Consider the following 46,980-nt stretch of genomic DNA (forward strand, 5'->3'; position numbering starts at 1 on the left):
AATCCCGCCGTCGCGGCGAAAATGGATGCTGCCTCTCTGCTCGGTATTCAGTTCGATATATCTCCGGAGCTACATAGCATTCTTACTGAGGAAATTTCGGCAGATAATGTGGATGAGCTGATTAGAAAGAATTTTGGTAATATCGATACCACTGCTTTCCAGAACTTATCTTATATCGGTCATTGGTATGGACTGAGCCAGAAGGAACTTGAATCTATACTGGGAATAATGTATGCATCCAGTAATGCAGATCCTGACAAACAGTATTATCGTAATGACCAGCTTGTTTCCCTGATCAAAAATGGAGACAATCTGAAAGCGACGTTAATAAAACGGGATTATTCATATATTTCTGGCAACTCCACCTGGGTGGAGATTATTCCTCTGGAAAATGACACGTACAGAATAAATGTATCGTTCGACACGACCTCGTCTGATTATGACACCCTCTGGATAGGCTCATCCCGCACTGGCAGTTACTCGCATGATATTGTCGAAGAAAAAATCGAGGGCGGCGTAGAACTTAATAAAGTCTACACGTATACTCATGAATTAACCGCTGATGAAAAAGGCATTTTTCTCTGGATTGGTTTTTATAATGATAATGAGGGCAGATATTCTCATCGTGCTGTTGTCAACTTTACAGTCGTTCAATATGATTTTAATATTTTTCTTTTAAAGCTTAATAAACTTATCCGCCTCTTTAAAGCCACCGGCATCACCCCGTCCGATATTATTACGGTTATCGAAAGCAGTAATAATGACCTGACCATTACGGAAGACGTGCTCCGCCAGCTGTTCTGGGCCAATTATTATGCACAGCGTTACGGTATCGATTTTTCCGCCGCAATAGTGCTGGCAGGGGCCAATATCAGCCAGACTGCCCATAGCGGCAAGGACAGCGCATTTACCCGGCTGTTCAATACCCCACCGCTGAATAATCAGATGTTCTCTGCCGACGGTACCGTCATCAAACTGCTTCCGGCTGATATGACTGACACTTTCCGCACAGGGGTAATGAAACATGCTTTTGGCGTCAGTGATACGGAGCTGTATACGCTCTGGTCGCTGACTCGGGGGAGCAGCACGCCGGGAGACTTTACCTGCACGACTGATAACCTGTCGGGTCTGTACCGGACTAAGCTGCTGGCAGACGTGAACGGCCTGAGCGTAACGGAGCTGGCGGCGTTGCTGTCCGTTTCGACCTATGCCGCCCGGGCTATTGATGCGCTGTCCGGTGCCGAGCTGGCCGGGCTGATCAGCGCTGTCTCGCAGTACACCGGCTGGCTGAAAGACATGAACTGGACCGTCAGCGACCTGTATCTGATGCTGACAGACCGCTTCAGCACCACACTGACGGCGGACATTGAAAACCTGATTGCCACACTAAGCAGCGGCCTTGCCAGCCAGGATCTCAGCAAGGCCGGTGAGGCGGCACTGATAAGCGCAGCGGCCCCCTTTGTCGCCGCTGCCACCGGGCTTGACTCAGCCGACACGGCCGGGGCCGTGCTGCAGTGGCTGAGCCAACTGAAGCCACAGGAACTGACGGTGGCGGATTTTCTGGCGCTGGCAGACAATGACAGCCGGACGGACGCTCAGACATCCAGTCTGGTGGCATACTGTCAGGTAATGGGACAGCTGATCCTGTTTGTGCGCATGGCCGGACTAACCCCAACTGAACTGTCATGGGGGGTTGCGCACCCCACCATAATTACCGAAAAAGGCACCGTACTGAGCCATGATATCGGCACGCTGTATGACCTGACGCAGCTGCATGCCCTGCTTGCCCGCTGCGGCACTTATGCCACAGAAATCCTTACCTCCCTGAGCGGCAAAGGCGATACTGAAAAAAACAATCTTGCGATAAAAACAGTGGCGACGGCGCTGGCCCTGGACGAGCAGGCACTGACGCAGGCACTGAATCTCTGTTCTTCATACACGTACTTTTACCACTGGACCGGGCTGCGGGACACCCTGCAATGGCTGGATATGGCCACAACGCTCGGCATCACACCGGCGAACGTGGCGGCGCTGGTTGAGCTTACTCCGGCCACTTCGTATGACGACTGGGATGCGATGAGTCACGTCCTGCAGGCCGGGCTGAATACTCAACAAACCGCGCAACTTGAGGCCTCGCTGGATGAATCTCTCAGCGCGGCGGTCAGCGCGTACGTGATTAAAAATATCTCGCCATCCTGGGTGACCGACCGTGACAAACTGTACGACTGGCTGCTGCTGGATAACCAAATCTCGGGGCAGGTGAGAACCACCCGGATTGCGGAAGCGATTGCCAGCGTGCAGCTCTACGTGAACCGTGCACTGAGCGGGCTGGAAATGGGGGTGGACAATTCGGTGGCATCCCGCCAGTTTTTTACCGACTGGGATATGTACAACAAACGCTACAGCACCTGGAACGGGGTATCTCAGCTCGTGTACTACCCGGAAAACTACGTGGATCCGACGGTGCGTATCGGGCAGACAGGTATGATGAATGAGATGCTGCAGTCGCTCAGCCAGACTCAGCTAAATAAAGACACTGTAGAAGACAGCATTATGCGTTATCTTACTTCATTTGATGAAGTTGCTAACCTGAAAACGGTCAATGGCTATCATGATAATCACGATGTTGATACGGGTATAACATGGTTTATTGGCTGTAGTCAGGGAAATGCCTCGAAATATTACTGGCGCAGTGTAGAACACAGCAAATTTATTGATGGTAAATTTTCGGCAAACGCCTGGGAAGAATGGAATGAAATATCATGCCCCATAAACCCAATAAATAGCCTGGTCAGGCCTGTACTCTGGAATAGTCGCCTGCATGTGGTTTGGATTGAAAGAAAGCAGCAAGGGGAAGATGAAAAAAACAATCCAATTGTAAAGTGGCTGTTGAAAGTTGCGCATATTAATTATGATGGTTCATGGAAAACTCTCAATGATATAGATATCACCTCTTATTTTCAGGGCGAAACAGGAACGGACTCATTTTACTGTGCGGGATTCAATTATTCCGATGACTTATGCGTTGCCTTCTACCCTAAAAAAGATAATGCAGATAATTACAACGAGGAATCAATCAGCATTATTTTGATTGAAAGCGATTACACCACACTCGCGTTAGAAAAAGATAGCATTAAATTCCTTTTAAAAAAAATAAACAACAACCTTGATGTAACAAACACTAAAAAAATCTGCAGTGAAATCAATTCTGATTTTTCATTTCATACAAGAATAATATATGACGACCCGAATGATATCTTCAAAGTCAATATAGTTATGGAAGATATCTTATGTAACGATACAGCCGAGGGTCATACTTACCTGAGTATTTCTCCACGCATTGATGTATCAATGACGGTGGATTTAAGTGACAAGATTAAGTTACTGTTAAGTAAATGCGTTACTGATGGCGCAGTGTATCAATATAGTGATGAGCGCAATAAGTTGCTGCCAGCAAGAGACAGAGATACTTACATTGATGCCGCTATCCTTGTTAAGACTGGCGATAATCTGAAGGCATATTTTCTCGTATACGATGAGATACAAGGATACCTTACACAGATTGACCACATGAATTCCAGTGTAGCACGTATTAATCACCCTCTTTCATTCAGGGAATCAGTCGATGATTTCACCTATATCCTGGGGTTTGATTGTGGCAATGATTCCCTAGAGAACATAGACAAATGCTCTTTTGAAATAGGGAATTCCGTTATTTACCAGTTCCAAACAAATGGAAATGGATACTTTGGGGGATTCAAAAATTTTGCATGTTTCTCTCCATCATCCGTGATATTTTCCATCGACTCGCCCGATAAATTAAAAACCAGATTTAGCGCAGATTCTTTCTGCTCATCCACACCCAGCTTTAACCTTGGGGTAATGAGTTATTCGTTTTTCCCGGTGAGCCTTGACCTTACGGATTATATTAATGATCAAGGCAAGGCTGACATAACGCTTGCAGCGCAAATGACCGACCTGCGAAGAAACACAGCAACTCAACGCATTGATTTAAATGTAAAAAAAATTGTTTCAAGTGATGAAACCATCCAGCTTCACACTACTGAGGAAGGCGCTCAATACATTCAGTTCAAGGTTTACCGGACAAGGCTAAATACTTTGTTTGCGAAGAATTTAATTTCCCGCGCCACGCAGGGCGTCGACAGAATATTGCAAATGGATACACAAAAACTGCAGGAACCGAAACTGGGCGAAGGCGTTTATGTAAAAATTCAGATGAAGCCCTACGATAAAGCCACAAACGGAACATCCGGTGAGTTCGAAATAGTCATGCGTGATGTTTTCAAGCAAGAGGATCGTTATATTCTTTCCAGTGGAACCCTTGACGCTAACCAGCCCGTTTCTGTGAATTTTTTCCTTCCGCGTGTCGCAGGAGCCTATGGGAATGCGGACCATCTTTATTTCGGTGCAAACTATCAGAATGGAGACACAAACAGTATTCTCATACAGAAAGATGAGAATAATAACTGGCATGTTGATCCCACTAATAATGGGGGAACGTTCCGCGGGCTGTTAAGTGTCTCCCTACTGAATGGTCAGGACAGCGAACCGATGGATTTTGGCGGTGCCAATGCGCTGTATTTCTGGGAGATGTTCTACTACGTCCCGATGATGGTCTTTAAGCGCCTGCTCAGCGAAAGCCGCTATACCGATGCCGCCAGTTGGCTGCAGTATATCTGGAATCCTGCCGGCTATTTTGTCGATGGCGAGAAGCAGAATTACACCTGGAACGTACGTCCCCTGGAAGAAGATACCAGCTGGCACGCCGACCCGCTGGACTCGGTGGACCCGGATGCGGTCGCTCAGGCCGACCCGCTGCATTACAAGGTGGCCACCTTTATGGCTTACCTTGACCTGCTCATTGCCCGCGGGGACGCAGCCTACCGCCAGCTGGAGCGGGACACCCTCAATGAAGCCAAAATGTGGTACGTCCAGGCGCTGGACGTTCTGGGCGATGAGCCATGGCTGTCTCATGGCACTGACTGGGCCAGCCCGCGCCTGAGCGATGCGGCCGACGAGACCGCGCAGGTGAATATGCATGAAGCACTGATGGCGGTGCGCCAGCAGGTTACCGCCGGTGAGTTACGCACCGCCAACTCGCTGACCGGCCTGTTCCTGCCACAGCAGAACGAGAAGCTGGCGGGCTACTGGCAGACGCTGGCCCAGCGCCTGTATAACCTGCGTCATAATCTGTCGATTGACGGTAATCCATTGTCGCTGGCCATTTACGCGAAGCCGGCTGACCCGGCGGCGCTGCTCAGCGCGGCGGTGATGAGCTCTCAGGGGGGCAGGGACCTGCCTGCCGCAGTCATGCCCCTGTACCGCTTCCCGGTTATTGTCGAAAGTGCACGGAGCATGGTCGGGCAGCTGATTCAGTTCGGCAGCACACTGCTCGGTATCACCGAGCGCCAGGATGCAGAGGCCCTGTCAGAGCTGCTGCAGACCCAGGGCGCTGAACTGGTGCTGCAGAGCATCACCCTGCAGAAAAGCACTATCAGCGAGATTGATGCGGATAAGGCCGCGCTTGAAGAGAGCCTCAGCGGCGCACAGTCGCGACTTGACAGCTATGCCGCCCTGTATGAGGAAGATGTTAATACGGGTGAAACGCAGGCCATGAACCTGCTCCTTACCTCCTCCAGTCTGGCCATCGGCGGGCAGGGCTTTCATACCGCCGCGGGGGGGCTTGACCTGGCGCCCAATATTTTCGGGCTGGCCGACGGCGGCTCGCGTTGGGGGGCCGCATTTTCTGCCATGGCCGGGATAGCTGATTTGGGCGCCCTGGCAACACAGGCGTCGGCCGACCGCCTCAGTCAGTCTGAGATGTACCGCCGCCGCCGGGAAGAGTGGGAAATCCAGCGCAATGCGGCGCAGTCTGAAGTCAGCCAGATTAACGCCCAGCTTGATGCGCTGTCGGTGCGTCGTGAGGGGGCCGTGCTGCAGAAAGCGTATCTGGAGACTCAGCAGGCCCAGACGCAGGCCCAGATGACCTTCCTGCAGAACAAGTTCACCAGCAAGGCGCTGTACAACTGGCTGCGCGGTAAGCTGGCGGCCATTTATTACCAGTTCTACGACCTGACGGTTTCCCGTTGCCTGATGGCGGAGAAAGCGTATCAGTGGGCGCTGGGTAATGAGACGTCGTTCATCCGTCCCGGCGCCTGGCAGGGGACTTACGCCGGTCTGATGGCGGGTGAAAAGCTGATGCTGAATCTGGCGCAGATGGAGCAGGATTATCTGCAGAAAGACCAGCGTAAGAAAGAGGTGACGCGCACGATCTGTCTGTCGGAAGTGTATGCCGGGCTGACCGATAAGGACAGTAAAGGTAACAGCCTGTCCTTTAACCTTTCAGACCAGGTGGTCGCACTGGTGACCGCCGGCAGCGGCAGCAGCGGTACGGACGCTAACGGCCTCTCCATGACCAGTGATAAGCAGCTGCAGGCCAGGCTCACACTCTCTGTACTGAACATCGGTGATGACTACCCGGTATCGCTGGGTAACACCCGGCGCATCAAACAAATCAGCGTCACCCTGCCAGCGCTGGTCGGGCCGTACCAGGATGTGCGGGCGGCGCTCAGCTACAGCGACCCGAAAGGACTGGCAAAAGGGTGTGATGCACTGGCGGTGTCGCACGGAATGAACGACAGCGGTCAGTTCCAGCTGGACTTTAACGACGGGCGCTGGCTGCCGTTTGAGGGAATACCGGTGGACAGTTCGGGCGTGCTGACGCTGAGCTTCCCGGGTGCTGACGATAAGCAGAAAGACCTGCTGTTGAGCCTGGCGGATATCATCCTGCATATCCGCTACACCATCGCTAGCTGATTATCACCATTATCAGGCTCCCCGTGCGGGAGCCTGTGGGGAATTTATTATGCAAAATTCAGACAGTTTAATGCTGGAGGCACCGTCTCTGCCCAGAGGGGGCGGTGCAATAAGCGGCCTGAAGGGCGACATCGCCGCCGCAGGCCCTGATGGTGCCGCCACGCTGAGTATCCCGTTGCCGATCAGTGCCGGAAGAGGATATGCACCCTCCCTGGCGCTCAGCTATCACAGCCGCAGCGGCAACGGGCCGTTCGGTATGGGGTGGGGGCTGAATCTGCCCGCCATTCGTCTGCGGACAGTCAGGGGTGTACCGTCGTATGACGACACCGATGAATATACCGGACCGGACGGCGAGGTGCTGGTGCCGGTGCTGACCGCCAGCGGCGAACCGGAAACCCGCACGGCCACCACGCTGCTGGATGTAGATTTGGCAGGACGTTTTACCGTAAACGCCTATCGTGCCAGGGTGGAAACCACCTTTAGCCGGGTGGAGTTCTGGACGCAGGAAGGTGACTCGGGGACGAACTTTTGGGTGATATATGATCCGGACGGCCAGGTACATTTACTGGGGCGTAATGCTCAGGCCCGCATCAGCAACCCGGATGATGCCACGCAGACTGCCGCCTGGCTGATGGAGTCGTCGGTGTCGCTGACCGGCGAGCAGATATACTGGCAATACCGCGCTGAAGATGAAACCGGCTGCGATGCAACAGAAATATCGGCCCACCCGGCTGCCACAGCGCAGCGCTACCCTGTTGCAGCCTGGTACGGTAACAGAAAGGCCGGCCGCATGCTGCCCGGCCTTGCCGCTCAGCCGGCCGCCACGGACTGGCTGTTTATCCTGGTGATGGACTACGGCGAGCGGGGTACGGCAGTCGCTGAGCGGCCGCAATGGCTGACGCCGGGAAGCGGAAGCTGGTTATGTCGCCAGGACTGCTTTTCTGGCTGGGAGTACGGATTTGAGACACGCACACGTCGCCTCTGCCGTCAGGTGCTGATGTTTCACTGCATCAGTGCGCTGGCCGGAGATGAAAAGAGCGAGGGCGAGCCTGAAGGGGTGTCACGCCTCCTGCTGGATTATCACGAGAGTCCTTCCGTCACCACGCTGAAAAGCGTGCAGCAGATAGCCTATGAGCCGGATGGCACGGTACGCAGCCTGCCGCCAATGGCGTTTGGCTGGCAGGATTTCACGCGACCTGAATCCGGCACCAGAGACTGGGAGCCGCGTGATGACCTGGAAAAAATGAACGCGTGGCAGCCTTACCAGCTGGCTGATCTGAATGGTGAAGGCATTGCGGGCATCCTGTACCAGGACGGTGGCGCATGGTGGTACCGTGCACCGGTGAGACGGGCGGGGAATGACGCCAATGCGGTGACCTGGGGAAAAGCGACGCCCCTGCCCGCCATCCCCGCACTGAGGGATGGCGGCATGCTGGCCGACCTGAACGGCGATGGTTATCTGGAGTGGGTGGTTACCGCGCCGGGCGTGGCGGGCCGTTATGAACGTACCCCGGAACGGGAGTGGCGGCACTTCACCCCTCTCTCCGCCCTGCCGGTGGAATACGCCCATCCGCGCGCGCAGCTGGCCGATATCACCGGCGCAGGCATGGCAGACCTGGCGCTTATCGGCCCGAAAAGCGTACGACTCTACAGCGGGACCGGCGAAGGCTGGGAAAGGGCGCAGACCGTGATGCAGTCTGCCGGTATCACCCTGCCGGTCCCCGGCACGCACGCCCACGTGATGGTGGCGTTTAGTGACATGGCGGGCAGCGGACAGCAGCACCTGGTGGAGGTGCGAGCGGCGGGCGTGCGCTACTGGCCGAACCTGGGCCACGGGCGCTTCGGTCAGCCGGTGAGCCTCTCCGGCTTCGGCCAGCCAGCCGCTTCGTTCAATCCTGAGCAGCTTTATCTGGCCGATATCGACGGGTCAGGAACCACTGACCTGATTTATGCCCTCAATGACCATCTTCTGGTTTACCGCAATCAGAGTGGTAATAGCTTTGCCGCCCCGTTCAGCGTGAGCCTGCCGGACGGCGTACGCTATGACCGCACCTGCAGCCTGCAGCTGGCGGATATCCAGGGTTTGGGCGTGGCCAGCCTGGTGCTGACGGTATCACATCCGGTGCCCCGCAGCTGGGTCTGCCACCTGTCAGGGAATAAGCCATGGCTGCTGACTGCGATGAATAACAACATGGGGGCGAGCCATGCCCTGCATTACCGCAGCTCCGCACAGTTCTGGCTGGATGAGAAGGCGGAAGCAGTGGCAGCAGGCAAATCCGTTCCTGCCAGTAACCTGCCGTTCGCGCTGCACACGCTGTGCCGCACGGAAGTCACTGACGAAATCACCGGCAACCGCCTGGTCAGCACCGTACGCTACCGGCACGGAGCCTGGGACGGACGGGAACGGGAATTCCGGGGTTTCGGCCTTGTTGAAATCAGCGACACCGACACCCTGGCCAGTCAGGGTACGGCGCCGGAAATCAGCATGCCATCGGTCAGCCGCAGCTGGTATGCCACCGGCCTGCCCGCCGTTGATGAACGCCTGGCCGACGAATACTGGCAGGGAGATGCGGCTGCCTTTACCGGATTTACCCCCCGTTTCACCACGGGCAGCGGAGAGAGTGAGCAGGCATACACCCCGGATGACGCCACCGCATTCTGGCTGAACCGGGGGCTGAAAGGCCTGCTGCTGCGTAGCGAGCTGTATGGTGCTGATGAAAGCAGCCAGTCAGAGGTGGTTTACACTGTCACGGAAAGCCGGCCACAGGTGCGGATGGTTGAGCGCGCAGGAACGTATCCAATCGTCTGGTCGTGCGTAGCAGAAAGCCGGGCATACGCTTACGAACGGGTCAGCAGTGACCCGCAGTGCAGCCAGCAGGTGCTTCTTGCCAGTGACGAATATGGTCAGCCGCTGAGGCAGATAAACATCAGCTACCCCCGGCGCAGTCAGTCACAGGACAACCCTTACCCGGACACGCTGCCGGACGGACTGTACGCTGCCAGCTTTGATGAACAGCAGCAGAGCCTGCGCCTGACGCTTCAGCAGAGCCGGTGGCATACCCTGACGGATGCGGCTGCGGGAGTCTGGTTGCCGGGGCTGGCGGATGCCTCGCGCAGCGATGTCATTACCCTTACGGCAAGTGCCGTACCGGCCGACGGTCTGACGCTGGAATCCCTTCTGGATAACGACGGTCCCGTCGGGACCGGGAAGGCATATACCTTCGCCGGCCAGCAGCAAATCCGGTACCTGGACACTCAGGGCGACGTGATGGACGGGACGCCGGCTTTTCCGCCGCTGCAGGCATTTACAGAAACCGCCGTGCTGGATGAAGATACCGTCAGCAAGCTGTCGGGTGACATGAGTACTGACCTTCTGGCACGGGCCGGGTATTCTCAGGCTGAATATCTGTTCCCGCGAGAGGGTGAGACGGCTAAAAAGCTGTGGAGTGTTCGTCAGGGGTACGCGTCCTATGGCACCGCTGAGCACTTCCGGCTGCCGGTGTCTTTCCGTGACACTCTTCTCACCGGCGCTGTACGGGTGACCCGTGATGCACATGACTGCGTGATAATCCGGCTGGAAGATAGTGCCGGGCTGACCACCACCGCGCAGTATGACTGGCGCTTCCTGATGCCGACCAGCGTTACAGATGCCAATGGCAACCAACAGTCCGCTCTTTTTGATGCGCTGGGACGGGTCACGTCACTGTGGTTCTGCGGAACGGAAAACGGTACAACGACCGGCTACAGCGCCACTGCACCAGATGTCCCGACAACGGCTGATGCGGCCCTGGCGATGGTGGCACCGCTGCCCGTGGCGCAGTGTCTGGTGTACGTGGCCGACAGCTGGATGCAGGAAGGCGTGGACAAAATACCGCCGCACGTGGTCACACTGACCACCGACCGTTATGACAGCGACAACGCGCAGCAAATCCGGCAGCAAGTGGCGTTCAGCGACGGTTTTGGCCGGGTATTACAGGTGGCCACCCGCCAGGCGGATGGCGAAGCCTGGCAGCGTGCGGAGGAGGGTTCACTGGTCACCGGGGCGGACGGGGCACCGGGCACGGCGGAGACCACTTTCCGCTGGGCGGTAACCGGGCGAACCGAATATGACAACAAGGGTCAGCCTGTCCGTACGTACCAGCCATATTTCCTGAACAGCTGGAAATACGTCAGCGATGACAGCGCCCGTCAGGATCTTTACGCCGATACACACTGTTACGATCCATCGGGCCGGGAATGGCAGGTTATCACGGCCAAAGGCTGGCTGCGCCGTACGCTGTTCACACCCTGGTTCGTGGTCAGCGAGGATGAGAACGACACCGCCGAATAAACAACCGTAATAACGACCCGGCACCGGCAGCCTGGCTGCCGGTGTTTTCACTGAATACAGCCTGAAGATAACCACTCATGAGGGTTCTGTCGCGTTAACGAAAAGAAGATGAAGAAACCTGCGCTGCCTGTTTTTCAGGCAGCCAACAGATACCATTGTTCTGCTGGCAACAATGCTTCACCGTCCGGATACCCGTGGAATCGCAAAAGGATCCACCGTATTTACTGTCTGCCGAAGCTGAATTTTCGCCGTAAGGGCAAACCGCGGCTATCCGGCCATAGTTCGCCTGGATAATGGTCCGGAATTTATCTCTCTGGCACTGGCTGAATGGGCAGAGAAGCATGCAGTAAAACTGGAATTTATCCAGCCGGGTAGCCGACGCAGAACGCTTTTATTGCGTGCTTTAACGGTTGCTTTCGGGATGAATGTCTGACTCAGCGCGGGTTCAACGATATCGTTTTTTACGCTGTAGCAAACAAGTTATACATAAATGAATTTCATTTAATTTTTGGCAATGGCCCATTCTTTTATTTCCCTTCTTTCGCCCAAAAAACTCATCATACTTATTAAAACCCTATTAAATCATGCAATACGGACAGGTCCATCTATAATAAGGTGACATCACTGGAACCCTCACTGATGTTTTTTACTGTCTTGATATGACTATTACTTAAGGATGTGTCATGAATAAAATAACCTCTGCCCTGATCAGTAGCAGCATTTTGCTGGCAATGAGTACGGCCGGTGCGGCCTCAAACGACGTTCATCTTGAGCATACGACGCAGTCTTTTGTTGACCAACTGAACAGCGGTAACGGAAAACCCATCGAGAAACTTTCGCCAGAAGAAGCCCGTAAGGTACTGTCCGGAGCACAGTCTTCAGTGAAGGTTGATCTTTCCGGCGTAACAACCTCAAACAAAACGATTCAGGTAGACGGCAAGCCCGTAGAATTGACTATCGTCAGGCCTGACAATGCGTCCGGCGTGCTGCCAGCGTTTATGTTTTTCCACGGAGGGGGATGGGTGTTGGGAGACTTCCCGACTCATCAGCGCATGGTTCGTGACCTGGTTCTAAAATCTGGCGCTGTTGCCGTTTTTGTTAACTATACGCCAAGTCCGGAAGCACATTATCCGGTTGCCATAAACCAGGCATACGGGGCAACAAAATGGGTAGCTGAACATGGCGATGAGATCAGTGTTGACGGTAAGCGCCTTGCGGTCGCAGGAAACAGCGTAGGCGGAAACATGGCCGCTGTCGTCAGCCTGATGGCAAAAGAAAAGCACGGACCTGACCTGCGTTATCAGGTTCTTTTCTGGCCGGTTACCGACGCAAAATTTGACACAGCATCCTACGAAAAATATGCAACGAAACGCTTTCTCACCCGGAATATGATGAAGTGGTTCTGGGATAATTACACAACCAGCGATGCGCAGCGCAATGAAATATACGCTTCACCGCTTCGCGCTTCAGAAACGCAGTTGAAAGGGCTTCCGCCAGCGCTTGTACAGACGGCAGAGAACGATGTGCTGCGCGATGAAGGTGAAGCCTACGCACGTAAGCTTAATGCCGCCGGGGTGGACGTGATTCAGGTACGTTATAACGGCATGATCCACGATTACGGATTGCTTAATGCTCTCGCAGACGTTCCTGAGGTTCAGGCTTCACTGACTCAGGCCGGGAATCTGCTTCGTGAGCATCTGAAATAGTTTTACCGGGCTGGTCAGAGTGCTGACCAGCCCGGCTTTTACTTTTCTGAACTCTGTAAACTTTCCCGTTGACCTTTCAGCTTCATATCTATGCCTGGCAACCGTTGCTATCCCATCAAACCAGACTATTCAATTCTGAGGATGTTCCGCCGGGAGGACAACGTCCGCGACCAGCAGGCCGCGATGCTATCTGTTTCACAATAGAAGAGGCCGGACGTCGTTATGCATACTCAATTTTTCGGTGGATGCTAACAGAAGGTGATTAGGTGTCCGTCGGCCCACATCGGTTTCCCATATCCCTCAATATGGACATTGTACGCATTCCCAAACCATGATTTCCGCCGTGCCGACCTGGCTTCTTCAGGATGGCGGGCCACTACAAACGGGATATCATGCACTCCAGTATTTGACTTTCCGGCGTTGCCACCCAGATAAAAAACGCACAGTGCCATTCATATTCCCGTTTCTGTCATAACCCCCATACATGACGGCTGTGCGTTAACCCGAAAACGTTGTAAACGATCCCAGCTCCCGCCACGGCAAGCAAAAAAAGCGATGACGTCATGTCTATTTTCCTGCCATGTCTGGCAGGCATCCATTTTCTCACGGTCAGAATCTAGAGCGTCAGTATGACGAAATCGAAAATCACCCACACCAGAACCGTGTTGACGAACAGTTTGATAAAAAAGGGGTCAGCATCTCGTTGAGGCGCGTCCTGGTTATTGTCCGGTGATACTGGCACAAAAAAAGCGGATCCGTTGCATACCGCCAGGACGCAGCCGTTTATCAGAACGTGGTCCAGTTTCCGTCGGCTTTACCCGTCCCCGCAGACTTCACGACTGCAGGGACCGGCAAATGTACGGGCATGACGGCTGCATCGGGACGAGAGTCAGCCTTAAGCGTGAACACCGACACCGATTGCACCAGCAGGGATGCCTGTTCGCGCAGGCTCTGCGAAGCTGACGCTGACTCCTCAACCAGCGAGGCATTCTGCTGAGTCACCCCATCCATCTGTGTAACGGCGATACCCACCTGCTCAATGCCCCGCGCCTGCTCGGCGCTGGAGGCGGTAATCTCTTCAACCGTGTCGCTCAGCCGTCCCACCGACGACACGATGTCCGCCATGGTGGTCGCGGAACGGCCAGTCAGCGCACTGCCTGCGCTTACGCTGGCTGAGTTTGCCTCAATCAGCTGACGTATCTCGCCTGCGGCCTTGGCACTGCGGCCTGCCAGCGTGCGCACCTCCCCGGCCACCACGGCAAAGCCCCTCCCCTGCTCACCTGCCCGGGCCGCCTCAACAGCCGCATTCAGGGCCAGGATGTTGGTCTGGAAGGCAATGCTGTCAATGACCGAAGTGATGTCCGCAATGCGGGCGGAACTTTCGCCGATGGACTTCATGGTCCCGGTGATGTCAGCGGTGACCTCATTTCCCTGGCGGGCGACCTCACGCACGTTCACGGCAAGCTGTGCCGCCTGACGTGCATTGTCGGCGTTGTTCCTGACCGTCACGCTGAGCTCGCTCATGGTGGCAGCGGTCTCTTCCAGCGCGCTGGCCTGTTCCTCCGTGCGCTGAGAGAGGTCAGCATTTCCCTGCGCAATCTGGAGGCTGGCCGTGGCAACGCTCTCAGCGTTCCGGCGCACGGTACTGACCGTCTGCGCCAGCGAGTCCTGCATTTCTGCAACCGCCGCAAGCAGCCTGCCGGTCTCATCGCGGCCAGCAACCGGGACGGTTACGCTCAAATCTCCACGAGCTATGCGCTGCGCCGCATTGAGCGCCGTATTAAGCGGGCGGACAATGCTGCGCGTAATGAGCCAGGCCAGAAGCATCGCCAGCAGAACGGCTGCAACACTCAGTGTGGAAAGCAGGATAATAGCGCTTTGCCGCTCCTGTAATGCTGATGCTCCGGCTTTCTGCATCTGGGACTCCTGAAACTTCACCATGTCAATGATAGCCTTCATGTAATCACTCTGGGTCTTGAGGCGCGGCCCGAAAAGCATCTGTGCGGCCTCATCCCGCTTGCCCTGCATGGCGAGCGAAACGACATCATCTGAAAATGCCTGATACTCCCTGCCGGTGCTTTTCATCAGGGCAAGCAACTCCCGGCCCTTCGGGGTAGTGAGTAGCCGGTCAATCCTGTCGATGGCATCGGCCATCTTTGTACGAACGGTGTCGTAGTCTTTTTTAAATCCCGCCTGCCTGCTCGTGTCACCGTTGAGAATGATGACGTTGCGCACCAGCCGGGTCATGTCGATTGAGTAGTACCGAAGGCTGGTTGCAGCCGATGCCTTCTCATAACGGCTGCCCGCCAGGGTTGTGGCCGTGTCGCCCAGCGACTGAATACGGGAGAAGCCGGTCAGCGCGATGATGACCAGAAGAAGAAGGATAAAGCCAAACGCCGCGCCAAGGCGTACGCCGATTCTGATGTTGTTCATCTAAGTTCCCGTTGATAAAAAGCTGAGTGTAGAAAATCTGCGGCATCCGGAGACACATTGTTTCTGTCGTTTTATGATGTGCGGCGGGTGACCTGAAAACGTCACCTTGCTGGCATTATCGACAGCAGGTGACTCAAAGTTTAGGCCTGAGAAATACGAGGGGGAGAGATACCCGGTAACATAACCGCCGGCAGGCCTCACTTTACAGACCTGTCGGTTTGCAGGATGTTGTGTTGATCTTCCACTTCAGGGGCATGCATGCGGTTCGCCGGCCAGTCCTGGATATGACTCAGCACGTAGCGCAGCCATGCTTACGGATCTGCGTCGTTGAGTCGACAGGTACCGGTGAGAGTACAACGCTGCGGCCCGCTAAAGGTTCTGTACAAAAAGTTCGGGCGGGTAGAATCGTCGCCATGACCGGCCAGAGCGTCACATGGCAAAGCGTTATGAACTCCCGGATAAAGTCTGGGCGCTAATTCTGGGGCCGGAAAAAAGGGGACCGAAAGAACCGCTCGACCATGCCATGGGGCGCAGTCAAAGCGGCCTGACAACCAGGATTCACCTGGTCTGCGACGCCAACGATGGGCCATTACGCAGCACGCGTTCGCCAGGGCAAGCTGGCGAGCAGATACTGCAGCAGTGGTCTCACTGGCCTGCAGCCTGCATTATAGACGGCAAAGATTTTTGAACAGAACGTAAGCTTACTCAAGCGCTGTAGAAATTATTCGTTCCATGTCTGGCCGAGCCGGTCGGCAATTTGCCAGATGGATAACAGAAACGCGAGCTTGCACAAATCTTAGTATTAATGTCCTGAATCCCCATAAGCAGCCGCTATGGAAAACAATATCCTGGTTGCCGTTTCGTGTAACCTCCAGCCCAAAACGGTAGTTTGGTAATGTTCCATCGGTTAGTGCGGCCCCCTGCAACAGGCTTTGTAGTATGCTTGAGGGGTTTGCCTGCTGGATATGCCACTCTTTCTCCCATTTTATCAAGTCTGAAATACTGCCATAGATCCCGCCGTCGCCCACGGTGTTAGCATTAGCAAGATTTTGTCGGTATCCAAAAGGGCGATTAGAATCTTGCTCATAACTTGTCACTCGATGCTCAATGACTGCAAAGCGATCATCATCAAATGCTAACTGCTGAATACCTAAAGGATCGAACAGCACCTCCTGTGCGTAACGCTTGATCGGCTTTCCTGTTAAACGTTCGACCAGAGCAGCCAGCAGTATGTAATTACTATTACTGTAGCCATATTTACTGGCTGTTTTGAACTCCAGACAATCTAATGAGGTAATAATCTTTAAGATTGTTTCGTTGTTGAAATAGTCCCCTTCATGGCGTCCAATCTGGCAATGCAGATAAGGAAAGTAATCAGGTATGCCACTACTATGGTTAAGGAGGCTGGATAATGGAAAGTATTGTTCAAAACTTAATAGCTCAGGTAAATAAATACAAACGTCGTCGTCCAGTCCGATCAGACCTTCACGTACAAGCGTCAGTACGCATGCAGCTGTAAACTGTTTGGATTCTGACGCCAGATAATATGCAGAATGGCGGGACAGCGGTACTTTCAGTTCCAGTGAGCTCATTCCATGATGAAGCTCAAATATCGTTTGACCACTTCGGATTATTGCCGCACTAAATCCAGGACCTTCTGACGGCAAAGACGCTTTCAAAAGATTGAAGTACTGCTTTAAACTTTCCATTATTTCTCGTTTTCTGTAATCAAAAAAGTAGTGTGGTTTCTGTGCTCATGATGATGTTGATTTAACATTGCCTGGGTAGTGTTTCAGGAAGACTGATCATAAGTTACGTGCGATGGCATATGTTACACGGCCGACGCTTTCCAGGACAGCCTCGGCTTTTTGCGCCAGCGAAAAGGCCGAGAATGGGGGTTTTGAGTCGAGAGATAATGCCTGTTCGACGCTTACAGATCCTGCACACTGGTGTGGGTTTGGCGTTGGATCCCCCGCTCAGGGTTGAGAAAAAGAGCGCTACCAGGTTCAGTCACGACGCCAGGGGGGGCGTGAATTCACCTGCCGCACGCTGAATCAATGGGGAGCAGGTCAATTGAGGTGTGATTGCGCGGTCAATAACAGTTACCGAACCCTTCACAATTCCGGCTTCGCGATAATTAGTATCACTACGCCCAATAAATGTTGAATGAGGAGATAGCGTAAATGAATCACCCAGATTGAGTCGCTGTTCTGCAAGTTTTGAGCAGGATTTTGAAATGCCATCTCAGCTCCGATGTGCAGAAAATTCAGAAATAGTAGTTCTTGTTATCCACATATCCACTAAGTAGATCCATTTTTCTGGATCATATAAAGAGCAATTAGAGTTCAACAAAGATCACCCGCTTTATAACGTCACGAAATAAATGGGAAATATGATACCTCAGACGGTTACGTTCATAACCTAAAAGCGGTTACTTTCATAAAGATGGCCATTTTGTTCTCACACGGTGGCGGTAAATGGAAAATTTCAGTGTGCCGCTACACTGTCCTCTTCTACACCGGTAAACGCAGACCGTATCCGTACTCCACCCGCTGGCTGGATGAGTTTGGCGACCCGGCGCTGGCAGGCAGGCTCTACAGCAGCGCTTTCCCGCTGGTTGACGTGACCGTCATTCCGGATGATGAAATCGCCAGCCACCGCAGATGGCCGCCCTGACCGAAGGGGAGTTGGCACAGATCCGCCATTGATTACCCTTACCCGACCCCGGGAGTAACCCGGAATCGGGGAAAGCTGTCGGTACCCGACCATTCGGTGACGCACAGGTCATCCCGCACTAGAGATGCTCACTAAGACCTGATGGTAAAAGGCCGCAAGATGACATTATGGCTGGTTATTATCAGTGAGTACGGGTCAGTACCTTGCTCTTTTACAGAATGTTCATTCCTGAACATGATAATTAAACCATCTTTTTATCAATGCCTAATTTTTTCATTCGTGAAATAAGCGTGGTGCGCTTCATCCCCAGACGTTGAGCCGCACCTCTGGGACCGGCTATAACGCCATTTGCTTCTCTAAGAATCCGCACAATCCGATGATACTCATCTTCCTGAAATTCACCCCGGTCGGCTGCAACGTATTTGTGAGGAACAAATTGCCGATTATCCATTTCTGACAAAGAAACGCGGAGTACATTACCGCGGGTAAGCAAAACCGCCCGCTCGATAGTGTTCTCTAGTTCGCGTACATTCCCTGGCCACTCCATTCGGCTCAGGGTGCGCAGTACCTCTGCCGGAATGCTGTCAATGTTGCGGTTCAGGCGGCGAGCAATTTTGAAGGTAAGGAATTTTACCAGTAACGGGATATCCTCCGGGCGTTCGCGCAGCGGCGGAAGGGTAATAGGGAAAATGTTCAGCCGATAGTAAAGATCGCTACGAAATTCGCGATTGGCCACCATTTCTTTCAGGTTGCGGTTGGTGGCAGCAATCAGGCGCACGTTCACTTTCTGGACTTTATTGCTGCCGAGGCGCTCAAACTCCTGCTCCTGGAGCACGCGCAGCAACTTAGGCTGGAACTCCAGCGGCATATCACCGACTTCGTCGAGGAACAGTGAACTTTTGTCTGCCAGCTCAAAACGTCCGATGCGCAGAGAATTCGCTCCGGTAAAAGCCCCCCGTTCGTGACCGAACAAATCGCTCTCCAGAAGTCCTGCAGGTATAGCGGCGCAGTTGATTTTTACCATCCTGCGGCTGTTTCGGTCGCTCAGGTTATGAATGGCTCTGGCGATTAACTCCTTACCGGTGCCGGTCTCACCAAGAATCAGTACAGTGCTGTCGCTGCTGGCGACCAGCTCAACCTGCTTAAGCACGATGGACATGGCCTCGCCGCGCCCGATAATTTCGCCAAAATCGCTGTCAACGTTATTAATTTGCTCAGTGAGATAGAGGTTTTCATCCACCAGGTTCTCTTTCAGGCAGTTTATTTCCTGATAGGCGAGTGCGTTATCCACCGCAATGGCGATACGTTCAGCAATCTGGCGCAACAGTTTGAGGTTGGCGGGTGTAAAGCCGTTTTCACTGCATCTGGCGAGCTTCAGTACGCCCAGCATATTGTTGCCGAATTTTAACGGCAGCAGGCAAAGTGTCTGTGGTTTGTTGTCCCACATCTCCAGCAGCATCTGCTCGTACGGCGCCTGCTTGTCGCCGGGGCAGAGGTTGAGCAGCAGCATTTCGCCGCTTTTAAACACACGCTCTGAAAGCGTGCCTGTCTCCAGCACGTCGCTTTGATCGTGAATCGGCGCGACTTCATCAACAAAATGGGTGGAGTAGATCGTGAGTCGCGCCTTGCGGCGGCTTTTTAGCACAATACTGATGGAATCAATGGCGAAGTGATAATGAATTTCGCAGGCAATCTCGCTTATCAGCTCGTCCAGATCCAGCTTCGACAGCACGGCATTGGTGACGGCCACCAGAATGCGAAAATCATCACGTTCCCGGCACAGTAGCTGGTGATCGTGGCTCGAGTTAAGTCGGGTCTGGATCTGCTCTGTCACCAAGCCCACTATCTGCGCCAGGGTATAAAGCCGGTTAAGCTCTTTTTCGCTCCAGGGCTCCGCCCTGTCGCGGATAAACTCGCAGCCGCCAATAATTTTTCCTTCGCAAGTCAGCGGCAGCAAACAATAGCGGCCAAAAGGTGCATACAGGTCAAGGCTGGCCATTTGCGGCCAGGTTTCATCAAACTCCTGCTGATTGCAGACCAGCGGCTCCGGGCGCGACAGCATCCGGCGTACCGGACCATTGGCCAGCACCCCTTCATCTTCATAATGCAGTTCCTTGCCGTGCTTATCCTTGCCGTAAAAGCTCACTCTCTGGTTTAGGGGGTGGGGATAAAGCAGGATGTTTACGCGATCGGCCAGCGCGCCCTGTTTCACCCACTGCGTCAGATTGCTGGCGAGTTGGTTGAGATCAGGTTGCTTGAGCAGCGTACGGGTAATATCCAATAACCCCTGCTGCCCAAGATCGTTCATCGGCGTATAGGACATTTTTGCTTTCCATTGAAATCCCCTGCGGCAGGCACAGGGTTAAAAGGCCTCATTAGCATAAATATTAATTAAGCTTATTCAGCGTAAGCTGATTGCGTACAGGCGCAGGTCAACAAATTCGCGGTAAGGGTTCAAAATGCGGCAGATCGAGAGTGCGTTTTACGCCATAAAGCCCTATCACGCGTACACCTTCTCTCTCAACGACCTCACCCACTATCGCCGCCTGTTTACCGCATGAATGCTGCTGCAAAGCGTGCAGAACGGCCGGTGCAGCGTCGGGTGACACGGCGATAACCAGCTTACCTTCATTAGCGAAGTTTAATGCATCCAACCCCAGCAGTTCGCAGACACCGCGTACCGTCGGGTTCAGGGGCAGCAGGTTTTCGCTGATTTCCATGCCACAGCCGCTGGCGGCCGCAAACTCATGCAGAACGGCGTTCACGCCGCCACGCGTGGCATCCCTCAATGCTTTTACGCCGGGTATTTTAAGCAGTGGGGAAATCATTGAGACCAGAACTGCGCAGTCACTGTGCAGATCGCCGTTCAGACCTAATTTCTCACGCAGGTTGAGGATGGTCGCGCCGTGGTCGCCAAGCGTGCCGCTGACGATAAGCACATCCCCTGCTTTAATCTGAGCCGCCCCCCAGGCGATGCCGGCAGGAATAGCACCGATACCGGTGGTATTGATAAACAGTTTGTCTGCCGCGCCGCGTGGCACCACTTTGGTGTCACCTGTCACAATGGCGATCTTCGCCGAGCGTGCGGTGTTTGCCATGCTGATGACCACACGCTCCAGGGTTGCAAGCGACAGTCCTTCTTCGAGGATAAAGCCACACGACAGCCAGCGTGGCGTGGCGCCGCTCACCGCAACATCGTTTGCCGTGCCGCACACAGCCAGCTTGCCAATATCGCCGCCGGGGAAAAACAGTGGGTCAATAACGTAGCTGTCGGTGGAGAAAGCCAGTCGATCGCCGCTGGCAGTAAGCTCCGAGAGGGAAAGTCGGGCCTGGTCTTCCTGCTCTGTGAGCCAGGGATTGTCGAAGGCCCGCATAAACAGGCTGGCGATCAGCTGATGCATCGCCTGCCCGCCGCTGCCGTGGGCAAGCTCAACGATTTTCATACACTCCCCCCTGAGAACGGTACTGATACCACGCCGCGCAGGCGCCTTCGGAGGAGACCATCAGCGCGCCGAAGGCGTTTTGTGGGTTGCAGCCGCTGCCGAATAGCGGGCATTGCTGCGGTTTGCAGCGGCCGGTAAGGACGTCGCCGCAGCGTGCTTTCGGATCGTCATAAACCTGCTGAGGTTTAGGCTGGAAATGAATTTCTGCATCAAACTGACGATACGCTTCGGTGAGCTGCACGCCAGAGTCGCTGATAACCCCCAGGCCACGCCATTCGGCTTCGCCGCGCACCGTAAACACTTCGCTTATTGCCTTTTGCGCAAGCCCGTTGCCTTCTTCCGGCACGATGCGGCGATACTGGTTCGCTACCACGCTGTGCGGGTGGATTTTTTGCTCTACCAGCATCAGCACGGCTTGCAGCAGATCGAGCGGCTCAAAGCCTGCGACGACCAGCGGCCGCTGGTACTCAGAGGCGATAAAATTGTAGGCTTGTGTGCCAATTATCATGCTGACGTGCCCCGGCGCGAGGAAAGCGCTGATGCCGTTGTCGGGCTGAGAAAGGAGGCTACGCAGCGTTGGGATCAACGTGATGTGCTGGCAGAAGAAGTAGAAATTATCGATGTCCTGCGATTTTGCCTGTTTAAGCGTGATTGCCGTGGCGGGCATGGTGGTTTCAAAACCGAGACCGAAGAGTACTACTTTCCATTTCGGGTTCTGACACGCCAGCGTCAGCGCGTCCATTGGGGAATAAATTACCCGGACATCAGCACCACGCGCCTTCGCCTGCATCAGCGAGCCGTTTTTCCCCGGTACGCGCATCGCATCGCCAAAGGTGCAGAAAATCACGTCCTGGTGGCTGGCTATCTCAATGCCGCTGTCGATTCGCCCCATCGGCAGCACGCAAACCGGGCAGCCAGGGCCGTGGATAAATTCGATGTTTTCCGGCAGCAGCTGGTCGAGGCCGAATTTAAAAATAGCATGGGTATGGCCACCGCAAACCTCCATGATGCGCAGCGGTTGCGCGGCAGTGTAGTCCAGCAGCGGGGCGCGTGATTTGAGTATTTCAATCAGCTGCATCACCCGCTTCGGATCGCGATATTCGTCGACATAGCGCATCAGCGCGGCTCCTCACCGTAGAGCAGCGCGCCGACGTCCGGCTCAACCCCGAACATGTTTTGCAGGGCATCAAGCGTGTCGCGCGCCTCGGCTTCATCAATAATGCTCATGGCAAAACCGACGTGAACCAAAACCCATTGCCCCACGGTGGCGCCACCCACCAGGGTTAAATTAACGTCGCGCTGCACGCCGCATACGTTCACTTTCGCGCTGCCGTCGGCCAGCCGCTCAACAATTTGCCCAGGAACGCCTATGCACATCGTTCCGCCTCCAGCCAGCTAAGCCACTCGTCCATTCCTTCACCGCGGGTCGCGGAAACCAGAATAATTTTGATGCCCGGATTGACCTCTCGGGCAAAGGTCAGGCATTTGTTTACATCAAACTGCAGGTACGGCAGCAGATCGATTTTGTTCAGCAGCATCAAAGACGCTGCGGCGAACATATGTGGGTATTTCAGTGGTTTGTCTTCACCTTCTGTGACTGACAGCACTGCGACCTTGTGGCGCTCCCCCAAATCAAAGCTCGCCGGACACACCAGGTTGCCAACGTTTTCGATAAACAGCACGCCGTTTTGCTCAAGCGGCAGGCGCAGCATGGCATCGCGGATCATCTGAGCATTGAGGTGACAGCCTTTACCTGTGTTGACCTGAATGGCTGGCGTGCCGGTTTCACGGATACGTGCAGCGTCATTCACCGTTTGCTGATCGCCTTCAATGACCGCGCATGGCACTTTGGTGTTCAGGCGCTTCAGCGTTTCGGTGAGCAGCGTGGTCTTGCCGGAGCCGGGACTGGAAACCAGATTCAGTACCAGCTGATTCTGACTGGCGAAGCGTTCGCGGTTATGGGCGGCGAGCTGGTTATTCTTGTCGAGCACGTTCAGCTCGATCTCCAGCATTTTGCGTTGCGTCATGCCGGGCGCGTGGGTGCCCGCCGCGCCGTGGCCGTAATGCAGGTCGCCCTGTTCATCCGCCTCAGGCGCGAATCTCACACCGGTTATGCGCTGCAGCGGACGCACCGCCGGGGCGAATGGCGCACTGCGAAAACCAGAGTGGGGATTACGCTCATCCCCTTCCATGTACAGGTTGCCTTCACCGCAACCGCAAGTGCTACACATGTGCTATCTCCTGATCGATTTCTACGCGCTTAATCTGCATGCCATCGTCCGCCACAATGCGCAGGTTGCTGCCGCTGCAGTTTGGGCAGCACTTCACACGCTGGGTCAGCAATGTGACGAACTGCTTGCAGTCATGGCACCAGCATTCGGCTTCCTGCTGGTGGATATGCAGCACGCAGCCTTCCGCCAGCGTGCCGCGACAGGCCAGATCAAAGCAAAACTCCAGGGCGCTGGCTTCCACACACGAGAAGGCACCGACCTCCAGCCAGACGCTGGTTACGCGGCGGGCGTTGTTCTGACGGGCGTGGCTTTCGATGAGTTCGACTGCGCGCTGGCAAAGGGTGATTTCGTGCATGGAGCCTCCGGGGGTTAACTGGGGCAGGTAATGCAAGGACGATGCCAGGACTTTTATCGCCCTCGCCCCAAGGGGCGAGAGGGAAATCGCGCCCGTCATTAAAAGTCAAAGATGACGAAATGACACATTACCCGCCATTTTTCTGACATGCATTTAATTAAAAAACCTTCAAATACAATCAATTATAGAACTGGCGCGAAACATGCATTACGGAAGGGCAAAAAGTAACAGAGTGAATCTACGATGGACATTTGGCCGCTGAGTGAAAAAGCCGCGTATATCGCCGACAGGCACAAGACTCCCCTTAAGCAGTGGTATCTCTACCGCAATGCCAAAGTGGGGGTGCAGCCCCCCTCAGACTGCCCCCCGGATGAGAGCCTGCGCTTCTTCTTATTTGACCACTTCATCATTCAAAGCAGCCTCGCCGAAGGCTTTAACAGCCATAACATCAAGTACGCCATCGATCTGCGTGAAGACATAGATAAGCTTTTGATAAAAAAGGATAACATGGACGATGTCGGGCTGATTGATAACGGCATCAGCAACCGCGATCGCAAGACAGAGCGCGATCACTATCTTGAGCTGAACCGCCCGGGATACGACAGCCTTTATCTGGCTGTGCAGCAAAACACCCCACTGCCCATGACGCTGCTTCAGCAGTCCGGCGTGGCATGAAGAGTTTTGGGGTGTCGAGAACTGTCGAACTGGCAGCTTGTCGGCATGTTTTCGTCAAAAATGACGATCCTCACCTGAGGAAGAGCTGGTGAACCGTTTTGTAATTGCTGACTCAACATTGTGTATCGGCTGCCATACCTGCGAAGCAGCCTGCGCCGAGACGCACCGTCTGTATGGCTTGCAGTCCATGCCGCGCCTGAAGGTCATGCGCAATCTGAATGAATCTGCGCCGCAGATGTGCCATCACTGCGAAGACGCGCCCTGCGCCGGGGTATGCCCGGTGAATGCTATTACCTGCGCGGATGGGGCCGTACAACTGAATGAAAGCGTCTGCGTAAGCTGCAAACTTTGCGGCATTGCCTGCCCGTTCGGCGCGATTGAATTTTCCGGCAGCCGCCCGCTGCATATTCCCGCCAACGTCAACAGCCCGAAAGCGCCGCCTGCGCCTCCGGCACCGGCTCGCGTTAGCACGCTGCTCGACTGGGTTCCCGGCGTTCGCCCTATCGCGGTGAAATGTGACCTGTGCAGTTTCGACGAAAGTGGCCCCGCCTGCGTCCGCACCTGCCCGACCAAGGCGTTGCGCCTTATCGACAATAAAGAGATCGCCCAGTCCAGTAAGCGCAAGCGCGAGCTGACGCTCAGCACGTCACTCGGCGACCTGACCCTGTTTACCCAGCCAGAGGCAAAAAAATGACGGCTTTTTTACTGATTCACTGGGCGCTGTTGGGGTTTGTTGCCAGCGCTGTGTTAGCTGGCGCTCTGGCATTTTCTAAGCCGCTTAGCGGATTTTTCGCCGGCGCTGGCGGCGCAATCAGCGCCGTGCTTTTGTTGGTTGCAAGCATTCAGGCACTGCTGGGTTTCAGCGGAGACGCGCAAATCTGGCACTGGCATCTTCAGCTCAACGCCTTTAATGGCGTCTGGATGGTGACGGTGGCGCTCAGCGGCCTGTTTATCTCCGTCTATAACTGTGCCTGGCATCGGCATCCTGCGGTGAAAGCCAATGGCCTGCTGATTAATTTAACCCTGGCGGCAAGCGTGGCGGCGTTGGCGGCCGATAACTTTATTACCCTGGTGGCGATGGCGGAAATTATCTCTCTGGCAGGCTACTTCCTGACCGGCTGCAACAAGTCCGGGCAGCTGTGGTTTGCGCTGGGCCGCCTCGGTACCCTGCTGCTGGTCTTTGCCTGCTGGCTGCTGTGGCAGCGCTACGGCACACTGGATTACGGTGAGCTGCACCAGCTTGTCGGTGGCGTGCCGCTGCCAGCCTCAGTGCTGATCCTTTCGCTGCTCGGCTTTGGGCTGCTTGCCGGGATAATTCCGTTGCACGGCTGGGTCCCGCAGGCGCATGCGACTGCCTCTGCTCCGGCCGCCGCGCTGTTCTCCGCCGTGGTGTTGAAGATTGGTCTTTACGGCATCATGTGTTTCTCGCTTCTTAGCGACATATTGCCGCTATGGTGGGGCGTTCTGGTGGTGGTGGTCGGCATGATCACTGCGTTTATCGGCGGCCTTTACGCGCTGATGGAGCACAACATCAACCGCCTGCTGGCTTATCATTCCCTTGAAAACATCGGCATTATTTTGCTGGGCCTGGGCTGTGGTCTGATTGGCATTGCGCTGAATGAACCCGTGCTGGTGGCGCTGGGCATGACCGGCGGCCTTTATCACCTGTTTAACCACAGCCTGTTTAAAACCACGCTGTTCCTCGGCGCTGGTGCCATCTGGTTCCGCACCGGGCATCGTGACATCGAGAAACTGGGCGGGATGGGTAAACGAATGCCGGTTATCTCGCTGGCGATGCTGGTCGGGCTGATGGCGATGGCTGCGCTGCCGCCGCTAAACGGCTTTGCCGGTGAGTGGGTTATTTATCAGTCATTCTTCCGTCTCGGCAGCCTGCCGCTGTTTGTCGGCCGATTTATCGGGCCGCTGCTGGCCGTTGGGCTGGCGATTACCGGCGCGCTGGCGGTGATGTGTATGGCAAAAGTTTATGGCGTCACCTTCCTGGGCGCACCGCGTACCAAAGAAGCAGAAAACGCGACCTCCGCGCCATGGTTGATGAACACAAGCGTAGCGTTGCTGGCTTTGTGCTGCGTGGCGGCGGGTGTTGCTGCACCGTGGCTGCTGACTCTGCTTCAGCACGCCGTTCCGCTGCCGCTGCGAACGGCACATACCGCCGTGTCTCAGCCGATGATTACGCTGCTGCTGATTTCATCCCCGCTGCTGCCGTTAATTTTGACGATCGTTTTCCGTGGCGACCGCTTGCCAAACCGCTCCCGTGGCCCGGCCTGGGTCTGCGGCTACGACCATGAACAGGCGATGGTGATCACCGCGCCGGGCTTCGCGCAGCCGGTAAAAGCGGCGTTTGCCCCGCTGCTTAAGCTGCGCCACACCCTGAACCCTGGAAAATGGATGCCCGGCTGGCAGAGCGGGTGTCTGTCCGGCACGTTCCGCCGCCTGGCGATGATTGAGCTGGCGATTTTACTGGTGGCGATGATTGCCTGAGGAACTGATATGACAACGTTTTTATTTGCCCTGATCCAGGCGCTGGCGCTGTTTTTTGTTGCTCCGCTGCTGTCCGGTATTACTCGCGTGACACGCGCCCGCCTGCATAACCGCCGTGGTCCTGGGGTACTCCAGGAGTACCGGGATTTGTTCAAGCTGCTGGGCCGCCAGAGCGTGGCTCCCGCTGTGTCCGGCTGGGTTTTCCGCCTGATGCCGTTCGTGATGGTTGGCGTGATGCTGACCATCACCACCGCGCTGCCGGTGGTGACGGTTGCCTCGCCGCTGCCGTCATCAGGAGACCTGGTCACCTTAATTTACCTGTTCGCTATCGCCCGCTTCTTTTTCACCATCGCCGGGTTAGATACCGGAAGCCCGTTCACCGGTATTGGCGCGAGCCGTGAAGCGATGCTCGGTGTACTGGTAGAGCCGATTATGCTGCTAGGTTTGTGGGTGGCAGCTCAGGTTGCCGGCAGCACGCACATCAGCACTATCGCCGGAGCCATTCAAGACTGGCCGACGGCGCAGAGCCTGACGCTGATCCTGGCTTTTACAGCCTGTGCCTTCGCGACCTTCATTGAAATGGGCAAGCTGCCGTTTGACCTCGCCGAAGCCGAACAGGAGCTGCAGGAAGGGCCTTTGTCCGAATACAGCGGCGCGGGCCTGGCGGTGCTGAAGTGGGGCATTTCCCTAAAGCAGCTGGTTGTTCTGCAAATGTTTGTTGGCGTGTTCCTGCCGTGGGGACAAATGCGCGCCTTTAGCTGGGGCGGACTTGTTCTCACTTTAGCGCTGGCCGTCGTGAAGCTGGTGGCGGGCGTGCTGATTATCGCGCTGTTTGAAAACAGCATGGCGCGTTTGCGAATGTCTGAAACCTCGCGCATTACCTGGGCCGGTTTTGGCTTTGCCTTTTTAGCCTTCGTCTCCTTGCTGGCGGCGTGATTTAAGAGAATTTATCAATGACTGAAGAAAAAATAGGCCAACACTATCTCGTCGCGCTGCATCAGCAATTCCCGAATGCCGTGATCGACGAAGCCTGGCAGACCAACGATCAACTCACCGTCACCGTGAAGCTCAACATGCTGCCGGACGTGGTGGAATGGCTTTACTACCAGCAGGGCGGCTGGCTTTCGGTGCTGTTTGGTAACGATGAGCGCCAGCTTTGCGGCGGCTATGCGGTGTATTACGTGCTGTCGATGGAACGCGGCGTGAAATGCTGGATCACCGTACGTGTGGAAGTGGATGCTGACAAACCGGCGTTTCCGTCCGTCACGCCTCGTGTTGCTGCTGCCGTCTGGGGCGAGCGCGAAGTTCGCGATATGTACGGCCTGCAGCCGGTTGGCCTGCCCGATGAACGCCGTTTGGTGTTGCCGGACGACTGGCCTGACGATCTTTATCCGTTGCGTAAAGACAGCATGGACTACCGCCAGCGCCCGGCGCCGACCACCGACAAAGAGAGCTATGAGTTCATTAACGAACTCGGGACGAAAAAGAATAACGTGGTGCCGATTGGCCCGCTGCACGTTACTTCTGACGAACCGGGCCATTTCCGCCTGTTCGTCGATGGCGAAAATATTATCGACGCCGACTACCGCCTGTTCTACGTCCATCGCGGCATGGAAAAACTGGCGGAAACCCGCATGGGCTACAACGAAGTCACCTTCCTGTCCGACCGCGTATGCGGCATCTGCGGCTTCGCCCACAGCACCGCCTATACCACCTCGGTCGAAAACGCGATGGGGATTGTGGTGCCGGAGCGCGCGCAGATGATCCGCGCCATCCTGCTTGAGGTTGAGCGTCTGCATAGCCACCTGCTGAACCTCGGTCTGGCCTGTCACTTCGTGGGCTTCGACTCCGGCTTTATGCAGTTCTTCCGGGTGCGTGAAATGTCGATGAAGATGGCGGAGATTCTGACCGGGGCGCGTAAAACGTACGGTCTGAATCTGATCGGCGGCATCCGCCGCGACCTGTTGAAAGACGACATGATCCAGACCCGCCAGCTCGCCCGGAAGATGCGCCGGGAAGTGCAGGATCGGGTGGATATTCTGCTGAGTACACCGAATATCGAGCAGCGCACCGTCGGGATTGGTCGCCTGGAGCCACAAATCGCCCGTGACTTCAGTAACGTTGGCCCAATGGTGCGCGCCAGCGGCCATGCCCGCGATACCCGCGCCGACCACCCGTTTATCGGCTACGGTCTGCTGCCGATGGATGTTCACAGCCTCGACGGCTGCGACGTGCTTTCCCGCCTGAAAGTGCGCATCAATGAAGTCTTCACCGCGCTGAACATGATTGATTTCGGTTTAGATAACCTGCCGGGTGGCCCGCTCGCCGTAGACGGTTTCACTTACATTCCAAACCGCTTTGCCCTTGGCTTCTCGGAAGCCCCGCGCGGAGACGACATTCACTGGAGCATGACGGGCGACAACCAAAAGCTTTACCGCTGGCGCTGTCGCGCGGCCACTTACGCTAACTGGCCAACCCTGCGCTACATGCTGCGCGGCAACACGGTATCAGATGCTCCGCTGATTATCGGCAGCCTTGACCCTTGCTACTCCTGTACTGACCGCATGACGGTAGTGGACGTGCGCAAGAAGAAAAGTCAGGTGGTGCCATACAAAGAGCTGGAGCGCTACAGCATTGAGCGCACTAATTCGCCACTGAAATGATTTTGCTGCCCGGTGTGTGGTGGGAAACCCCTGACCCTCTCCCCAAAGGGGGGACTGGATCGCGCTAGCGTTGACCCTCTCCCTTCCAGGGTAAGGGTTAATCACTCAGGCCAGGCAAACAAGGAAAACGCATGTTTAACGTCATCAAAAAAGCCATCAGGGACGGCGTGACAACCGAGTTTTACCCGGTCCAGCCCATTGCCACAGACCCTAACTTTCGCGGCAAGCCTGAGCACAACCCGCAACAATGCATCGGCTGTGCGGCCTGCGTTAACGCCTGCCCCTCCAATGCCCTGAGCGCGGAGACGGACCTGGTTGCCGGGCAACTGCAGTGGAGCTTTAACCTCGGACGCTGCATTTTCTGCGGACGTTGTGAAGAGGTTTGCCCGACGACCGCCATCAGGCTTTCGCAGCAGTACGAACTGGCGGTATGGAACACAGCCGATTTTCTGCAGCAGGCCAGCTTCCCGCTGTGTAACTGCCGCGAATGCGGCCGCCCGTTCGCCGTGCAAAAAGAGATCGACTACGCGATTGCGCTGCTTGCGCACAACGGCGATGCCCGTGCGGAAAGCCGCCGCCCGGCGTTTGAAACTTGTCCGTGCTGTAAGCGCCAGCAAAGCCTGGTGTCTTCCGACCGTATCGACTTTAGCCGTCAGATGAGAGAGGTCAACTAATGAGTAATCTGTCAGGGGGGCCGCGCGACCACAACGACCTTCCGGTGCCGATGGCGGTGGACGAGTCTATCGCCAGCATGAAGGCGTCACTGTTGAAAAATATCAAACGCTCCGCCTACGTTTACCGCGTGGACTGCGGCGGCTGTAACGGCTGTGAAATCGAGATTTTTGCTACGCTTTCGCCGCTGTTCGATGCGGAACGCTTTGGTATCAAAGTTGTCCCTTCCCCTCGTCATGCCGATATTCTGCTGTTTACCGGCGCGGTGACTCGCGCGATGCGCACGCCGGCGCTGCGTGCCTGGGATTCGGCTCCCGATCCTAAAATCTGCATTTCCTACGGCGCCTGCGGCAACAGCGGCGGGATATTCCACGATCTTTACTGCGTCTGGGGCGGCACCGACAAAATTGTGCCGGTCGACGTTTATATCCCTGGCTGTCCGCCAACGCCTGCCGCCACGCTGTACGGGTTCGCGATGGCACTCGGCCTGCTGGAGCAAAAAATCCACACCCGCCCGGCAAGTGAGCTGGACCTGGAACCGGCAAAAATTCTGCATCCGGATATGGTGCAGCCGCTGCGTGTGCGTATCGACCGCGCCGCGCGTCGCCTGGCAGGCTACCGCTATGGACGCCAGATCGCCGACAGCTACATGACAAACCTGACGACCGGGGGCGATGCTGTTCAGCTGTGGCTGAGTGAGGAAAACGATCCGCGCCTGACGGAAATCGTCACCCGTCTTGAGCAATTGGTTCATCAGGAGCGCGCGTAATGAGCGAGTCGGTGGTGTTCTGTCAGCTCAGCCGCAAGTTTGTCGATGAGAACGATCATACCCCGGCTGACGCTCAGCAGGTGGTCTACTACAGCCTGGCGATTGGCCACCATTTGGGGGTGATCGACTGCCTGAAAGAGCGCCTCGTTTGCCCGCTGGAAGCTTATCAGGCCTGGATTGCCACGCTGGAGGTTGACGGCGATGCCAGGCGCAAAATGAACGGCGTACCACGCTACGGTGAAATTGTTATCGACCAGAACCATGTGGTGATGCTGGCCCGGGCTTTTGATGCGGCTAAGCCGACGCAAACGGCTGAACAGCAGGGCTGGAGCAAGGCGATGCTCGACATGCTTCGGGCTATTCAACAGGAACCCGCCATCTACCTGATGGTGAGGAGACGCTATGACTAAGGTGCTGCTTTGCGTAGGCAATAGCATGATGGGTGACGACGGCGCAGGCCCGCTGCTGGCCGAGAAATGCGAGGCCTCCCCGCAGGGGGACTGGGTAGTGATCGATGGCGGCAGCGCGCCGGAAAACGACGTGGTTGCCATCCGCGAGCTGCATCCTGAGCGGCTGCTGATTGTGGATGCCACCGACATGATGCTCAACGCTGGCGAGATCCGCATCATTGATCCGGATGATATCGCCGAAATGTTTATGATGACCACCCACAATATGCCGCTTAATTATCTGGTCGATCAGCTCAAAGAGGATGTGGGTGAAGTGGTGTTCCTTGGCATTCAGCCGGATATCGTCGGCTTTTACTATCCGATGACGGAGGCGGTAAAAGCGGCGGTGGAGCAGGTCTACCAGCGGCTGGCAACGTGGTCTGATTACGGTGGATATGAGCCCCTCCTCCCTCCAGAGAGCGGAATCTCTTTCTAGTCTTCCCTCCCTCTCCCTTCCAGGGGAGGGGCATTAATGACTATCGTTGCCAAAATGACATCGTCAAAAGTGTCGAACTCTCTTCTTACTCCCCGTCAAACCCGCTAACCACGCCGCCTGCAAACCTGGCACGGTTTATGAATTACCCCCTGCGACAACACACTTATTGCAGGAGTTTATGATGAACCGCTTCATGATTGCCGATTCGAGCAAATGCATCGGCTGCCGCACTTGTGAGGTGGCCTGCGTCGTCTCCCACCATGAGAACCAGGACTGCTCGGCGCTGACCCCAAAAACCTTCTTGCCGCGCATTCACGTCATCAAAGGCGTGAACGTATCTACGGCTACCATGTGCCGCCAGTGCGAGGACGCACCCTGTGCGAATGTCTGCCCTAACGGCGCAATCAGCCGCGATCAGGGTTTTGTTCATGTGATGCAGGAACGCTGCATCGGCTGCAAAACCTGCGTTGTCGCCTGCCCTTATGGCGCGATGGAGGTCGTCGTGCGTCCGGTTATTCGCAACAGCGGCGCCGGGTTGAACGTGATGGCGGAAAAAGCCGAGGCCAACAAATGCGACCTTTGCTATCACCGCGAGGCTGGCCCGGCCTGCCTGGAAGTCTGCCCGACCAACGCCATCCTGTGCGTTGACCGTAACCGGCTGGACCAAATGAGCGCGGAAAAACGTCGCCGCGCGGCGTTAGATGCTCCTGCGGCGCTGACTTTCTAATTCCTTTGTCTTTCAATTTTTAACAGGTTTGTGATTGATGAAAAAAATTACCAGCATCTGTCCATACTGCGGTGCGGGCTGCAAACTGAAACTGATTGTTGAGAACAACAAAATACTCCGCGCCGAAGCGGCCGAGGGCGTGACAAACCAGAATGAACTGTGCCTGAAAGGCTACTACGGCTGGGATTTTCTTAACGATACCAAATTGCTGACTCCTCGACTGACACAGCCAATGATCCGCTATGAGAAGGGCGGCAAGCTGCAACCGGTCAGCTGGGAAGAAGTCATCAGCTATACCGCTAAGCGCCTGAAGGCGATTAAAGAGCAGTTCGGCCCCCACACCATTATGACCACTGGCTCCTCACGCGGCACGGGGAACGAAACCAACTTCGTGATGCAGAAATTCGCTCGTGCGGTGTTGAACACCAATAACGTCGACTGCTGCGCTCGCGTGTGCCACGGCCCTTCCGTTGCCGGACTGCAGGCGACGCTGGGTAACGGGGCGATGAGTAACTCAATCGGCGATATTGAACATTCTAAATGTCTGCTGGTGGTGGGCTACAACTGCGCCGACTCGCATCCTATTGTGGCGCGGCGGGTGATTAAGGCCAAAAGCAACGGAGCAAAAATTATCGTCTGCGATCCGCGCCGCATCGAAACCGCCCGTATTGCCGACCAGCACCTGCAGATCAAAAACGGCTGCAACATGGCGCTGGTTAACGCCTTTGGCTACGTGCTGCTGGAAGAGCAGCTTTATGACAAAGAGTACGTCGCCAAATATACCGAAGGGCTGGATACCTACCGCGAAAACGTTAAAGGTTATGCCCCGGAGGACATCGAACACCTGACCGGTGTACCCGCAGTTCAGATTCGCCAGGCGATGCGAACCTTCGCTGCCGCCCCATCCGCCACCATCATGTGGGGCATGGGGGTGACCCAGTTCGGTCAGGCCGTGGACGTGGTTAAAGGGCTGTCCAGCCTGGCGTTGCTCACCGGCAATCTCGGACGTGAAAACGTCGGCGTTGGCCCGGTACGCGGGCAGAATAATGTGCAGGGTGCCTGCGATATGGGCGTGCTGCCTAACCAGTTCCCCGGCTACCAGGATGTGGTTGACCCGGAGGTGCGCGCGAAGTTTGCAAAAGCCTGGGGCATCGACCCGACAGCAATGGATGACAAAATCGGCATACGTATTACCGAAGTGCCGCACCTCGCGATAGAGGGCAAGGTCAAAGCCTATTACATCATGGGCGAAGACCCGCTCCAGACCGAAGCAGATCTGGGCCTGGTGCGTAAAGGGTTTGAGGCGCTCGACTTCGTGGTGGTGCAGGACATCTTCATGACCAAAACCGCCGAGGTGGCAGACGTGCTGCTGCCTGCAACCTCCTGGGGTGAGCACGGTGGGGTCTTTACCTGCGCTGACCGGGGGTTCCAGCGTTTTGAAAAAGCGATTGAGCCGAAATACAACGTGAAGCGTGACTGGGAGATCATCAGCCTGATTTCAACGGCTATGGGCTACCCAATGCACTACGAAAACAACCAGCAAATCTGGGATGAGCTGCGTGAGCTGTGCCCGCTGTTTTACGGCGTGACCTATGAAAAAATGGGTGATATGGGGCATGTACAGTGGCCTTGTCCGACGCTGGATCATCCAGGCACGCCGTACCTTTATAAAGGTAGCAAATTCGATACACCGAGCGGTAAAGGCCAGTTGTTTGCTGCAGAGTGGCGTGCACCTGCCGAGGTTCCCGACGAAAACTACCCGCTGGTGCTTTGTACTGTACGTGAAGTCGGGCACTACTCCTGCCGTTCAATGACCGGTAACTGTGCCGCACTGCAAACGCTCGCCGATGAGCCCGGCTTTGTACAAATCAATCCGCAGGATGCTGAAGCATTAGGGATTAAAGATCATCAGCTGGTCTGGGTGAGTTCACGTCGCGGCAAAGTGATCAGCCGTGCCGATGTAAACGAGCGCATCAATAAAGGCTCGGTTTATATGACTTACCAGTGGTGGATTGGTGCCTGTAATGAGCTGACACAGGATAATCTTGACCCGATATCCAAAACGCCGGAAACCAAGTATTGCGCGGTAAGTGTAAGCGCGATTGAGGATCAGGCGTGGGCCGAGAACTATGCACAAACGACCTACAACAGCATGAAAGCACGGCTGCGCGAGGCGGTAGAAGCGTGATCTTTACTCCCATCTCCGCTCACCCTAAGGAAGGGGGAAACGCAGAAGCTAAACGCGATCTGTTCCCTCGTCCCGCTGGTGAGAGGGTGCGGGGCTCCGTACTTCGTATCCGCGGCAAAGTGCAGGGTGTTGGCTTCCGGCCCTTTGTCTGGCAAATAGCACAGCGGCTGATGCTGCTGGGTGATGTCTGCAACGACGGCGAGGGTGTAGTGGTTCGCCTGGCGGCCAGCCCGGAAGCGTTCCTGGGCGAGCTTTACCAGCATTGCCCGCCTTTAGCGCGTATTGACAGCGTGGCGCATCAGCCGATGAGCTGGGATATTTTGCCATCAGAATTTAGCATTCGTCACAGCAACCGCGGCGCGATGGACACCCAAATCGTGCCGGATGCTGCCACCTGTCCGGACTGCCTGCGCGAGCTTAGCGATCCCGCCGACCGCCGTTACCGCTATCCGTTTATCAACTGTACCCACTGTGGGCCGCGCTTCACCATCATTCGGGCAATGCCCTATGACCGTTCGTCCACGGTGATGGCTGCTTTTCCGCTCTGCGCCGCCTGTGATGCTGAGTATCACCGGCCGATAGACAGGCGTTTTCACGCTCAGCCGGTGGCCTGTCCTGAGTGCGGGCCGCAGATCTTCTGGCTGCAGGGGGAGCAACGGCGCGACGGTGAGATGGCGCTTAAACAGGCCATTGTGGCGCTGCGTGCCGGCGAAATTGTTGCGGTGAAAGGTCTGGGTGGATTTCATCTTGCCGTGGATGCCGGGAATCATGCCGCCGTTCAGCGCCTGAGAGCGTGCAAGCAGCGGCCAGCGAAACCTCTTGCGGTGATGATAGCCACAGCCGAAGGTCTGCCTGAACGCGTCGAAGCGCTGCTTTCAACGCCTGCGGCACCGGTGGTGCTGGTGGCAAAGGACAGCCTGCACGGGCTGAGCGCTGCCGTGGCACCGGGTCGCAATGAAATCGGTGTAATGCTACCTGCCAGTCCGCTCCAGCATCTGCTGGCGCAGGACTTCGGCGGTCCACTGGTGATGACTTCCGGGAACCTGAACGGCAGGCCACCTGCTATCGATAATGCTCAGGTTCTTCAGGATCTTGAGAATATCGCCGACGGCTTTCTGCTGCACAACCGCGACATTCTGCAGCGCATGGACGACTCGGTTGTGCGTGCCAGCGGAGAAATGCTGCGCCGTGCGCGGGGCTTTGTACCGGATGCACTTCCTTTGCCTGCAGGCTTTAAAGACCTGCCGCCGATTCTGGCACTCGGTGGCGACCTTAAAAATACGTTTTGTCTGGTTCGGGGAGGACAGGCGGTGCTGAGCCAGCATCTTGGCGATCTGACTCAGGAAGGCGTTGAAGCACAATGGCAACGCTCGCTGACGCTGATGAGTCAGATCTACGGTTTTGCAGCTGAACATGTCGCACTTGATGCTCACCCGGGCTATCGCAGTTCGCAGTTGGGGCGTGAAATGGGGCTGCCGGTCACCGAAGTACTGCATCATCATGCCCATGCAGCGGCCTGCCTGACCGAGCACGACTGGCCGCTGAACGGAGACAAGGTTATAGCACTGGTTCTGGACGGCTTAGGTTATGGCGAGGACGGCAAGCTCTGGGGTGGCGAATGCCTGCTGGTGAACTACCGGCGCAGTGTACACCTTGGCGGGCTGCCTGCCGTCGCCCTGCCTGGCGGCGATCTGGCCGCCGTGCAGCCGTGGCGTAACCTGCTGGCACAGTGTGACGCGTTTGTACCTGATTGGCTGCGCTATCCCGAGACGCAAGCCGTAAGGACGCAGCACTGGCAGCCGCTGGCAAAAGCCATAGCGCGCAGAGTTAACGCGCCACTGGCTTCTTCCTGCGGGCGACTGTTTGACGCGGTCGCCGCTGCGCTCAACTGCGCACCGTACCAGCAAAGCTATGAGGGCGAAGCAGCCTGCCGTCTTGAGGCACTGGCGCTGGACGCCGGCCCCTGCTCGCATCCGGTCGCTCTGCCGCTGGTGAACGGTCATCTCGATCTGGCGGCATTCTGGCGACAATGGTTTGGCTGGCAGGGCGAGGACGGAGCGCGGGCTTGGGCGTTCCATGATGTACTGGCGAAAGGTTTTGCTGCGATGGTTCGTCATCATGCTTTGCTGACAGGCATAACCACCGTGGTCTGCTGTGGTGGTGTGATGCACAACCGCCTGCTGCGCGAGCGTCTCGCATTCTACCTCTCGGATTTTAATACTCTCTTCCCGATGCGGCTTCCGGCCGGAGACGGTGCCCTTTCCCTTGGGCAGGCCGTGGTGGCCGCGGCCCGCTATTTGAATCACTACAAGGATAAAAAAGATGTTAATGCCTGTTCTTCGTGACCATTCACGAGCCGGCCTGCTGCTGGCGGTTTTAGTCGCGGCTAACTTTGCCGCATGGGCCTGGGCGTTGGTGGCATTTAACCACAGCTCTGCGCTAATGGCGGCAAGCCTGCTGGCCTGGTGCTATGGTCTGCGCCACGCGGTGGATGCCGACCATATTGCCGCGATTGATAACGTGACCCGGAAAATGATGCAGCAGGGCAAAAGGCCGTTTGGCGTCGGGGCCTGGTTTTCACTGGGCCACTCAAGCATTGTGGTGCTGGCCTCTGTGGCGATTGCGGCCACGACGGCAGCTTTTCAAAAAAAAATGGACGGGTTTCACCACGCTGGCGGCGTAATCGGCACCACCGTTTCCGCCAGCTTTCTGCTTATTATGGCGCTGGTAAACCTCATCATTTTACGCGGCATATGGCTTAACTTCCGCCAGCTTAAACGCGGTGAGCTGCTGGCCGCAGATTTTACGGAAATGACCACCGGCGGCATAATGAGCTGTCTGTTTAGTTCTGTTTTCCGGCTGATCGACAAAAGCTGGCACATGTACCTGGTTGGTTTTCTTTTTGGCCTGGGCTTTGATACCGCCACCGAGATTGGCCTGCTTGGTATTTCGGCCGGCAGTGCCTCCAGTGGCATGTCTGTCTGGTCGATCCTGGTGTTTCCGGCGCTGTTTGCCAGCGGCATGATACTGGTAGATACACTCGACAACGTTATCATGGTTGGGGCTTACGGCTGGGCATTCAATAAACCCCAGCGTAAGCTTTACTACAACATGACGATTACCGGGACGTCGGTCGTAGTCGCGCTGTTTATCGGCGGCCTTGAGACGCTGGGGCTGCTGGCGGATAAGTTCCGGTTTGAAGGCGATATCTGGCAGTGGGTTGGTACGTTCAACGATAACCTCGGTAACGCCGGATTTGTCGTCGTCGGGATGTTTATCGCCTGCTGGGGGATTTCAATGCTTAATTACCGCCGGAAAGGTTATGACGCGTTGTTGAACTATTCAGCAAAGGAGTAATATTGCAATACCACTCTCAGGTATCAGCAAATTCTCTTAAGCGTAACGGCTTTAAGGGCCAACGGAACGAAAACGTACGCTAAGAAGTTAACTCATTGTTTAAATTGAAATTAAATATCATTATTTTTTCCTTCAGAATATCCTCCGGTAACGTAAACGTATAATGCCCCAGCATATTGATATGCTGGGGCATTAATGGGGATAACCGGGCGATATCTTCACCCCCGGTTTCTTCTCCATTACTGTGCATTCAGCTCAGTGCTTCCAGCATATAAAGCGTGTACCTTTCGCCTGTCTACATGAACACCTGGAAAGGAGGCGCGGGAGAAGGCGATACCCGCCTGTTTACAGTGGAATGTGCCTCGCACGTGCTGGTCGCCTGGTGCGGAACCGCCAGCAAGCTGAATGTCCTGAGCGATGTGTCCTTCGGCCCGAAACGATGCCCTGCAGAGCTGGGTGGGATGGGGAATGAAAATCATTCTGTATTGTATACCTGCAGGATGCCGCGGACATTCACCCGCCTGGCCGTGTACCTGCTGAGGGACATCACCCACTACCGTCACGCCAATGATAATGACACGGTGACACAGATACCGCTGGAGGTGGATCTCGACAGCGAGTTTGACGAGAAGCTGGGGTGGTCAGGTCACAAACTGGGCTTTGACTGGCTGGCAACATCGGCAATCGGTCTTTTACCGCGAACCTTCGGGGGGAATACGGGCGCGGATAGGGGGATTACGCAGGAAAGAGACCCGTACTGGCATCATGGTAAAACCGCGGAACAGAGCATCATGCAGTCCGGTGAGAGAAATACGCTTTGGGTAGGGGGCGAAACGATGAGTCACACGAAGAAGGTTGAACGTAACCGCAAGTTTCTGGCGCTTCAGGACATGCTGCCGGTGGTACTGAGGCTGACACAGGCAGAAGAATCCGGGAAAAATGCCCTGCTGCGCTTTGCGGCGGTAACGGAGGAAGACGTTGAACTTCCTCTGTAAAATCACCGTTACTGCATCCGTTATGACGCTGTTTTTCGGATATGATATCCATTTTCCGTTTTTCTTGTAGGCCAATAATGACCCCGTATTTGTCCAGTTCGTCAACGGGCAATGTATAGCTGTGGTCATCTAAAGGCAAAAATCGCAGCCGTAAGTCATGAACATCGTACGATTTCAGGAGAGTTGTGAAAGTGACTTCTGCGAATGTTGCTTCAGGTGTGAAATTTGTAGCGATTTTAATGGTGGATGAAGCCAGATGTGACAGGTCTTCTGTTGTGACAGTTCTGACCGTGTTACTTGAAACTAATTAAAGTGAGTATGCCAGCACAATATGTACTGACATCAGGGTGAGACAGAGTGCATTTGCCCTTATCGTTATTTCCTTTTTCGCATGATCAGCTGGCCAAATTCATCTTCACCTTCCTGCACCCATCCTCTGGCTGCATAAAATCCAGACGCAATTGACCCTTTATCAGTAGTCAGTTCAATCTGATCATCATTTCCGTTGAAGAACCAGTCTGTGATCCTTTCGAGTATCTCACTGCCAATACCTCGCCCCTGATACTCAGGTCTGATAAACAGGCCGCCTATCAGGGCATGGGGAATGTGTATACCCAGTCCATATCCCACAAACCCGTTGTTGATTCTGCAAATCCATCCGCCATCCTGGCTGATATCTTCAATGACCTGCTCTCTCTGCAGATATTGTATCTGATGAGCGTGAACCCTGTTTTCATTCACTGATAAACGGATGTCGTAAACTTCCTTAATGTGTTTTGGTTCAAGCTTCAGGAATTCCATATTTAGTACCATTACTCAGTAAAAAAGATTGGCAAGGAGAATAGAGGATAAGATAAAAGCTCGTGTAGGTTTCTCATCAAGTTCTACACCATACTTAACGATGGTTTCACCGATTTCCTGTTCATGCTGATTCAATTGGCCTGTTAATAGGATAATCGGAGTATTCTCATCTGCGCAGCAAATTTTCTTAATGACGTCCTCTGAGTTTTCATCATAGGCGAGTAGCCAGTCAATGACATACCTGACCTGTCCCCGTTATGAGATACAACGATCAGTTAGTCATGTCGGTTTCTTTACCTTCTGATTTTCTATTTCTCCAGCCCGCTGCAAATTTAGATGGTGTCTGGTAATTCAGCGACGAATGTGGACGGCACTTGTTGTAAACCTGCCGCCAGTCATTAATGATTTTCCTGCCGTGAACAATACCGCTGAACCAATGCTCATTCAGGCATGCATCCCGAAAGTGACCGTTGAAGCTCTCAGTTAAATCCGTTCTGTGTTGGCTTCCCCGGCTGGATTAAGCGCAGCTCATCACCATGCTCAAAGACCCATTATTCGAGCGCGCGCCAGGTAAATTCCGGGCTCTGATCGGTTCTTATCGTCGACGGATAGCGTTGAGACAGCGCAATGCTATCCAGAATGCATGTCAACGTTGTGGCTGGCAGGCTGAGCCCGCATAGGATACCTCCCTGCCCCACCAGTTTACGGTGATGGCCAGACAAGGAGTGTAAGGAAAGGATGATTAGTGGCGGATCTGCGCCAGGTCGTCTTCAGTAAGACCGGTCATTTTCATGATGGTATTTCGGTCAATACCATTCTGGAGCATGGTTCGTGCAATTTTAAGGGTGGCTTCTCGCTCACCTTTCTCAATTCCACGTTGCTCACCTAGCTGCAGCCCTTCAGCTCTGCCCTTCTCGATGCCCTTCTGTTCAAGCTGTTGTGCGATGGTCATAAGTGCGTCTCCGTGTTGCGGCACACGCTGTGCCAGTTCGCGAACAAAGGCCTCGGCGTCGGATGTTTCGCCAGCCTGTACAATATAGTGTACCAGCGATATCACCTGCGATGAAGACAGATATCCGGCCAGCAAAATGGGTGCCAGCCGGTCTACCAGTTCTGCCAGATCACGCTGATGAATATGTTTCTGCAACAATGTCAGGGCGGCCATACTGCGGTGGCTGGCGATTTCATCATCCGGAATGACGGTCACGTCAACCAGCGGGAAAGCGCTGCTGTAGAGCCTGCCTGCCAGCGCCGGATCGTCAAACTCATCCAGCCAGCGGGTTGAGTACGGATACGGGCTGCGCTTACCGGCGTAGAACAACACCGGTATCACCAGTGGTAATTTCTTATGGCCCGCCTCAAGGTGGCGCTGCATAGCCGCCACCGCATATCGGACCAGACGAAAAGCCATGTGTTTATCAGGCGAAGACTGGTGCTCGATGAGCACGTGGACATAACCATCACCTGCAGTGGTTTTCAGGCTGTAGAGCACGTCGCTGAAATACTGGCGGAGATCATCTTCGACGAACGATCCGGATTCCAGTTTAAGCGTGCTGAGATCGCAGATGGTGCGCAACTCTGCCGGTAGGTGGAGCTCCATAAAATCACGGGCAACACCCGGCTGAGTCAGGAATTGTCGAAATGTGGCATCGTGAGGTGTGGGGTTGCTGCTTTTTTTCTTCATCAGCCCTGACTCTGAAAAATGACTCGCATATGCTATCACAGCCAGGAAAACGCTAACACTGGCGGTGAACAGCATTGCCATTTCTTCAGGGGCCATGCCGGGGTGGTTAGGTCCCCTTCCCTGCTGTTCTGGTGCCGCCGGATTGAGTGCATCATCACGCATCCGCATAATGGTCTGCCGGGATGTTCCGAATTTTCGTGCCAGGGAGCAGATGCTGGTCCCCCCTTTCAGGCGTATAAGTGCGATCTACCGTTGTTTCTGGCGCAGTCCCGGGGGGCGTCCATGGTTAGGAGATTGAATCGCTTCTTTCAGGTGCTCCTGACCATGAAAGGTGGCACGCCTCATTCCAGTGATGTCGGGGATCTAAAAGGGGTTTAACCTAAAAAAGCCATCTTCTCCGGTTTTCTTAAACTGACACCTCGATAAATCGGATCTTTTGCACAGGGCACAATAAGGTTCCTGCTGTTTTATCGAAAGGCCCTACACGTCAAAGACTCTGCTCACCTGGCGGATCTCGCCCTGGGGATAACAGTAATAAAACGGTGGGGCCTGACCTTTGCGTAGTGCGCGCATCACTTCAATCCCGTCAATGGTGGCGTAAGCCGTTAAATCCCGGTGTGACGCCAATTCATGATCGCATTCTATAACGTTATTCCGATACGTAATCTGTGAGTGTCCAATGTCTGGCGGGCATCGACCTTCGCGTTTGAGCAGGGCAAGCGCATGGCCATAGGTGGCAGCCTTACCCGTGTTAATAAATCATGGGTCTGCCACTTCTTTACGTTGTTAAGGAATGTCACAAGGAACCGGCATGCAGCTTTACTATTGCGACGCGGAGAGCGATAAAAATCGATGGTGCGTCCTCTGTTGGCGCTGGCACGATACAGATAATTTCACCGGCCATTCACCTTCACGTACGTTTCATCAATGTGTCACGGGTTCAAATCGAAAAGGTTACGCCGGGATCAGCGCAACCATTTTACCCTTTCAGGCGCATAACGCTAAACCCAGCGGTAAATCGGTGAGTGATAAACGTTCAAACCACGCTCAGCCAGCATCTCCAGCAACTCACGATAGCTGATACCGTATTTGCAGTACCAGTGTACAGCCCACAGGATGATGTCGCGCTGAAAATGCCGGCTTTTAAATGGGTTACTGCGCTGCTCCGTCAGCAAAAAGGGCGAAGGGTTTATCACCTGCAGATTTTAGCAACAGTGCTCCTGTGTGGCCCCTACTCTCGGATAATGAAAATTATACGGCTTTAATGATATATGCCAGTGAAGTTTCACTGGGATTCAGCAGTGGCAGGCTGCCGTCCATAAATATTTCCGCCAGTGAAGGATATTCATCAGCGCGGAACGACGAACCGTCACAATATAACCAGCCATAAGGGGGGGGCGTGGCATGCCATATTATAATGGCTCCTACCGGGAGGCCAGCTCCCTGTAGAAGACGACTGTCCGGAGAGGGAGGGTTTTCTGTATTATATTCCTGACACCAGGATGACCATACCCACATAAAGGAGGATTTGTAATAGCGACGTCGGTAGAGGGAATTATTGTCATACGGACGGTATTCCTGTGAACAGCCATCATCCCGTGTTGGCAGAACCAGTAAAGAACCGGGGCTGTCCACCGGATAGTTAAGGGCAGAATAAACGCTCCCGCTGTTCTGTTGTCTGTAAATCCCGTACTTTTCAGCGGTAAGAGAGTTAAGATTGGTTGTGCCCAGCTCGCCAAAATAAGGGAATGGTGCACTGTCAGAAAACGGGGAAAATGGTGACTTTACTGTCATAAGAACCTCCATGAATGGCCTTTTTTGAATACATTCCTAAGATAAATTGGGGGGTGTTTTCGGAAAAAAACCGTGAATTCATTCAAGAGTACTCTTCCTTCATTCCATAAGAATCAACTAAGTATCAACAACAATCCTGACAGGCGATATTCGTTAAAGTTTTGCGGCCTGTATCACATTTCACATAAATCAATGTCATATTAGAATAGCAATAGTATTTTAATGACACGTAATCGGTGGGATGAACGATAAATAAAACAACTTACAGGAAGGTTCTTTACTGTATATTTGACTATAAGGTGTACCGCTGGTAAATATAATTTTTCCAAAAAAAACACAGGTAAGTAATCTATGATTGTGATGTTTCGCCGCTTAATGTGATTGATGCTAAGTATTGGTTTTGATATTAAGAGTTTAATTTATTACAAGGGTTTTTGACGGGTTCGAATTTTGTAAAATTATTTACATATTAGTTGAGATGGAAGTTTTACAATGTGAAGATCAATTTATGCAATTGCAAGGATAAAGCTTCTTTGATATTAGCTAAAAGGGCAAGCTCCTGTCTGCCTAAGCCCGGTTAACTCATCCCCCTGATGCAGTAAATTGTTATACGGCATATCCACCAGGGTTAATCAAACGGCTATGTCGCGTTAACGGAGAGAAGATGAAGAAACCTGCGTTGCCTGAAAACCTGGCAGCGCACTTTTTGCGGGGCCACCGCCTTTAATGCGACAGAGTTGCGGATAGCGCTGCCGTTGAATCGCAACCGGGCAAGCTGCTCCCTGCCAAAGAAAAGGCCGCCCCGGAACGTCCGGTGTGAAAACCGCTACCGACCCATCTTCCGCGAGTTACAAAAACCATCGAACCGACCTCAACTGAAAGCCGTCCTGACTGCCAGGTCACGCCGCCCGGACCACAAAGAATGCCGTTGTTGATGATGAAATCGCAGAGATCCTGGAACTGCTCCGTTGTCAGTTCTGTATTGTTCTGTGGGTCTTCAGTCGATGGCTGTTACGCATGTTTCAGTGAGTTCATCGCGGCAGAGGGTAATGGAGCGGGCCGTCCTTATGGCGAGTGCGAACGGGTGAGGAATGGCGTGGCGTAACCGCCTCATCGGAGCCTGGAACGCACCGGAGACAACTGGTTGCAGCCGTTGATCTCAGCCATCAGGCACGAACTCGCCTGCGGGTTCGGCGGAGCTTAGCGGAGTGAGGCTTGATTACTGCAGGTCAGGATTCGAAGGGGCTATGCCTGGTAGCCAGTTGTTTCAGAAACTACCATGAACTCTTAACCGGCTATCAACTGAATGCTTTCACTCTACAGTTCTCTGCCGCTGCCGGCAGTCAGTGTCAGTCCTCTTCGTTTCCACCGCCTGATCTGCTTACTGACAGCTTCCACAAGACGCTCTGTTTCGGTTTCCTGCACTTCTGAAAGCCCTTGCTACTCACCCGATATGGCGCTGACTTCGCGCCGTTTTCAGTTCAGTACTTGTCCCTGCTCATATAATCACCGTCTTTAACATCAACTTGTTTAGCATCATCCAGCGTGCCAGTGTCAGTTCCCAGCGATCAAAAAACTTCATGGAAGGCATTCTCTCACTCCAGCGATAAAACATGCATCTCCAGCTCGGTATGATGCAGTTACGAATCAGACCAGTGTGATATCCAGCTGAGCGCAGCCCTGTTTTTCGTTGCTGCCGCTCGGTGCCCTGAAACCGCCATCCCGGAAACAGATCCTGAGCATCATAACTGTGCAGCGGATGCGCCAATGCTCATAGGCACTGATAATTACCCTGTCTATTGCTGCCAGCCATGCTTGTCTGTTACTTCTGTAAGTAACAGACAGGTTTTACTGGTAACTGGCGAAGCACACACAAATTCTTTGTGTGTGCTTCGCCAGTTGAACAATACGCAGGCGGGTTCGTAAAAAATCATTTATCCACATTTGCACAGGCTCGATCCAATAATTTACCAATTAAGATCCTTATAGTTCCTAAGAGATCCCGCTGGCTCTAAGGCCTTACCACATCTGGCCTGAAGCCCTTTTATGATGTGTGCTGGAGGGATAAACGTGTGTCCTGACGGGACGTTCGTGTGTGCTGGCAGGCTGGTAATGTGTGCTGTTGGGATATAATGTGTGTGCTGTTGGGATACAAACCATTTTTACTAACAGGAAGATCCTGTGACTCAGATATAAGATAACTATATGATAGATAAATCATTTATCGGCGATGCGCTTTATAGTGACATGGTCAGTAAAGATAAACAGCTCACAGTTAATTCTAATAATACTGTTCAGCCAGTGGCACTGATGCGCCTTGGTGTTTTCGTACCTAAGCCCACGAAATCACAGGGTGAAAACAATATTGTTGATGCTTCTGAATTGTTTTCACAGCTGGAGATTGCCCGGGCTGAAGGTTACGATCATATCAATATTTCAGGTCCGCGACTCAATATGGACAGCGACTTTAAAGTGTGGATAGGAGTTATCTATGCTTTCAGCCGATACGGGCTGACATCTAATAAAATTGAACTGAAATTCACTGAGTTTGCTAAGGGATGTGGCTTTTCTGCTAAGCGTATAGACGGCAGACTGCGGCTTTCAATCCATGAGTCTTTGGGGAAATTACGTAATAAATCAATCTCTTTCAAACGTGGACGCGATGCTAAGGGAAGTTATCAGACAGGCCTTTTGAAAACGGGCTACTTTGATGCTGAAAGGGATATCGTCCAACTGGAGGCCGATGAAAAACTTTGGGAACTATTTCAGCTGGACTACAGAGTCCTTCTTCAGCAACATGCCATCAAAGCACTTCCCAAGAAGGAAGCGGCTCAGGCTATTTACACCTTTATCGAAAGTCTTCCAGCTAATCCTATTCCGGTGAGTTTTTCACGTTTGCGTGAGCGTCTCTCTCTCAGCAGCTCTGTCAGCGAACAAAACCGCACGATTAAAAAAGCACTTGAGCAGTTACAAAAAATCGGTTATCTGGAATTCTCTTTGGTCCGTAAAGCGCGAGAAAATTTCGTTATTATTCATAAGCGTAATCCGAAACTGAAACCAGCTGATATCTGAATGTGTGCTATTGGGATAATGACAGAACCCTTATAACAGCCTTCCATTTCATAACAGACATATTTGGCATCCCGCTAGCGCACATGATCAGGCAATGCATTGTTCCAGAAATCCGCCTGTGCACATATTAAGGGCTCTGACACTAAACTTTAGCCCGTCAGCACACATATTGAGGTCTCTGACTCTAA

Annotated in this window: 30 protein-coding genes and 8 pseudogenes (1 of these 38 cut by a window edge); 21 read left to right on the forward strand and 17 right to left on the reverse strand. The window is 54.3% G+C overall.

The genetic code is table 11. The annotated features are described in order from the left end of the window. From WFO64_RS20500 to WFO64_RS20515, 4 genes and pseudogenes are all read left to right on the forward strand, one after another. On the forward strand, window positions 1-6,837 hold the 3' portion of the coding sequence (locus WFO64_RS20500; protein WP_337013860.1) for a neuraminidase-like domain-containing protein. Its footprint begins 696 nt before the window's first position; 6,837 of the gene's 7,533 nt are visible here — the last part of the coding sequence; the start codon falls outside the window, past its left edge; it ends in the stop codon at window positions 6,835-6,837. 49 nt (window positions 6,838-6,886) lie between these two features. Continuing rightward, the gene (locus WFO64_RS20505; RefSeq protein WP_337013861.1) at window positions 6,887-11,167 is read left to right on the forward strand and encodes a SpvB/TcaC N-terminal domain-containing protein; all 4,281 of its coding nucleotides are present in this window, start codon (window positions 6,887-6,889) and stop codon (window positions 11,165-11,167) included. A 186-nt stretch (window positions 11,168-11,353) separates the two neighbouring features. Next, window positions 11,354-11,599: pseudogene (locus WFO64_RS20510) on the forward strand (integrase core domain-containing protein); the annotation flags it as partial. A gap of 251 nt (window positions 11,600-11,850) precedes the next feature. Then, the gene (locus tag WFO64_RS20515) at window positions 11,851-12,873 is read left to right on the forward strand and encodes an alpha/beta hydrolase (RefSeq protein WP_442956169.1); all 1,023 of its coding nucleotides are present in this window, start codon (window positions 11,851-11,853) and stop codon (window positions 12,871-12,873) included. Between the two features lie 248 nt (window positions 12,874-13,121). On the opposite strand, the gene WFO64_RS20520 is transcribed toward WFO64_RS20515, so the two are convergent. The 3 genes and pseudogenes from WFO64_RS20520 to WFO64_RS22630 form a co-directional block, all read right to left on the reverse strand. Next, window positions 13,122-13,325: a DUF1543 domain-containing protein gene (locus WFO64_RS20520; RefSeq protein ID WP_337013862.1), complete on the reverse strand. Its 204-nt coding sequence runs from the start codon at window positions 13,323-13,325 to the stop codon at window positions 13,122-13,124. Between the two features lie 334 nt (window positions 13,326-13,659). Next, the gene (locus WFO64_RS20525; RefSeq protein ID WP_337013863.1) at window positions 13,660-15,306 is read right to left on the reverse strand and encodes a methyl-accepting chemotaxis protein; all 1,647 of its coding nucleotides are present in this window, start codon (window positions 15,304-15,306) and stop codon (window positions 13,660-13,662) included. A gap of 202 nt (window positions 15,307-15,508) precedes the next feature. Continuing rightward, a pseudogene (locus WFO64_RS22630) lies at window positions 15,509-15,659 on the reverse strand (transposase domain-containing protein); the annotation flags it as partial. A 118-nt stretch (window positions 15,660-15,777) separates the two neighbouring features. Between WFO64_RS22630 and WFO64_RS20530 the strand changes: the two are divergent. Beyond that, window positions 15,778-15,931 (forward strand): annotated as a pseudogene (locus WFO64_RS20530) (IS5/IS1182 family transposase); the annotation flags it as partial. 76 nt (window positions 15,932-16,007) lie between these two features. Here WFO64_RS20530 and WFO64_RS20535 read toward each other — a convergent pair. Continuing rightward, window positions 16,008-17,015, reverse strand: coding sequence for a serine hydrolase domain-containing protein (locus WFO64_RS20535; RefSeq protein WP_337013864.1), 1,008 nt, complete (start codon window positions 17,013-17,015; stop codon window positions 16,008-16,010). 367 nt (window positions 17,016-17,382) lie between these two features. Then, window positions 17,383-17,549, reverse strand: a pseudogene (locus WFO64_RS22635) (peptidase); the annotation flags it as partial. A 262-nt stretch (window positions 17,550-17,811) separates the two neighbouring features. Here WFO64_RS22635 and WFO64_RS20540 point away from each other — a divergent pair. Next, window positions 17,812-17,970, forward strand: a pseudogene (locus WFO64_RS20540) (Rpn family recombination-promoting nuclease/putative transposase); the annotation flags it as partial. Window positions 17,971-18,223: 253 nt separating this feature from the next. Here WFO64_RS20540 and flhA read toward each other — a convergent pair. From flhA to hypA, 6 genes are all read right to left on the reverse strand, one after another. After that, window positions 18,224-20,305 carry a formate hydrogenlyase transcriptional activator FlhA gene (gene flhA / locus WFO64_RS20545; protein ID WP_337013865.1) on the reverse strand — a complete coding sequence of 694 codons (2,082 nt, stop codon included), beginning with the start codon at window positions 20,303-20,305 and terminating at the stop codon, window positions 18,224-18,226. A 109-nt stretch (window positions 20,306-20,414) separates the two neighbouring features. Next, window positions 20,415-21,425: a hydrogenase expression/formation protein HypE gene (hypE, locus tag WFO64_RS20550; RefSeq protein ID WP_337013866.1), complete on the reverse strand. Its 1,011-nt coding sequence runs from the start codon at window positions 21,423-21,425 to the stop codon at window positions 20,415-20,417. Then, entirely contained in the window at window positions 21,412-22,542 is a 1,131-nt protein-coding gene (gene hypD / locus WFO64_RS20555; RefSeq protein WP_337013867.1) for a hydrogenase formation protein HypD, read from the reverse strand. The genes hypE and hypD overlap by 14 nt, the downstream gene beginning before the upstream one ends. Further along, on the reverse strand, window positions 22,542-22,802 hold the full coding sequence (locus tag WFO64_RS20560; protein WP_337013868.1) for a HypC/HybG/HupF family hydrogenase formation chaperone: 261 nt from the start codon (window positions 22,800-22,802) through the stop codon (window positions 22,542-22,544). Before WFO64_RS20560 ends, hypD begins: the two co-directional genes overlap by 1 nt. Further along, complete coding sequence (gene hypB / locus WFO64_RS20565) at window positions 22,793-23,656, reverse strand: hydrogenase nickel incorporation protein HypB (RefSeq protein ID WP_337013869.1); 864 nt, start codon at window positions 23,654-23,656, stop codon at window positions 22,793-22,795. The genes WFO64_RS20560 and hypB overlap by 10 nt, the downstream gene beginning before the upstream one ends. Then, window positions 23,649-24,011: a hydrogenase maturation nickel metallochaperone HypA gene (gene hypA / locus WFO64_RS20570; RefSeq protein ID WP_337013870.1), complete on the reverse strand. Its 363-nt coding sequence runs from the start codon at window positions 24,009-24,011 to the stop codon at window positions 23,649-23,651. Before hypA ends, hypB begins: the two co-directional genes overlap by 8 nt. Before the next feature lie 243 nt (window positions 24,012-24,254). On the opposite strand from hypA, the gene WFO64_RS20575 reads away from it, so the two are divergent. The 13 genes from WFO64_RS20575 (at window position 24,255) to WFO64_RS20635 (ending at window position 38,446) form a co-directional block, all read left to right on the forward strand. Further along, window positions 24,255-24,686: a transcriptional regulator gene (locus WFO64_RS20575; RefSeq protein WP_337013871.1), complete on the forward strand. Its 432-nt coding sequence runs from the start codon at window positions 24,255-24,257 to the stop codon at window positions 24,684-24,686. Between the two features lie 88 nt (window positions 24,687-24,774). Further along, a complete protein-coding gene (locus WFO64_RS20580) occupies window positions 24,775-25,380 on the forward strand; it encodes a 4Fe-4S dicluster domain-containing protein (protein WP_337013872.1) in 606 nt (201 codons plus the stop codon). Continuing rightward, on the forward strand, window positions 25,377-27,185 hold the full coding sequence (gene hycC, locus WFO64_RS20585) for a formate hydrogenlyase subunit 3 (RefSeq protein ID WP_337013873.1): 1,809 nt from the start codon (window positions 25,377-25,379) through the stop codon (window positions 27,183-27,185). Before WFO64_RS20580 ends, hycC begins: the two co-directional genes overlap by 4 nt. Window positions 27,186-27,194: 9 nt before the next feature. Next, window positions 27,195-28,121, forward strand: coding sequence for a respiratory chain complex I subunit 1 family protein (locus WFO64_RS20590; protein WP_337013875.1), 927 nt, complete (start codon window positions 27,195-27,197; stop codon window positions 28,119-28,121). A gap of 17 nt (window positions 28,122-28,138) precedes the next feature. After that, window positions 28,139-29,848, forward strand: coding sequence for a hydrogenase large subunit (locus tag WFO64_RS20595; RefSeq protein WP_337013877.1), 1,710 nt, complete (start codon window positions 28,139-28,141; stop codon window positions 29,846-29,848). A gap of 131 nt (window positions 29,849-29,979) precedes the next feature. Further along, window positions 29,980-30,522, forward strand: coding sequence for a formate hydrogenlyase complex iron-sulfur subunit (locus WFO64_RS20600; protein WP_337013879.1), 543 nt, complete (start codon window positions 29,980-29,982; stop codon window positions 30,520-30,522). After that, window positions 30,522-31,289 carry an NADH-quinone oxidoreductase subunit B family protein gene (locus tag WFO64_RS20605; RefSeq protein WP_337013881.1) on the forward strand — a complete coding sequence of 256 codons (768 nt, stop codon included), beginning with the start codon at window positions 30,522-30,524 and terminating at the stop codon, window positions 31,287-31,289. Before WFO64_RS20600 ends, WFO64_RS20605 begins: the two co-directional genes overlap by 1 nt. Then, complete coding sequence (locus tag WFO64_RS20610) at window positions 31,289-31,699, forward strand: formate hydrogenlyase maturation HycH family protein (protein ID WP_337013883.1); 411 nt, start codon at window positions 31,289-31,291, stop codon at window positions 31,697-31,699. The genes WFO64_RS20605 and WFO64_RS20610 overlap by 1 nt, the downstream gene beginning before the upstream one ends. After that, complete coding sequence (gene hycI, locus WFO64_RS20615; RefSeq protein ID WP_337013885.1) at window positions 31,692-32,174, forward strand: hydrogenase maturation peptidase HycI; 483 nt, start codon at window positions 31,692-31,694, stop codon at window positions 32,172-32,174. Before WFO64_RS20610 ends, hycI begins: the two co-directional genes overlap by 8 nt. 181 nt (window positions 32,175-32,355) lie before the next feature. Further along, window positions 32,356-32,901, forward strand: a complete 546-nt coding sequence (gene hydN, locus WFO64_RS20620) for an electron transport protein HydN (protein WP_337013904.1) — start codon at window positions 32,356-32,358, stop codon at window positions 32,899-32,901. A 37-nt stretch (window positions 32,902-32,938) separates the two neighbouring features. Beyond that, on the forward strand, window positions 32,939-35,089 hold the full coding sequence (fdhF, locus tag WFO64_RS20625) for a formate dehydrogenase subunit alpha (protein WP_337013887.1): 2,151 nt from the start codon (window positions 32,939-32,941) through the stop codon (window positions 35,087-35,089). A gap of 86 nt (window positions 35,090-35,175) precedes the next feature. Further along, window positions 35,176-37,434, forward strand: a complete 2,259-nt coding sequence (hypF, locus tag WFO64_RS20630) for a carbamoyltransferase HypF (protein WP_337013906.1) — start codon at window positions 35,176-35,178, stop codon at window positions 37,432-37,434. Then, window positions 37,412-38,446, forward strand: a complete 1,035-nt coding sequence (locus WFO64_RS20635) for a HoxN/HupN/NixA family nickel/cobalt transporter (RefSeq protein WP_337013889.1) — start codon at window positions 37,412-37,414, stop codon at window positions 38,444-38,446. The genes hypF and WFO64_RS20635 overlap by 23 nt, the downstream gene beginning before the upstream one ends. A gap of 79 nt (window positions 38,447-38,525) precedes the next feature. Here the strand turns inward: WFO64_RS20635 and WFO64_RS20640 are convergent. After that, window positions 38,526-38,726: pseudogene (locus WFO64_RS20640) on the reverse strand (Tn3 family transposase); the annotation flags it as partial. Here WFO64_RS20640 and WFO64_RS20645 point away from each other — a divergent pair. Then, window positions 38,725-39,441 (forward strand): hypothetical protein, encoded by a 717-nt coding sequence (locus WFO64_RS20645; RefSeq protein ID WP_337013891.1) that lies wholly within the window; start codon window positions 38,725-38,727, stop codon window positions 39,439-39,441. The pseudogene WFO64_RS20640 and the gene WFO64_RS20645 sit on opposite strands and share 2 nt — an antisense overlap. A 375-nt stretch (window positions 39,442-39,816) precedes the next feature. On the opposite strand, the gene WFO64_RS20650 is transcribed toward WFO64_RS20645, so the two are convergent. The 5 genes and pseudogenes from WFO64_RS20650 to WFO64_RS20670 form a co-directional block, all read right to left on the reverse strand. Continuing rightward, the gene (locus tag WFO64_RS20650) at window positions 39,817-40,242 is read right to left on the reverse strand and encodes a GNAT family N-acetyltransferase (protein ID WP_337013893.1); all 426 of its coding nucleotides are present in this window, start codon (window positions 40,240-40,242) and stop codon (window positions 39,817-39,819) included. 271 nt (window positions 40,243-40,513) lie between these two features. Continuing rightward, a pseudogene (locus tag WFO64_RS20655) lies at window positions 40,514-40,889 on the reverse strand (integrase core domain-containing protein); the annotation flags it as partial. Between the two features lie 95 nt (window positions 40,890-40,984). Next, complete coding sequence (locus WFO64_RS20660; protein ID WP_337013908.1) at window positions 40,985-41,926, reverse strand: Rpn family recombination-promoting nuclease/putative transposase; 942 nt, start codon at window positions 41,924-41,926, stop codon at window positions 40,985-40,987. Window positions 41,927-42,406: 480 nt separating this feature from the next. Continuing rightward, a pseudogene (locus WFO64_RS20665) lies at window positions 42,407-43,098 on the reverse strand (IS6 family transposase). A 79-nt stretch (window positions 43,099-43,177) separates the two neighbouring features. Next, on the reverse strand, window positions 43,178-43,720 hold the full coding sequence (locus WFO64_RS20670; RefSeq protein WP_337013895.1) for a tail fiber protein: 543 nt from the start codon (window positions 43,718-43,720) through the stop codon (window positions 43,178-43,180). Between the two features lie 2,205 nt (window positions 43,721-45,925). Between WFO64_RS20670 and WFO64_RS20675 the strand changes: the two genes are divergently transcribed. Then, on the forward strand, window positions 45,926-46,792 hold the full coding sequence (locus tag WFO64_RS20675) for a protein RepA (protein ID WP_337013896.1): 867 nt from the start codon (window positions 45,926-45,928) through the stop codon (window positions 46,790-46,792). Window positions 46,793-46,980: the final 188 nt, after the last annotated feature.

Origin of the sequence: Pantoea sp. AS142, from assembly GCF_037152305.1 — a bacterium.
GTDB lineage: Bacteria > Pseudomonadota > Gammaproteobacteria > Enterobacterales > Enterobacteriaceae > Pantoea.

What these genes read in the sequence shown, in the direction of transcription:
- WFO64_RS20505 (WP_337013861.1), top strand. Translation starts at nt 6,887, where the DNA reads ATGCAAAATTCAGACAGTTTAATGCTGGAGGCACCGTCTCTGCCCAGA.
- WFO64_RS20515 (WP_442956169.1), top strand. Translation starts at nt 11,851, where the DNA reads ATGAATAAAATAACCTCTGCCCTGATCAGTAGCAGCATTTTGCTGGCA.
- WFO64_RS20520 (WP_337013862.1), bottom strand. Translation starts at nt 13,325, where the DNA reads ATGGCACTGTGCGTTTTTTATCTGGGTGGCAACGCCGGAAAGTCAAAT.
- WFO64_RS20525 (WP_337013863.1), bottom strand. Translation starts at nt 15,306, where the DNA reads ATGAACAACATCAGAATCGGCGTACGCCTTGGCGCGGCGTTTGGCTTT.
- WFO64_RS20535 (WP_337013864.1), bottom strand. Translation starts at nt 17,015, where the DNA reads ATGGAAAGTTTAAAGCAGTACTTCAATCTTTTGAAAGCGTCTTTGCCG.
- flhA (WP_337013865.1), bottom strand. Translation starts at nt 20,305, where the DNA reads ATGTCCTATACGCCGATGAACGATCTTGGGCAGCAGGGGTTATTGGAT.
- hypE (WP_337013866.1), bottom strand. Translation starts at nt 21,425, where the DNA reads ATGAAAATCGTTGAGCTTGCCCACGGCAGCGGCGGGCAGGCGATGCAT.
- hypD (WP_337013867.1), bottom strand. Translation starts at nt 22,542, where the DNA reads ATGCGCTATGTCGACGAATATCGCGATCCGAAGCGGGTGATGCAGCTG.
- WFO64_RS20560 (WP_337013868.1), bottom strand. Translation starts at nt 22,802, where the DNA reads ATGTGCATAGGCGTTCCTGGGCAAATTGTTGAGCGGCTGGCCGACGGC.
- hypB (WP_337013869.1), bottom strand. Translation starts at nt 23,656, where the DNA reads ATGTGTAGCACTTGCGGTTGCGGTGAAGGCAACCTGTACATGGAAGGG.
- hypA (WP_337013870.1), bottom strand. Translation starts at nt 24,011, where the DNA reads ATGCACGAAATCACCCTTTGCCAGCGCGCAGTCGAACTCATCGAAAGC.
- WFO64_RS20575 (WP_337013871.1), top strand. Translation starts at nt 24,255, where the DNA reads ATGGACATTTGGCCGCTGAGTGAAAAAGCCGCGTATATCGCCGACAGG.
- hycC (WP_337013873.1), top strand. Translation starts at nt 25,377, where the DNA reads ATGACGGCTTTTTTACTGATTCACTGGGCGCTGTTGGGGTTTGTTGCC.
- WFO64_RS20590 (WP_337013875.1), top strand. Translation starts at nt 27,195, where the DNA reads ATGACAACGTTTTTATTTGCCCTGATCCAGGCGCTGGCGCTGTTTTTT.
- WFO64_RS20595 (WP_337013877.1), top strand. Translation starts at nt 28,139, where the DNA reads ATGACTGAAGAAAAAATAGGCCAACACTATCTCGTCGCGCTGCATCAG.
- WFO64_RS20600 (WP_337013879.1), top strand. Translation starts at nt 29,980, where the DNA reads ATGTTTAACGTCATCAAAAAAGCCATCAGGGACGGCGTGACAACCGAG.
- WFO64_RS20605 (WP_337013881.1), top strand. Translation starts at nt 30,522, where the DNA reads ATGAGTAATCTGTCAGGGGGGCCGCGCGACCACAACGACCTTCCGGTG.
- WFO64_RS20610 (WP_337013883.1), top strand. Translation starts at nt 31,289, where the DNA reads ATGAGCGAGTCGGTGGTGTTCTGTCAGCTCAGCCGCAAGTTTGTCGAT.
- hycI (WP_337013885.1), top strand. Translation starts at nt 31,692, where the DNA reads ATGACTAAGGTGCTGCTTTGCGTAGGCAATAGCATGATGGGTGACGAC.
- hydN (WP_337013904.1), top strand. Translation starts at nt 32,356, where the DNA reads ATGAACCGCTTCATGATTGCCGATTCGAGCAAATGCATCGGCTGCCGC.
- fdhF (WP_337013887.1), top strand. Translation starts at nt 32,939, where the DNA reads ATGAAAAAAATTACCAGCATCTGTCCATACTGCGGTGCGGGCTGCAAA.
- WFO64_RS20635 (WP_337013889.1), top strand. Translation starts at nt 37,412, where the DNA reads ATGTTAATGCCTGTTCTTCGTGACCATTCACGAGCCGGCCTGCTGCTG.
- WFO64_RS20650 (WP_337013893.1), bottom strand. Translation starts at nt 40,242, where the DNA reads ATGGAATTCCTGAAGCTTGAACCAAAACACATTAAGGAAGTTTACGAC.
- WFO64_RS20660 (WP_337013908.1), bottom strand. Translation starts at nt 41,926, where the DNA reads ATGAAGAAAAAAAGCAGCAACCCCACACCTCACGATGCCACATTTCGA.
- WFO64_RS20670 (WP_337013895.1), bottom strand. Translation starts at nt 43,720, where the DNA reads ATGACAGTAAAGTCACCATTTTCCCCGTTTTCTGACAGTGCACCATTC.
- WFO64_RS20675 (WP_337013896.1), top strand. Translation starts at nt 45,926, where the DNA reads ATGATAGATAAATCATTTATCGGCGATGCGCTTTATAGTGACATGGTC.